This is a genomic window from uncultured Sphingopyxis sp. (assembly GCF_900078365.1).
GTDB lineage: Bacteria > Pseudomonadota > Alphaproteobacteria > Sphingomonadales > Sphingomonadaceae > Sphingopyxis.
The window spans coordinates 169188-226858 of sequence record NZ_LT598653.1 but is presented as its reverse complement, the minus strand read 5'-3'; the positions used below and the strand labels follow the sequence as shown (position 1 = coordinate 226858).

Genomic DNA, 57671 nt, shown 5'->3' with positions numbered 1-57671 from the left:
CCTTTTCCTTCGACGCGCCGCCGCCGACGTCGAGGAAGTTCGCCGGGAAGGCGCCGTTGAGCTTGATGATGTCCATCGTCGCCATCGCGAGCCCGGCACCGTTGACCATGCAGCCGATGTTGCCGTCGAGCTTGATGTAGGCGAGGTCATATTCGGACGCCTCGACCTCGGCCGGGTCTTCCTCGGTCAGGTCGCGCAGCTCGGCGATATCCTTGTGGCGGAACATCGCATTGCCGTCGAAGCCGAGCTTGGCGTCGAGGACGAGCAGTTCGTCGCCGTTCGCGCCTTCGCAGACGGCGAGCGGGTTGATCTCGATCTGCTCGGCGTCGGTCGCGAGGAAGGCGTTGTAGAGGCCGGTCAGAACCTTGGCGGCCTGCTTCGCAAGATCGCCTTCGAGTTCGAGCGCGGCGGCAACGCTGCGGCCGTGGTGCGGCTGCAGGCCCGTCGCGGGGTCGATGGTGATCGTGTGGATCTTGTCGGGCGTGTTGTGCGCGACGGTTTCGATGTCCATCCCGCCTTCGGTCGAGGCGACGACGGCGATGCGGCTCGACGCGCGGTCGACGAGGAGCGCGAGATAATATTCCTTTTTGATGTCGGCGCCGTCGGTAATGTAGAGGCGGTTGACCTGCTTGCCCGCGTCGCCGGTCTGGATCGTCACCAGCGTGTTGCCGAGCATCTCGCGCGCGTGGCTTTCGACTTCCTCGAGCGTCTTGGCGAGACGGACGCCGCCCTTCGCGTCGGGACCGAGTTCCTTGAACTTGCCCTTGCCGCGGCCGCCGGCGTGGATCTGCGACTTCACGACATAGAGCGGCCCGGGAAGCTGCTTCGCCGCCGCGACGGCTTCCTCGACGCTCATCGCGGCGATGCCCTTGGGCACGGCGACGCCAAATTTCGCGAGCAGTTCTTTCGCCTGATATTCGTGGATGTTCATGAGGTCTGCCGGGCCTTTCGACTCTGGAAGGGGAGATGATCGGCGCCGCCTAAGCACAAGTTGCCCGGCAAGGCTACCCCTGCCGCGCCAAGAGATTCTATCGGCCGGAACCCCTCGCCTTTCAGATCGTCATCCCGGCGCAGGCCGGGATCGCGCCGGGGCTTCAGGCGGAGAGGGCGAGATCCCGGCCTGCGCCGGGATGACGATGAAACAAACGGAGGCCAAACCCTTAACGCAAGGCGCAGACCGCCGCCGAGCTCGTCGAAACCGCCAGTATCTCCGGATCCTTGAGCGCGCGCACCTTGCGGAAGAACTGGTCGAGCGTCAGGTCGGCGACCCGCTTGTCCTTGAGGCTGCCGAGCGCGGCAAGGCGCCGGAGCTGGAGCAGCGAGAGTCGGTCGGCCATGCGTTCGGCCATGCACGCCGACATCGCCTTCGACAGGCCGGCATTCTGGAGCCCAGTGCGCAGCCGCGTTTCGGGGGTCGCGCAGCCGGCGAGAGCCAGCGCCGCCGCGAGCACGGGCAAGACGGCGAGCTTCATCGCGCCCCTACCGCCCGTGATAATCGGCAACGGCGCCCGACACCGCCTGCATCAGCGCCATGCGCGCGGGCACCGAGGCGTTGGTGTCGCCGAGCAGCACCACGATGGCATAGCGGGTGCCGTCGGGCGCGGTCGCGATGCCGATGTCGTTATAACCGGCGGTCGAACCCTTGTAATCCTGCCCCGTCCCGGTCTTGTGCAGGAATTTCCAGCCCGCGGGCAGACCGGCCTTCAATCGGCGCGGCCCGCTCCTGGTCCGGCTCATCACGTCGAGCAGATATTCGGTCGAATCGGGCGACAGCAACGTCCCGCGCGCGAGCCGCGTCAGCGCGCTCGCGATCGCCTCGGGGCTCGCGCCGTCGGGCGGATTGGCGAGATAGGCGTTGCGCGCCGCGAGGCGCGTCGCATCGGGGAGCGCGGCGCGCGCCTGATAAAAGGCGCGCCCGACCGAATAGGCCTGCTGCCATTTGAGCCCCGCGGTGCCCGCCTGCAGCAGCCGTTCGCCGGGACCGAAGCGGATCGCGCCCAGATCCTTCTTCGAAATGAAGGCACGCACGGCCTCGGGGCCGCCGACGGTGCGCAGCAAGCTGTCGTTCGCGGTATTGTCGCTGTGGGTGATCGCGGTTTCGATGAGGTCGCGGACGCTCATCGTCACCGATCCCTCTGCCCGGACCCGCGCCGCGAGCGGCTGGTGGAACAGGGTCAGATCCTCGGGGCCGATATGGACGCGCTGGTCGAGCGTCATGCGCCCCTGATCGACCGCGTCGAGCACCGTCAGCGCGACCCACAGTTTCGAAACGCTCTGCTGCGGAAACAGCTCGTCGCCGCGCTGCGAAAGCGACCACTCGCCGTCGATGCGCTGCACCGCGATACCGGTTTTGCCAGGAAAGGCGCGCCACAATTCGAAGATGCGGTCGTCGAGCCCGGCGGGAGCGCGGCGGAAACCGGGGTCGATCGGCCCCGCGGGCCGCGGCATCGCCGAACGGACCGGCTCGCCGATCGGCACCGTGACCGAACCGGCCGGACCGCGCACCGGCTGCTGCTGCGCGGGTGCCTGCGCGCGTGGCTGCGGCACGATCGCGGCGCTGCCGACGCAACCCGCCAGCACCGCCGCGCTCATCGTCACGGCGAGGATCGGCCTGCCGGATAATCTAAGCTTCATTCAAACCCCGCACCTGCGACTTTATATCTTGTCCCGACCCCTCGCGGACATGTCCTCACGTCACGCAGGCGCGCGGGCGGGGCCAGCGTTTTGCGGTGAACGATTCTCCTGCCGCGACCAATGGCGGAACCCGTGGGGATTTTTACCCGGCGTCAGGGCGCCGGCGTCGCGCGCACCCTGTCGGGATAGAGGCGCTTCAACGCCGCGAGCTTGGGCGCGTCCCAGCGCAATATATAGCCGTTGCGCGGATGGCGGCGCATGAAATCCTGATGGCTCGCCTCGGCGCGATAGAAATGCCTGTAGGCTTCGACCGGCACGACGACCGGCTTCGCGAAATATCCGCCGCGGCCGATCTGCGCCAGATAGGCGGTGGCGACCCGTCGCTGGTTCGTATCGAGCGGCACGATCGCGGCGCGATATTGCGAGCCGGTGTCGGGGCCCTGCCGGTTCTTCAGCGTCGGATCGGCGACCACCGAGAAAAGGATGCGGAGCAAGGTGCCATAGCTGACCTGCGACGGATCATAGACGATCCGCACCGCTTCGGCATGGCCCGACTTGCCGTCGTGCGTCAGCTCATATCTGGCGGTCGCGGCGCTGCCGCCATGATAGCCCGATTCGACCGAGATCACACCCTTCACATGCGAAAAGACGCCTTCGACGCCCCAGAAGCAGCCGCCCGCGAGCACTGCAGTCGCGCGCTTGGCTTTGACGGCGGGATCGACGGTCGCGGCGGGAAGCTTGACGGCGCTTTCGGCCTGCGCGGGCGCGCATTGGGCGACGATCGCGCCAGCCGCCAGCGCCGCGACGGCGCGAAGCGGGAGCGCGCGCCGCAGCGGCGTCACGCCGGGATCGGCAGCGCCGGCGCGTTGAGGACGATATAGGTCGCGCCAATCGCGAAGCCGGCGAGCATGGTCAAAAACCAGTCGGAGCGGAGCAGGGAGAGCATAGGGGCCTCTTATCATATTATCTTGTTCGCGGCCGGAGCCGCCCTGGTTACACCGGCAATATGACGCGCCCCTTGCCATCCGTCGGTGATGGCGGTCACTCTAGACCAGATGACTTACCATCGGGTGAACCGGGCGCTTAACCGGCGTTCAGGTCCAAATAGGCTGGCACCCCGACATTACAAGACCGATCGGTATAAAATTCCTATGCAACCTGATGTCGTCACCCCGGCCCTTCGACTGCCTTGCAGGCGCTCAGGATAAACTTCCGCCTTTGGCGGAAGGCCGGGGTCTCGCCACAAGCGGCACGGCGCGCGCGCCAAGGGCGATATCTGGCCTTCGCCGGGATGACTGAAAGGGGGTGTCAGCTCAGCGCCGCGCACGCCTGCTGGATGCGCACGCACGCTTCCTTGAGCACCGCCTCGGAGGTCGCATAGGAGACGCGGAACGCTGGCGACAGGCCGAAGGCGCCGCCATGCACCGCCGCGACGCGCGCCGAATCGAGGAAATAGTCGATCAACGCCTCGTCGCTGTCGATCACATGCCCCGCGGGCGTCTTCTTGCCGATGCAGCCCGACGCGTCGGGATAGACATAGAAGGCGCCGTCGGGGACCGGGCAATTGAGCCCCGGCGCGTCGTTGAGCATCGCGACGACCATGTCGCGGCGCTTGCGGAACGCCGCGTTGCGGTCGTCGAGGAACTGCTGCGGCCCGCCGAGCGCGGCGGCGGCGGCGGCCTGCGCGATCGAGCAGGGGTTCGACGTCGATTGCGACTGGAGCTTGCCCATCGCCTTGATGATCCACGCGGGCCCGCCCGCATAGCCGATGCGCCAGCCGGTCATCGCATAGGCCTTGGAGCAGCCATTGACCGTCAGGATGCGATCGATCAGGTCGGGACAACGCTGCGCAAAGGTCGAAAATTCGAAGTCGGCGTACCAGACATGCTCGTACATATCGTCGGTCATCACCATCACATGCGGATGGCGGCGGATGACCTCACCCAACGCGTCGAGTTCCTCGCCCGAATAGGCGGCGCCCGACGGGTTCGACGGCGAATTGAACATCACCCAGCGCGTCTTCTTGGTGATCGCCGCCTCGAGCTGCGCGGGGGTGATCTTGTAATTCTGCGCCGCGGTGCCCTCGACGATCACCGGCGTGCCGCCCGCAAAGGCGACGATGTCGGGATAGCTGACCCAGTAAGGCGCCGGGATGATCACCTCGTCGCCCGGATCGACGGTCGCGACGAGCGCATTGAACAAGGTGTGCTTGCCGCCGACGTTGACCGAAATCTGGTCGAGCCCGAAGTCGAGGCCGTTGTCGCGGCGGAACTTGCCGCGGATCGCGTCCTTCAGCGCGACCGTGCCGTCGACCAGCGTATATTTGGTCTGCCCGCCCCGGATCGCCTCGATCGCTGCTTCCTTGACGAAATCGGGGGTGTCGAAATCGGGCTCGCCCGCGCTGAGACCGATGACATCGACGCCCGACGCTTTCAGCGCCGACACGCGCGCGGTCATCGCGAGCGTCGCCGAGGGCTGGATGCGGTTGAGGGCGGCGGAGACATGGGGCTTGAAAGTCGACATCGAAAAGCGTCCTTGCGAGAGGGCGAACGGCGTGAACTGGCAGAAAATTGCGCGGGGCCGCGCCTAAAGCCTCCGGCCGACATTCGCAAGCGCGCTGGTTGATAATTTACCTATGCACGGCCCAATAAAGCCCCTCCCCTTCAGGGGAGGGGTTGGGGTGGGGTTCGCGAACTTGCGCACGGTCGATGGCCCCCACCCCGCTGCGACTAAGCCAGCAAGCTGGCAAGTCTCGCTGCCCCCCTGAAGGAGAGGGGGTTGGTTATCGACGCTAGCTTGCCTCCGCGAGCCGCGCCGGCACCAGCCCGCGCAAGCTGTTGCCGATGAAGAAGCCGCTTTCCAGATCGGCCAGGCGCAGGTGCGATTCGACCGCGCGCCCCTTGTCGATCAGCTCGGCGCGCAGCACGCCGGGGAGCAGTCCCAGCGCCAGCGGCGGCGTGAGCAACTGGCCCTCGCGCTCGACGAAGATATTGCTCCAGCTGCCCTCGGTGACGAAGCCCGGTTCGTCGACGAAAACGACCTCGGCCGCGCCGCTTTCGTGCCGCGCCGCGTCATAGGCGGCGCGCAGGCTCGTCTTGTGCGCAAGGCGAAAGTCGCCCGCCGCCATCGGCGCCGAGCGCACCGCGACCGGCACCGGCAGCTCGGCGAGGCGCGGCAGCGGCGACACCTCGATCGCGAGCGCCCCCGACGATGCGAGGCGCATCCGCACCCGCGCCGCGCTGCGCAGGCGGAAGGTCGCCGATTGCAGGCTGTTGCGCGCGCCGTGCCGGTCGAAGGTGAAGCCCAGCGTCTCGGCACTCGCCTTCATCCGCGCGAGATGCCCCTCGAGCCGCTGGATGCCCTCGACGGGATCGAAAAGCATCGTCTCGATCAGGTCGAAGCTTTCGCCCGCTGCAACCACAAATTCCCCCTTGGCTAGACATTCGCGCCATTCTTCAACCGGTTGGCTGTCGGCGACGATTCCAGAACCCAATCCCAGCGTGGCGCAAGCCACGCCTTCCTGCAAGTCGCGCGTGGCGCAAGCCGGCACGCCATGCGACCCGCCTTGCGGGAAGACGAGGGTGCGGATCGCGACATTGAACGCGGCATCGCCCCCCGGTTCGATAAAGCCGATCGATCCCGTGTAAAGCCCGCGCGGTCCGGTTTCGAGTTCGTCGATGATTTCCATCGCGCGCACCTTGGGCGCGCCGGTGATCGACCCGCAGGGAAAGGCCGCGCGCAGCACATCGACCGCGCCGGCGCCCTCGGGCAAGCGCGCGCCGACATCGGAGACGAGCTGGTGGATCGTCGGAAAGCTCTCGACCCGGAACAGGTCGGGCACCGCGACCGACCCCGGCACCGCGACGCGCGACAGGTCGTTGCGGATCAGATCGACGATCATCAGATTCTCGGCGCGCTGCTTGGGATCCTCGGCAAGCGCGCACGCCGCCGCCGCGTCGGCTTCGGGATCGGCAAGGCGCGCCGCCGTCCCCTTCATCGGCCGCGCCATCACCCGCCCATCGCGCAGCGCGAAGAAAAGCTCGGGCGAATGCGACACGATCGCTTGTTCGCCCGTCCAGAGCACCCCGCCATAGCCCGCGCGCGCCGTCCGGCGCAGCCGCGCATGGACGCCGAGCGGATTACCGAACACCGGCACGTCGGCGCGGAAGGTCAAATTCGCCTGATAGATGTCGCCGGCGCGGATCAGCCCCAGCACCGCTTCGACCGCGGCAAGATAATCGGCGCGCGCCACGCGCGGACGGGGCCGGCCCACCCACGCCGCGTCGGGGTCGGGGAGCAGCGCGGGCACCGCGCCGGCAGCGATCCGCCGGACGCGTTCGAACAGGCCGAACCAGCCGACCGGCGCCGCACCGGCCTCGGCGTCCGCCGCGCCGCGCCACGCGGGGGCAAGCCCCTTGCCCGCCTCATAGGCCAGATAGCCCGCGGCATGGAGCCCGCGAGCCTGCGCGGTTTCGAGCGCCGACAGCAGGCCGGCCACATCCGCAGGCGACCGCGCGGTGAGCGTCTCGACGGGCTCGACGAACAGCCGCGCCGCCGCCGCGCCTTCGGCGCGCGCGTCGTCGAGCAGCACGAAGGGCGGACAGCCCGGCCCCGGAACCGGGATCGCGTCGCCTTTCCCCATCGCTATGTCACGGATGCCGGTCGCGCCGCGATCAGCGGTCGCGCTTCATGCGGATCGTGCGGCCGCCTTCGATCGAGGCGAAATAGCTGCCCATCGTCGCGACCTTGATCTTGACCTTCTGCCCCACCTTGGGCTGGCGCGGCAGCCGCGTCGTGTCGATCTGCGTCCACACCGCGTCATCTTCCATCACCAGCGTATATTTGCCCGACCGGTCCATGCTGACCGAGCGGATCGTCGTTTCGATCTCCTTCACCTCATCCTCGTCGCCGCCGAAAATTCCGCCGAGCTTGGGGAAGGAAAAGCCGAACAGGCCGCGCCGCGCCTTTTTGGCGGTCTCGCGGTCGGTGAAGGTGATTTCGCGCGCCTGGTCGGCGCTCGACAATTCGCCGACCTCGCGGTCGAAACAGGCGAGCCGCGCCGCCGCGTCGGCGATGTCGCGGCACGCGTAAAGTTCCTGAATCTGCGCCGGGCGCTCCGAAGGCAGCTTGTCCTTCGCGGCCGCCGGAACGGCGAGCGCGGCGGCAAGAAGGACGAGCGGCGCGGCGACGCGCGATGACAGCTGCGGCATGGCAAAACCCCTGGCGAGAACGATATGCGATGCCTAGCCGCAGCGGCGGCGCGCCGCAAGCGAGCCCGGTTGCGGTCGCGACTTACTGACCCTAGTGTCAGGAAGCCGACGGATTTTCGAGAGGATATCACCCCGCGATGGACAGCCGCTTTTCCTGGTCGACCGACTACCGCCACCCCACGGCCTGGGACCAGGAATTTGCGCCGCTGTCGCTGCCCGACATGCTCGCCGCCAGCGTGGCGCGACGCGGCGATGCGCCGATGCTCGACTTCATGGGCCGCGAGTTCGGCTATGCCGAGGTTGCCCGCGGCGCGGCGCGCGTCGCGCGCGGGCTCCAACTGCTGGGGCTCGGCAAGGGCAGCCGCGTCGGCCTCTTCCTTCCCAACGTGCCCCATTATGTCGCCGCCTATTACGGCTCGCTGATGGCGGGCGCGACCGTCGTGAACTTCTCGCCGCTCTACACCGTCGCCGAGCTCGAGGCGCAGGTCGAGGATTCGGGCACCGACACGCTGTTCACGCTGAGCGCCGCCGCGCTCCTCCCCACCGCATTGCAGGTGCTCGACGGGTCGAGTCTCAAACGCCTCGTCGTCGGATCGGTCGCGGGCGGCCTTCCCGCCGCCAAATCGGTGCTCTATCGCCTGTTCAAGCGCAGCGAGGTCGCGCCGCTGCCCGTCGACCCGCGCGTCATCCGCTTTTCCGCCCTCACCGGCAATGACGGCCGCCCCGATCCCGTCGCGATCGACCCGCAGACCGACATCGCGCTCATCCAATATACCGGCGGCACGACGGGAACGCCGAAGGGCGCCAAGCTGACGCACCAGAATCTCACCGCCAATGCGCGGCAGGTGAACGCGATCGACCCCGACCATGACGCCGAGGACCGCATCCTCGGCGTGCTGCCCTTCTTCCACGTCTTCGCGAACACCTGCGTCCTCAACCGCACGATACTCAACGGCGGCACGATCACGATGCTGCCGCGCTTCGACGCGAAGCAGGCGCTCGAGGCGATCACGCGGACGAAAACGACGGCGCTCCCCGGCGTGCCGACGATGTATCAGGCGCTGCTCGACCATCCGGCGCTTGCCGGCACCGATTTTTCCAGCCTGCGCGTCTGCATCTCGGGCGGCGCGCCGATGCCCGCCGAGCTGCGCGAGAAGTTTATTGCCGCGACCGGCGCTTCGCTCGTCGAGGGATATGGCCTCACCGAAAGCTCGGGGGTCGTGGCGACCAACCCCTATGACGGGCCGGTGCGCCCCGGCACGATCGGCCAGCCGATCCCGGCGACGCACATCCGCCTGCTCGACAAGGAAGACCCGACCAAGGACGCGCCGAACGGCGAGCCCGGCGAGCTTGCCGTCAAGGGACCGCAGGTCATGCAGGGCTATTGGAACCGCCCCGACGCCGACAAGGACAGCTTCACCGACGACGGCTGGTTGCGCACCGGCGACGTCGCGGTGGTCGAGGAGGGCGGCTATATCCGCATCGTCGACCGGCTGAAGGACATGATCGCGGTCGGCGGGTTCAAGGTTTATCCCAGCGTGATCGAAGCGCATCTCCACGCCCATCCCGCGATCAAGGAAGCGATCGTGCTCGGCGTCCCCGACGCCTATCGCGGCGAGGCGCCGAAAGCGTTCGTCACGCTCGAGGAGGGTTTCGACGTCAGCGGCGATGCGCTCGCGGCCTGGCTCAACCCCCAGCTCGGCAAGCATGAGCGGGTGAAGGAAGTCGAGGTGCGGCTGAACCTGCCCAAGACGATGATCGGCAAACTCGACCGGAAGGCGTTGCGGGCGGAGGAAGGCGACGCGTGACCTCTCTCACCCGTCACCCCCGCGAAGACGGGGGTCCAGCTTAAGATGCGCGGCGGCTACGTCTACATAATGGCGAACCGTTATCGCGGGACGATGTATATCGGAGTAACCGCCCATCTCCCCGCCCGCATTTTTCAGCATCGCTCCGGCGATGGCTCCGATTTCTGCAAACGCTATGGGCTGGATCGTCTGGTCTATGCCGAACACCACACCGACATTCGGGACGCCATCGCCCGCGAAAAGGCGGTGAAGAAATGGAATCGCGACTGGAAATTCCGGCTGATCGAAGAGCAGAACCCTGATTGGCTTGACCTGTTCGAGTCGCTTAACGCCTGAAAAAGCTGGACCCCCGCCTTCGCGGGGGTGACGGGTCGCATGGAAAAGTTTGTTACAATGAGACATTGTAACCTTTGTCATGATATGCCATATCAACACCTGCAATTGCACCAACGGAGAATCGGGTGACCCATGTCGCCAGCCCTGCCCCTGTCCTGACGCGTCTCGGCGCGCTTGCTCGGGCTGCGCGCGATTCTCGGCCACTGACCTCGCTGTCGGGCGACCAGCTGGCGATGGGGTTGTCGGGGCTCTGCCTCGTCCACTGCCTCGCGACGACGATCTTCTTCGCCTCGATCGCCTCGGTCGGCGGGGTGTTTCTCGACAATCACCTGTTCCACGAGATCGGGCTGATCATCGCGATCGGCTTCGCGCTGATCACGCTCGTCTCGGGCGTGCTCAGCCATGGCTATATGATGCCGTTCGCGGTGGGCGGCTTCGGGCTCGGCATGATGGCGGGCGCGCTGTCGCGGCCGCACGACGGCAGCGAAGTGATCGCGACGATGATCGGCGTCGCCGTGGTCGCGCTGGGCCACGACCTCAACCGCCGCGCGCGCCACTGAGCGTCCGCCGAAACGGACCGGTCCGCGGCTTGCGGGCGCCCCCTAAAGAGCCTACATTGGATGCCTGTTAGCGCGGAATTATCCGCGCATGAGGAAACGCCAATGGGCAAGCATGATCATCCGCACGTCGAGGCCAGCGGCGCCTCGCTCGCCAAGGCGGCGCAGACCGCGCTCGAGGGCGCGGGCGAAGCCTGGACCGACATGCGCGCCGAGATTTTCGACGCGGTCGCCGAAATCGGCAAGCCCGCGAGCGCCTATGAAATCGCCGACATCGTGTCGCAGAAGCGCGGCAAGCGCGTCGCGCCGAACAGCGTCTATCGCATCCTCGACCTGTTCGTCGCGAACAACCTCGTCCGCCGCGTCGAGAGCGCGAACGCGTTCGTCGCGAACAGCCACCCGGGCTGCCTCCACGACTGTATCTTCCTGATCTGCGACAGTTGCGGCGCCGCGGTGCATGTCGACGACGACAAATTGTCGACGGGAGTGCGCGCCGCCGCGAACGCCACCGGTTTCGCCGCCGAACGCCCGGTCATCGAAGTGCGCGGCAAATGCGCCGAGTGCCAATAAGGTGAGCCGGTGCGCTCCACCGGACGGTTGAATGCCGATCGGGGGGCTCCAGCATTGGATCGAGGCGCAGCACGCGCGCCCATCCGCGGCGACGCGCGCGTGGATCTGGACGCTGGCGTTCGGCCTCGCGACCCTGCTCTTCGGCGTCTATCTGACACAGGTCTTCCCGCAAGCGGGGCATGACATCGCGCCAGGCTATGGCCCGCCGGTGCTCGCGTTCGAATTCGCGGGCAGCCAGGCCGATCTCGAGGCGATCTTCGGTTTCTTCACCGACCCGCAGCAGGTGACGCGGCTCGCCGCGATGCGCACCGGCAACGAGCGCGACTATCTCTATATGCTGCTCTACGCGGGCTTTCTCGCCGGCGGCTGCATCGCCTTGTGGCGCGAGCTCCGACATCGCGCGCTACTCGCCGCCGCGGTGCTGCCGGTCGCCGCGGCGCTCTGCGACGCATGGGAGAATTGGCTGCTGTTCGACATCCAGGCCGCCTTCACGCTCGGCGACTATTCGCCCGCAATGGCGAGCCTGCCCTATCCCGTCGCTGCGAAGTTCCTGCTGCTCGCCGCGACCAACGTCGTGATCGGTGCCGCCGCGACGCAGTTCGGGCGCTGGTGGGCGCTGTTCGGCACCCTCGCGATCCTCGCCGCGATCCCGACCGCGATGGCGATCGTCACCCCCGCCGCCTTCGCCTGGGCGCTGATTCCCTCGGCGGCGGGCGGCTGGCTACTGCTTCTCGCGCTGGCCGCAGCCGGCAGCTGGCAGACCCTCGCCCGCAAGCGCCCTCTCGTCGACTGGAGCGACACAGCGCCCGCTATGCCGGACGCCGTTCCGCCCGTCCGCCGCGTCTTCGGCCGCCGTCGCACCTGAACTTCATCGTCATCCCGGCGAAGGCCGGGATCTCGCCCTCTGGGCCTAACGCACCAGCGAGATCGTGTTTCAGAGTCACGTGCCTCTGAACACCCTTCGCCGGGATGACGACAAGGGTGATACGAACCTCTTTCCGTTGCGGCCGGTGCGGTCTAGGGAAGCCCGCGAATCCCGAAAAAGGGCGAAAGGCTGCACATGAACACCGTGATCATCCGCGAAGACGACCTCATCGAGACGATCGCCGACGCGCTCCAGTACATCAGCTATTTCCATCCGATGGACTATATCCGCGCTTTGGGTGCGGCCTATGAACGCGAGGTGTCGCCCGCCGCCAAGGACGCGATGGCGCAGATTCTCTCGAACAGCCGCATGTGCGCCGAGGGGCACCGCCCGATCTGCCAGGATACCGGCATCGTCACCGTGTTCATCAAATGGGGCATGGACTGCCGCCTCGACAGCCCCCGCAGCCTGCAGCAGGTCGTCGACGAGGGGGTGCGCAAGGCCTATCTCCACCCCGAAAACAAGCTCCGCGCCTCGATCCTCGCCGACCCCGCGTTCAGCCGCGTCAACACCAAGGACAACACGCCGTCGGTGCTCAACGTCGAGATGGTCCCCGGCGCCAAGGTCGTGATCGACGTCGCCGCGAAGGGCGGCGGCAGCGAGAATAAGTCGAAGTTCAAGATGATGAACCCCAGCGACAGCATCGTCGACTGGGTGCTCGAAATGGTGCCGCAGATGGGTGCCGGCTGGTGCCCGCCCGGCATGCTCGGCATCGGCATCGGCGGCACCGCCGAAAAGGCGATGCTGCTCGCGAAACAGTCGCTGATGGACCCGATCGACATGACCGAGCTGCTCGCGCGCGGCCCGAGCAATCCTACCGAGGAACTGCGCATCGAGCTTTATGAAAAGGTCAATGCCCTCGGCATCGGCGCGCAGGGCCTCGGCGGCCTCGCGACCGTGCTCGACGTCAAGATCAATGACTGGCCGACCCACGCGGCGTCGAAGCCCGTTGCGATGATCCCGAACTGCGCCGCGACCCGCCACGCCCATGTCACCCTCGACGGCAGTGGCCCGGCCTTCCTCGAACCGCCGGTGCTCGCCGACTATCCCGAGATCGACTGGGCGCCCGACAAGGCGGCGATCCGCGTCGACCTCGACAATCTGACGCCCGAGGTCGTCGCAAGCTGGAAGCAGGGCGACCGCCTGCTCCTCAATGGCAAGATGCTCACCGGCCGCGACGCCGCGCACAAGCGGCTGGCCGACCTGCTGCGCCAGGGCGCGCCCTTGCCGGTGGCGTTGCGTGGCCGCGCCTTGTATTACGTCGGCCCGGTCGATGCGGTGGGCGATGAGGCGGTCGGCCCGGCGGGCCCCACGACCGCGACGCGCATGGACAAGTTCATGGACATGATGCTGGGTCAGGGCCTGCTCGCCTGCGTCGGCAAGGCCGAACGCGGCCCCGCCGCGACGCAGGCAATCGCGAAGCACAAGAGCGCCTATCTGATGGCGGTCGGCGGCGCTGCTTACTTGGTCGCGCGCGCGATCAAGGGCAGCAAAGTCGTCGGCTTCGCCGACCTCGGCATGGAGGCTATCTACGAGTTCGAGGTCAACGACTTCCCCGTCACCGTCGCGGTCGACAGCGAAGGCGAGAATGTCCACGTCAACGCGCCCAAGCTGTGGCAGAAAAGGATCGCGGACGAGGGGTTGCTGGAGAAGGCGTGACGTGCGCTTCCACCCGTTCGGCTTTGCCTTTGAAGTGCGCACCGCGCTCGATCTTGCGGAAAGCAAGCGAAGGGTCAGGCAGTGCAAATACGGGGTGTTTCATCCCGATGACGGTCCGCGCGGCTTCATTCTCGGCCGCTTCATCTGCTTGTGGAATAGTATGATCGACAGGCAGGGTCCCATGTTGATCGGGTGGATGCTTGAAGACGGATCGGGCTGCCGCATCAAGGGACAATCGGGTTCCGACCTGAATGGCATCCTGTCGTTGGTGATCGTGGGGATAATCATTTCGATCGTTGCCGTAATGACCGTCCGCAACGGACACGGAAACACCTCCTTCTACGTGATGATGACGCTGTCCATGGTTGGGCTTGCCATTCTGCTGATTGCGGCCAGCAACGAGCGTCGCGAGGGACTGCCCCTCGTCCAGTTTCTTCAAATGGCAACGGGCGGCGATGAACGGCACGAGTTTCGCTGACAGTATCTCGCCCGCACTTGCCTTCCACGATCAAAAGTCCAACACTCCCCGCAACATAAACAGCCAGGGGACGCAGCATGGATTTCCGTAACGTCGACAAGCTGAACCGCCGCGACATGATTCGCGGCACCGCCATGCTCGGCGCGGGCGCGGCCTTCATGCAGCCGATCCCGCTCTGGGCGCAGTCGGGAACGATGGCCGACATCCGCAAGGCGGCCGAGGCGGGCAAGGAGGCCTCGATCAAGCGCATCCGCGACTGGATCGCCCTCCCTTCGATCGCCGCCGAGAACCGCAGCATGGCCGAAGGCGCGGCCTATATGGCCGAGCTTGCGAAGGATGCGGGCTTCACCAATGTCGAGATCGTGCCGACCGACGGCCACCCCGGCGTGTTCGGCACGATCGACGTCGGCGCAGCCCGAACGCTCGGCATCTATTTCATGTACGACGTCAAGCAGTTCGACGCGTCCGAATGGTCGTCGCCGCCGCTCGAAGGCAAGATGGTCGAGCGCGAAGGCTTCGGCCAAGCGATCATGGGCCGCGGCGCGGTGAACCAGAAGGGGCCCGAGGCGACCTTCCTCGCCGCGCTCCACGCGATCCGCGCCGCGGGGCGCAAGCTGCCGGTGAACATCGTCCTCGTCTGCGAGGGCGAGGAGGAGATCGGGTCGCCGCATTTCCGCCAGATCGCGACCAAGCCCAACATCCTCGCCGCCTTGAAGAAGTGCGAGGGCATCTTCATCCCCTTCGCCTCGCAGGGCAAGACCGGCAACGTCACCGTCAACCTCGGCTCGAAAGGCATCATCGAACTCGAACTGGTCGCGAGCGGCGAGAAATGGGGCCGCGGGCCGAAGGGCGACGTCCATTCGAGCCTCAAGGCGATGGTCGACTCGCCCGCGTGGCGGCTGGTGCAGGCGCTCCAGACGCTCGTCACCCCCGATGGCAACAAGCCCGCGATCGAAGGCTGGTTCGAAAATGTCCGTCCCTTGACCGAACGCGAAAAGACATTGATCCGCGAGGCTGCGAAGGCGGGCGACGAGGCCGCGCAGAAACAGGCGCTCGGCATCACCCACTGGATCGACAATCTCGCCTATGACGACGCGCTGATCCGCCTCGCGCAGGAACCGACGGTCAATATCGAGGGGCTCGTCGCGGGTTATACCGGCCCCGGCGGCAAGACGATCCTGCCCGGTCGCGCGGTCGCCAAGCTCGACCTGCGCCTCGTTCCCAACCAGACGCGCGCCGAGGCCGAAAAGAAGCTGCGCGCGCATCTCGACAAGCATGGCTTCACCGATGTCGAGGTCAATGTCTCGGGCGGCTATGACCCGACCGAGGTCGCCGAGGACAGCCGCCTCGTCCGCTCCGAACTCGCAACTTACAAGAAGCTCGGCGTCGCGACGAGCCTCAACCCGCGCATGGCGGGGAGCTGGCCGGGCGCGACCTTCACCGCGCCGCCGGTGTCGATCCCCGCCGCGCATTTCGGCATCGGCCACGGCTCGGGCGCGCACGCCCCCGACGAATATTATCTGATCGATTCGACCAATCCCAAGGTCGCGGGGCTGGTCGACGCGACGATGGGCTTCGCCGAGTTTCTCTATGTGCTGGCGAGCATCAAATAGACAGCCGATCCTCCCTGTCGCGCCCCTGGAGCATGATCGTCTTTGACCGCGGCATCTGAAAATTCCTGTGTCCCCGCGAAGGCGGGGACCCATCTCCCGCCGGTTCAAGACGGCACGAACCGGAGATGGGCTCCCGCCTTCGCGGGAGCACACGTCTTATTCAGCCAAAGACGATCAGCCCCTAAAACCCGTAAACCAATGTAAACCGCGTCTGCGTATCGACGCTTTCGATCCCCGGCGGCGGGCTGGTGTCGATCTGCGCCGAATAGGCGATTCGCGCCGACAGCGCGCCGGTCAGCTTGGCGTTGAGCGCGGTCTGCGAGCTGGTCGAGCCATTGGATTCGCCGATGATTGTCGATGCGACCTGCGTCAGCCGCAGCGTCGGCGACAATTGCCAGCCGAAATCGAGGCCGGCGAGCGCAGTCAGTTCGGTGTCGTTGGTGCCGTCGACGAAGTCGGTCTGGCGGAACGCCGGCCCGCCCTTCAGGCTGAGCGTCATCTTCTTGTTGTCGACCACCTTGTAGCCGAGCCCGCCCGACAGGTTCCAGCGCGTGTCGTAACCCAGGATCCGGTCATGTTCCCAGCGCGTAAGGCCATAGGCAAAGGTGCGCTCGTCGATCCGGTATTGCGGCTCGAGCTCGGCCAGATAGCGTTCGACCGACGTCGCGCCGTTCGTGCGCTGGTAATCGGCCTGCGCGCGCAGCTTGTGGGTCCAGTCTATCCCCTTGCGCGCGAGCGAAAGTCCCGCGCTGAGGCCCGCCGAGCTGGTGTTGCCGCTGCTCTGCGACGCGCCGATCTGCCCCTCGCCTTTCCAATTCTCCCAGAATTTCGCCGCCGCCAGCTTCGCGCGCGCGGCCGCCGCCGCTTCGTCCTTCAACCGCTGCCGTTCGGCGCGATAGGCGACGACCTGCTCCTCGATTTCGTCGGCGTCCTCCGGCGTCGTGGCCTTGGCTAGCTTCGCCACCGCCTCGACATCGGCATCCCGGCCGCTCGCCATGGCGGCGGCGAGCATCTCGCGCACCGGATCGAACGGGGCGTCCGGCGGATGGCCGCTGCGATAATAGGCGAGCAGCGCGTCGATTTCGCCGATGTTGGACGGATGGGTCTGCCGCGCGAATTTGGCGACCGCTTCGACATCGTCATTATTGCCGCTCGCGAAGGCGGCATTGATCATGGCGCGCACCGCGTCGGGCAGCGGCGGATCGGGCGGCACGAGCACGACCGGAAGCGGGCCTGCCACCACCGGATCGACGAGCACGGGATTGATCTCCAGCACGTCCGGCTGCGGCGGATCGGCCGGCTCCTGCGCGGCGTGCGCGGGCACGGCGGCGAGCGCGAGGGGCAGGCAAAGCGCGGCCAGGCGGGGGAGAGAGGTCACCGAAGACATCCTTCTTGCGGGGGCGGAAGCCGGGTTCGTTCGATCGGTCGCGCGGGGCCGGCGCGCGGACGATGCGCCCCTATAGCCCGAAAGTTTCTGGCATTTCCACCCCGGCTGCCCCATTTGCAAACCTATGGTTGTTGCGCTTATCGCCATTTTCTGCGCCGGCATCGGCAATTTCGCGATGCACCGCGCCTTCATGGAAAGCGACGATCCGCTGATCCAGCAGATGGTGAAGCCGCTGGCGGAAAAGGTCGGGCCGAACATCACCTACATCTTCGAGTTCCTGCTGCTCGTCGGCGCGATGGCGATCGCGACGCGCAACTGGTTCGCCGCGCTGATGCTCTATGGCCTCTACACCATCTTCAACGCGATGGCGTTCAGCTGGATCATGCAAAGGCCGCGATAAACCGAGCGCGGCGGGTTTCGGCCGGACCCGGCCCGCCCTTCATCGTCACCCCGGACTTGATCCGGGGTCCCGCTTGAACCTAGGTGTTAGAAAAGCGGGATCCCGGGTCAAGCCCGGGATGACGGAGTAGATTGAGCCAACGTCCGCTCTCACCCCAAAGCCGACGTCAGGCAAGCAGCCTCACGCCACCCCGTGATACCACCACACGCCGTCGCGCTCCTCGCGCTTCACGCGCCCCTCGACCTCGAGCCGCTTCAGATGCGCGAGCGCCTCGCCCGTCGCGAGGCCGCGGTTATGCTCGCCGATCGGGCGGTTGAAGAGCAAAGGAAAACTGTCGACCGCGCGCATCGGCGCCTTCGCCGCCGCCTCGGCAAGATTGTAGAGCCGCATGCGATGCTCGTCGCGCAGCGCCATCAGGCGGACGTGCAGCCCCCGGAACGGCTCGCCATGCGCGGGGCAAACCGTGACGTCGGCGGGCACGACGCCGAGCAATTTGTCGATCGACGCGAGCCATTCGCCGAGCGGATCGGCGTCGGGCTCGGTGATGTTGACCGAGACGTTCGAGCTGATCCGCGGCAGCACCTGGTCGCCCGACACCAGCACGCCCTCTTTCTCGTTCCACAGGCACGCATGTTCGGGGCTGTGCCCCGATCCGGTGACGACGCGCCAGCGGTGCGCGCCCATGTCGAGTATCTCGCCGTCGGCGATCCGCACATAGGAGCGCGGCAGCGCGAAGATCATGCGCTCGAACATGTTCCAGCCACGCGCCCGCTGCGCCTCGATCGCGGTCTCGTCCCAGCCCGCCGCGCGCGACTGCGCCAGCACTTCGTCGGGCGCAGCGTCGGCGGAATCGGCGACGATCGCGCGCGCGGTCAGCATCTCGCCGCGCGTCATCCAAAGCTTCACGCCCCGTTTCTTCGCGATCCAGCCGGCGAGGCCGATATGATCGGGGTGCAGGTGCGTGCCGACGACGCGCGTGATGCGCTTGTCCTTGAGCGCGCCCGCGTAGAGCGCCTTCCACGCGTCCGAGCACATGGTCAGGCAGATGCCGGTGTCGACCACCGCGACGCCATCCCCCCGGTCGTCGGCGTCGTCGAGCAGCCAGCTGTTGATATGACCGAGCGACCCCGGCATCGGAATGCGCGCCCAGCTGATCCCGTCGGCGATGCGGATCGTCTCGCCCGCCCCCGGCGCCGCCTCGCCCCACGGATAGGTCAGGCCCGCGTGGCTCGTCGCGGTAAAGCTATCGTCCTGGGTCAGCGAGGCATCCGGCGAACCGCTGGCCGCCGGGATATGGTCCTCGTCGCCATTCGCCATCCTATCTCCCTTTCGTCATTGCGAGGAGCCGAAGGCGACGCGGCAATCCCCAGCCATCGGCCTCGATACTGATAGCTGGAGATTGCTTCGCTTTGCTCGCAATGACGGAAAGCAGCGGCATTCCCGGCGTCAGGCTTCGCCGCCGGTTTCGGCCTCTTCGGCGGCGCGCGCTTCGGCGGCCGCGGTGCGTTCGGCGCGCAGCTCTTCGAGCAGGGCTTCGCGGTCGCCTTCGAAACGGCTGTCCTCGGGCGCCTTGATCCCCGCCTTCTTCGCCGCCTTTGCGACGAGCGCGTCGAGTTCGCGCTGCGAGCAGAGGCCGAGCGTGACCGGGTCCTTGGGAACGATGTTCGCGCTGTTCCAATGGCTGCGGTCGCGGATCGCGCCGATCGTGTTGCGCGTGGTGCCGATCAGCTTGCCGATCGCACCGTCCGACACTTCGGGATGGTTCTTCAGGATCCACGCGATGCCGTCGGGCTTGTCCTGGCGCTTGCTGACCGGCGTGTAGCGCGGGCCGCGGGTGCGGCGAATCACGTCCTGCCCCTGCGCGCTCATCTTGAGCTTGTAATCGGGGTCCTTCTGGCCCTTCTCGATCTCTTCCATCGTCAGTTCGTGCGCGCGGACGGGATCGCGGCCGGTATATTTGGTCGCGGCGGTCTCGTCGGCGATCGCCTGCACTTCGAGGATGTGAATGCCGCAAAACTCGGCGATCTGGCCGAAGGTGAGACCGGTGTTGTCGACCAGCCAGGCGGCGGTCGCATGCGGCATCAGCGGGGTCGGATTGGCATTGGCCATGACTGCTCTCCAAAAGCGCAAATAATAAGGGCCGCCCCTCGCGGGGCGGCCGGACATTGGCGGCGGATATATGCCGGAATGCGGCAGCGGGCAAGCCTTCTATCCTGTCCCTAGCAATCGGGCAGGGCAAACCAGTTCCCGGCCCCCTCGGGGCGTTCCTCGACGAATATGCGCTGCTTGCGGTCGAAATAGGCGAAGCGATAACCGAGCGCCGAAAGGAAGGCTCGGCACTCCGAATCGTTGGCGTTGGCCTCGAGCATGAGAATGGGCCGTGAGGCGGCCAAGGTGGCGCGCATTCCCTGAAGCACCTGGAGCTCGAAGCCTTCGACGTCGATCTTCACGACGTCGGGGGCAATGCCGAGTTCGTCGAACGGCACGATATCGACCGCAAGATCGGCGATCGTTGCCTTGCGCGCCGTCTCCCGCTCCAGCCTGGCACAATGCGCCTCGGCCTCCTCGCGACTGAGGCTGGCGCGCGTGGTGATGGGCAGGTCGCCGACTTGCGGCACATAGAGCGCCATTGATGCCCTTCGGTCTCCGAGACCAAGCTTGCGATAGGAAAAGCGCGGCCCAAGCAATCGCCGCACGAAATCGAGTTCGGGCCAGAGCGCCGGATTCGGTTCGAAGGACATGATCTCGTGCGCGGGGAGAATGAACGCGAGCGCGACGGCGGACTGTCCGCCGTTCGCCCCGATGTCTACCGCCAGGCCCCGTCGATCTCGCCGGCACGCGAAGGCGAGCAGGTCGGGCTCATCCGGACGCCGCAGCATATATTGACCGACCAGCATCGCCTGGCGCGCCAAGCCATAAATACGCGGATTCGAAATAAAGCGGCGCAGGAAAGTCCGGATCGCCGCGATCATCGGACCTCCAGCACGATCTTCCCCACATGCGCGCCCGCCTGCATCCGTGCATGCGCGGCCGCCGCCTCGGCGAGCGGGAAGGCCTGATCCATCGCGGGCTTCCACGCGCCCTCGGACAGGCGCGGCCATAGCGTGCGGTGAATCTCGTCGGCGAGCAGCGCCTTGAACTCGCTACTGCGCGCGCGCAGCGTCGATCCGGTCAGCGTCAGCCGGCGCCGCATCACCTCGGGCACGTCGATCTGGGCCTTCGCGCCGCGCTGAAAGGCGATCGAGACGTGGCGGCCGTCGTCGGCGAGGCAGGCGAGGTTGCGCGGCACATAGTCACCGCCGACCATATCGAGCACGACGTTCACGCCCGCACCGCCGGTGAAGGCCTTCACCGCCTCGACATAATCCTCCGACGCATAGTCCACGGCGAGATCGGCGCCGAGCGCCGTCGCGGCGGCGCATTTATCGGCGCTGCCGCAGGTCACCACGACCTTGATGTCGAACAGCTTGCACAGCCCGATCGCGGTGGTGCCGATGCCGCTGGTGCCGCCATGGACGAGCACCGTCTCGCCCTCGCGCACATAGCCGCGCTCGAACAGATTGTGCCAGACGGTGAAGACGGTCTCGGGCAGCGCCGCGGCCTCCGCCATCGAAAAGCCCTTCGGCACCGGAAGGCAGCTGCCCGACGGCGCGACGCAATATTCGGCATAGCCGCCGCCCGCGACGAGCGCGCACACCGCCTGCCCCAATTGTTCGGGATCGCCGCCCGGCCCGACCGCGACGATGGTCCCCGCAATCTCCAGCCCCGGCAGGTCCGACGCGCCCGGCGGCGGCGGATAATAGCCCATGCGCTGCAGCACGTCGGGGCGGTTCACCCCCGCGGCGGCGACGCGGATCAGCACCTCGCCGGGGCCCGGCTGCGGCACCGGCCGCACCTCCGGTTGCAAGACCTCTGGCCCGCCCGGCTCGCGAAACGCGATGGCGGTCATTTCTGCTGGCACGCTCGTCACTTCAATCCCCCACTGGTCCCGTTTCCATCACCCCTGCCCCGCCTTATTGACAGTGCGGCGACACGGGTCAACAGTCGCGCGCCTTTATCAACGACATATCAGGGACCAGCGAGAGAAAGGACGTGCCATGGACGATGACGACCTTCCCCGCCGCCAGGGCGACGCGCTCGCCGCGCTGACCCGCCAATCGCTCGACCCGCTGTCGGTCGCCGAACTCGACGAACGCATCGCCCGGCTCGAACGCGAGATCGAACGGGTGAAGGCGCACAAGGCCGCCGCCGGCGGCTTCAAGGCGAGCGCCGAGGCGCTGTTCAGGAAGGGGTAGAAGAGCCCCGTCATTGCGAGCGAAGCGAAGCAATCCAGGGCGGCGTTGCACCGCTCTGGATTGCCACGTCGCTTCGCTCCTCGCAATGACGCGCGAAGAGGGCTTCTCCTCACGCCACCTTGGCGTAGCGCAGCAGGTCGATCATCCGGAAATCGTCGCCCTTCTTCGACGGATCGACCGTCGGCAGGAAAGGCTGCCATTCGGGGTCCTGCGCCAGATAGGAGCCCTTGTCGCCCTCGATCAGCCCGAGGAAGACCTCGGTCACGATCCGCGCGCCGACGGGGCCGAGCCGTTCGCCATTCTCCACGATCTGCGCCTCGCGCAATATATAGAACCAGAGCGGCGTGCGGTCGTCGAAGCCGTGCGGCTTGAGGTCGGCAAGGTCGCCCTTCGACAATATGGGCATCTGCATCGCGCGCGCGACCCGCTGCCCCGACGGCAGCGCGAAGGTCAGGTGGCGGAGCAGGTTGCGCTGCGCCAGCGACGCCGGGTTGGTCTTGGGATCGGGGTTGGGCACGACCGAGCCCGGCAGGCGGAACAGCGCGGTCGACAGCGTCGTGTCGATCTTCTTGTTCGGCTTCACATTGCCGTCGCCGAAATCGAAGAAGGTCGGCCAGTCGATGAAGCGCCGCGGCGCGCGGCAGCCGCCCGACAGATCGTCGGGATCGTTCGGGTCCGACGGCGTCGCGGTAAAGATCATCCCGAAAAAAGGATTGCCGCCGTCGCCGGTGAAGTTCGCGCGATAGGAGGGGCGCACCTGGCTGTGCCCGAAGCGATAGGCCGCGACCGAGAATTCGACCGGGATATAGGGCTCGTTGCGCCAGCTATAATATTTGCGCCCGTTTGCCAGCACATCGTCGACCACCGCGTCGCCGCACGTCTTGCGCAGGAATTCATGGACGATCATCCATTGATAGTGCCAGCGCACGATCCGCTGCGCCTCGGCGAAAATCTCGTCCGATCCGGTCAGCTTGATCTTGGTCTTCACATGGTCGACCACCTCGTTGTGAAACTTCAGGAAAGCGACCTGAAGCTGGCCGATGATCAGATTCTCGTCGTCGCGCGGGTCGGCGATCAGCGCGACATTCTGGCTGTTGCGCGGCAGGTCGAACCTGTCCGCGGTGCCCGTGGGTTCGAGCAGGAACTTGCCGCCCTTGCCGCCCTGCGTGTCATAGAGATGCGGGCTGCCGCCCGGCCCCGCGCCATAGACATTGTCGAGCCCGAAGCTCGGGGTGCGGAAATTGGCGATCTGTTCGGGATCGGCCTGCCGCTCGAGGCTCGACGTCGGGTCGAAGGTCATGTCATGGTCGAGGAACTGGCCGAGGAAGGTGAAGCCCGCGGTCAGGTTCGGGTTGTCGCTGTTCTTCGCCGACAGCGCCGGGTCGGTGATCAGCTCGGCGGGGGTCTTGTTCAGCTTGTCCTTGGCATCCATGATGCCCCCGGCCTTGCCGATCTCGATCAGCGCCGCGCGCACGTCGGGCGTGTCGGCGGCAAAGGGCGGCAATTCGCCGAACATGCGGCCGAAGCGGCCGGCGTCGGAATATTGGGAACGCGGCGGAACGATGTCGCGCGGATATACGCCGTGGCGAGGCATGGCAGTCTCTCCTCATAGGGTTATGGTCTGGGGTCGGGACGATCCACCCACCAAGGAGAGCTGGCATCCGCTGTTTTAGGTGCGACACCTGTGGCGAGGAATGCCCCGGACCGCGCGCGGGCCCAAGATTTTAGGTGGATAATTCGGGGTTAACTTGCCGGGTCGCGGTGAAATCGCGACGGAATGAGGCGATGCGCGCCTATTCGGCCTCGGTGCTGAGCCCGAGTTCGGGAATGCCGATCGAGCGCCGCCCGCCAAAATCGGCGCGCACGACGATCACGCCCTGCTTTTCCATATAGTCGACCAGCCGCCGGATGCGCCCCGGCGAGCGGCTGCCATAGGCGCGGCCGAGGATCTCGTCACCGGGGCAGGGCTCGCCCTCCATCGCGGCGCGCGCGATCTGCAGGAAGGGGGCGACCATATCGTCCGGCAGCCGGTCGGCGACGGCGAGCGCCTCGCGCCAACGCGGCTCGGCGGGGTCGAAGACACCTCCTTTCGCGAGCGCAAAGCGGCGGCGGAAGGCGGCGAGGTCGAGCGGCACCTTCTTCAGCTTCTGCATCCGGCAGCGCACCGAAAAATCCTGATAGAGAATGGATTCGCCCTGGAAGGCGCAGTCGGGATCGGCGAGCATCTCCCCGAGCGTCGCCACCACCACCGCGTCGCTCTGTTCGGCTTCTTGGACCGCCTCGAGGATGTCGAGCACCGGCGGCGCATCGGCGTCCTCGTGCAGCGCTTCGCTCGCCGCGATGCGCTCCAGCACCTCGCTCGCCGCGACCGGCTCGGGTTCGGGTGCGAAGACGCGCGGCGCCGCGGGCGCCTCCATCTCGGTGAACAGCATCGAGCGCATATCCTCGCCGCCGGCGTCCGGCAGCGGCATCAGGCCGTGCGTGCCGAGCCGCGTCGAGGTTTGCGTCGACCCGATCCGCACCGCGATCGGCCGCCGCGAGATCGCGGGACCGAGCCCGAGGAAATGCCCGCGCTCGAGGTCGCGGATCGTCTCGGCCTGCCGCCGCTCCATCCCGAGCAGGTCGGCGGCGCGCGCCATGTCGATGTCGAGGAAGGTGCGCCCCATCAGGAAATTGCTCGCCTCGGCGGCGACATTCTTCGCGAGCTTGGCGAGCCGCTGCGTCGCGATCGCGCCGGCCAGACCACGCTTGCGCCCGCGGCACATCAGGTTGGTCATCGCGCCGAGGCTCGCGCGGCGGACATTGTCGGCGACGTCGCCCGCGACGCTCGGCGCGAACATCTGCGCCTCGTCGACCACCACCAGCGCGGGAAACCAATGCTCGCGCGGCGCATCGAACAGCGCATTGAGGAACGCCGCGGCGCACGTCATCTGCGCCTCGATGTCGAGCGATTCGAGACTGAGGACGATCGAGGCGCGATGCTCGCGGATGCGCGCGCCCATCGCCGCGATCTCGCGCTCATTATAGTCGCCGCCGTTGATCACGACATGGCTGTAGGCATCGGCGAGCGTGACGAAATCGCCCTCGGGATCGATCACGATCTGCTGCACCAGCGCGGCGCTTTCCTCGAGGATGCGGCGCAGCAGGTGCGACTTGCCCGACCCCGAATTGCCCTGGACGAGCAGGCGCGTCGCGAGCAGTTCCTGCACGTCGATGCGCACGCCCTGCCCCGCACTGTCGGTCCCGATGTCGATGCTCGTCTTCACGGCCGCCGCCCTATCGGTGGCTCACGCGAATGACAACCGGGCGAGGTTTCGGATCGGCGGATTTTGGTGGAGCATCGTGCGAACCGTACGAGCCGTTTGCCCTGAGCTTGTCGAAGGGCCGTTCTTTCCTTTGGCGACGAAAGAAGAAGGACGGTGCTTCGACAAGCTCAGCACGAACGGGTTTGGGATGCGATCAGCGGAGTGGCTTGCCAATCGAGCCAAACGAGCCAATGACGCCATCATGGATTTCGACGACCAGCTCCGCCGCTATTTCGGCACCGCCGACTTGGGCGCGATCCACCCCGAGGCACACGCCGCGGGCACCGAACGCATGCGCGTCGACTTCGGCCTCGAAACCAACCCCGGCCGCCGCTTCGCGCTGTGGGCGCTGATGTACATGCTGGGCGCCGCGCCCGACCTCGATGTTGCGTTCAAGGACGAGAACGAGCGAAACACCGCCCGCGACTTTATGGATATGGTCGACCGCGCGGGGGAAGAGGCCGGCGGCTGACGACCGGAAGCTGCCATTCTTCTCCCCTCCCGCAAGCGGGAGGGGTCGGGGGTGGGCAGCGAGGGTGCGTTATGCCCACCCCGCTGCGGCTAACGAGCAAGCTCGTAAGCCTCACTGCCCCTCCCGCTTGCGGGAGGGGAACCAAACGTTCGCTCCCCCCACCCCAAAACCGCCGTTCAGCGCGGGCAAAAAAATCGCTGTCCTACATTATCCCGCCAGCATAACCTCCCTGCCATCATGCCCGCGCCCACTCTTCCCGGAACCGCTGCCCTTCCTCCCCGCAATTCCCCACGGGTATCATTATACCGAAGGGGAATGACAAGTTTGACAACTTCGGAATAAAATTGCGCGTTCGCGATCCAATTTATCAACGCGCTGTTAATCACGCCGCAACCCCCGTCATCGTAATTTCGCGGGTGTCGCCGCTTTTCCCTTGCGGTAGGGCGGCGGCGTCGCCACCTTATGTTCCTAAGGGGGCCGTCCTCTCCCCGGCCTGGTCCCCCGCAAGGAGATGAAGACCCATGCCGTCCTTTTCGGAAAGTCTCGAAAAGACCCTCCATAACGCTTTGAAGGCCGCTTCGGAGCGTCACCACGAATATGCGACGCTCGAGCATCTGCTCTCCGCGCTGATCGACGACGAGCACGCCGCCGAAGTGATGCGCGCGTGCGGCGTCGCGACCGACGACCTGCAATCGGCCGTCGTCCACTATCTCGACACCGAACTCGACAGCCTGAAGGTCGAGGGGCACAGCGACCCGTCGCCCACCTCGGGCTTCCAGCGCGTCGTCCAGCGCGCGATCCTGCACGTCCAGTCGTCGGGCAAGGATGAGGTGACGGGCGCGAACGTCCTCGTCGCGCTCTTCTCCGAACGCGAAAGCTACGCCGTCTATTTCCTGCAGCAGCAGGACCTGACGCGCCTCGACGCGGTCTCCTATCTCAGCCACGGCGTCGGCAAGGGCGGCAAGCCCTCGCCGCAGGCCGAGCCCGAGGAAAAGGAAGAGACGAAGGACAAGAGCGAAGGCAAGTCCAAGAAGGAAACCGCGCTCGACCAGTTCACCGTCAACCTCAACGAAAAGGCGCGCGGCGGCAAGGTCGATCCGCTGATCGGCCGCAATGCAGAGGTCGACCGCACGATCCAGATCCTCTGCCGCCGCAGCAAGAACAATCCGCTCTATGTCGGCGATCCCGGCGTCGGCAAGACCGCGATCGCCGAAGGTCTCGCGCGCAAGATCATCGAGGGCGACGTGCCCGAGGTGCTGCTGCCCGCGGTCATCTATTCGCTCGACATGGGCGCTTTGCTCGCGGGCACGCGCTATCGCGGCGACTTCGAGGAGCGGCTGAAACAGGTCGTGACCGAACTCGAAGGCCTGCCGCACGCGATCCTGTTCATCGACGAAATCCACACGGTGATCGGCGCCGGCGCGACCAGCGGCGGCGCGATGGACGCGTCGAACCTCCTGAAACCCGCGCTGTCGGGCGGCGTCATCCGCTGCATCGGCTCGACGACCTACAAGGAGTTCCGCAACCATTTCGAAAAGGACCGCGCTTTGCTCCGCCGGTTCCAGAAGATCGACGTGATCGAGCCGAGCCTCGAGGATACGAAAAAGATCCTCGCGGGTCTGCGCAGCGCGTTCGAAGCGCACCATCAGGTGCGCTACACGCCCGATGCGATCAACGCCGCGGTCGACCTGTCGGCGCGCTATATCAACGACCGCAAATTGCCCGACAAGGCGATCGACGTGATCGACGAGGTCGGCGCGATGCAGATGCTCGTCGCCCCGTCGAAGCGCAAGAAGACGATCACCGCGAAGGAGATCGAAGCGGTGATCGCGACGATGGCGCGCATCCCGCCCAAGTCGGTGTCGACCGACGACAAGGCGACGCTCGCCAGCCTCGAGACCGATTTGAAGCGCGTCGTCTTCGGCCAGAACACCGCGATCGAGGTGCTGTCGTCGGCGATCAAGCTCAGCCGTGCGGGCCTCCGCGATCCCGAAAAGCCGATCGGCAACTATCTGTTCTCGGGGCCCACCGGCGTCGGCAAGACCGAGGTCGCGAAGCAACTCGCGTCGATCATGGGCATTCCGCTCCAGCGTTTCGACATGTCCGAATATATGGAGCGCCATTCGGTGAGCCGCCTGATCGGCGCGCCTCCGGGCTATGTCGGTTACGACCAGGGCGGCCTGCTCACCGATGCGATCGACCAGAACCCGCATTGCGTGCTGCTGCTCGACGAGATCGAGAAGGCGCATCCCGACCTGTTCAACATCCTCTTGCAGGTGATGGACAACGGCCGCCTGACCGACCACCACGGCAAGACGGTCGACTTCCGCAACGTCATCCTGATCATGACGACCAATGCGGGCGCGAGCGACATGGCGCGCGAGTCGATCGGTTTCGGCCAGTCGACGCGCGAGGATGTGCAGGAAGAGGCGGTGAAGCGCATGTTCACCCCCGAATTCCGCAACCGCCTCGATGCGATCGTGCCCTTCGGCTATCTGCCGCCCGAGGTGGTCGCGCGCGTCGTCGACAAGTTCATCCTCGAACTCGAACTGCAGCTCGCCGACCGCAACGTCCATATCCAGCTCGACGATCCGGCGCGCGAATGGCTGACCGGCAAGGGCTATGACAAGCTCTATGGCGCGCGTCCGATGGGCCGCTTGATCCAGGAAAAGATCAAGCAGCCGCTCGCCGAGGAGCTGCTCTTCGGCAAGCTGGTCCACGGCGGCGAGGTCAAGGTGAAGATGAAGACCGGCGAGGACGCCCATGTCGGCAACCCGCTCGCCTTCGAAATCACCCCCGCCGCGCCCAAGGCCGGCAAGGGCAAGCCGAAAGCCGACAAGGCGAAGAAGGCTGCGGAGTAACTAGCTCCCCTCCCGCTTGCGGGAGGGGTAGCGAGACTTGCGGGCTTGCCCGCTAGTCGCAGCGGGGTGGGCCCTGCAACGGTGCTTGCCCACCCCAAACCCCTCCCGCAGGCGGGAGGGGCTTACTGCCCTCGCAATTCGGCGCCACATCGCCTATATCACCCTCATGTATGACTATGTCTCCGTAACCGCCGCCGACGCTGCGGCGCCCGCCCGCGTCCGCGACGGCACGATCAAGCTCCACGACGAAGCGGGCTTTGCGGGCATGCGCAAGGCGGGGCGGCTGTCGGCCGAAATCCTCGACGCGCTCGTCCCCTTCGTCCAGCCCGGCGTCACCACCGCCGCGATCGACGACCTTGTCCGCACGATGATGCTCGACGGTGGCGGCATCCCCGCGACGCTCGGCTATCGCGGCTTCACGCATAGCTGCTGCACCAGCATCAACCATGTCGTCTGCCATGGCATCCCCGACGACAAGCCGCTGCGCGAGGGCGACATCGTCAACATCGACGTGACCAGCATCGTCGACGGCTGGCACGGCGACACGAGCCGCATGTATCTGGTCGGCGAGGTGCCGATCAAGGCGAAGCGACTCGTCGAGGTCACTTACGAATGCCTGATGCTTGGCATCGAGCAGGCGAAGCCCGGGAACCGCATGGGCGACGTCGCGCACGCGATTCAGAGCCACGCCGAGCGGCACCGCTATTCGGTCGTCCGCGATTTCTGCGGTCACGGGCTCGGCCAGATGTTCCACGACGCACCCGAAGTCGTCCACGCCGGACGTCCCGGTACCGGCCCCGAGCTCAAGCCCGGCATGTTCTTCACGATCGAGCCGATGATCAACACCGGCAAATATGCGGTGAAGATGCTCAATGACGGCTGGACCGCGGTCACCCGCGACCGTTCGCTCTCGGCGCAGTTCGAACACAGCATCGGGATCACCGAAACCGGCTGCGAAATCTTCACCGCCAGCCCCAAGGGCCTGAATGCGCCGCCTTGGGCCTGATCGGCGTCGGTTTGATTTCGTCATCCCGGACTTGATCCGGGATCCATGACTTCCCGGCAGTGCTGGCCTTAGTGGACCCCGGATCAAGTCCGGGGTGACGACAGGCGCGCGCCCTTCCCCACATCCATTTTCCCGCTTGCACCCCTCGCGCTTCGGGCGCAGACTTGACGTTAACGTCAAGCATAGACGTCGAACGGGAGAGCAAGGGATGGCGAAACGGGTCTGGACGACCGCGCTGCTGGGCTGCGCGGCTTTAGCATTGGCCTCATGCAATGCGTCGAAGAATGACAGCATCTCGGGGAGCACATCGCTCGACGCGGCGGAGAAGGCCAGCGAGACCCTGCTCAGAACCGGCGGCAACGGCGATGATTGGGGCGCCATCGGCTACAGCTATGACGAACAGCGGTTCAGCCCGCTGACAGACATCAACGACCAGAATGTCGGTGACCTCGGCATCGCCTGGTTCGCCGACCTCGACGATGCGCGCGGGCAGGAAGCGACGCCCGTCGTCGTCGACGGCATCATGTATGTCACCCATGCCTGGTCGAAGGTCAGCGCATGGGACGCCGCGACCGGCAAGCCCCTGTGGAAATTCGACCCCGAGGTTCCCGGCGAGCGCGCAGTCAGCGCCTGCTGCGATGTCGTCAACCGCGGTGTCGCCGTCTGGGGCGACAAGCTCTTCGTCGGCGCCCTCGACGGCCGGCTGATCGCGCTCGACCGCAAGACGGGCAAGGAACTCTGGTCGACGCAGACCTTCGACACCTCGAAACCCTATACGATCACCGGCGCGCCGCGCGTCGTGAAGGATATGGTGCTGATCGGCAACGGCGGCGCCGAGTTCGGGGTGCGCGGCTATGTCACCGCCTATGACGCCGATACGGGCAAGGAACGCTGGCGCTTTTACACCGCGCCCAATCCGAAGAAGCAAAAGGACGGCGCGGCGTCGGACGACATTTTCGCTACCAAGGCCAACGCCACCTGGTCCGACAAGGGCGAGTGGCAGACCTCGGGAGGCGGCGGCACCGTGTGGGACGCGATCGTCTACGACAAGGATCTCGACCAGATCTACTTGGGCGTCGGCAACGGCAATCCGTGGAACCACGGGACGCGCTCGAACGGCGAGGGCGACAACTGGTTCCTCTCGTCGGTCGTCGCATTGGACGCGACCACCGGCGCCTATAAATGGCATTATCAGGAAACGCCTGCGGAAACCTGGGATTATACCGCGACCCAGCCGATCATCCTCGCCGAGCAGACGGTGGACGGCGAGCCCGCCAAAGTGCTGTACCATGCCCCGAAGAACGGCTTCTTCTTCACGATCGACCGGACAAGCGGCAAGCTGATCGACGCAAAACCCTTCGTCGACGGGATCAACTGGGCGACGGGCTATGACCTAAAGACCGGCCGTCCGATCGAGAATCCCGAATCGCGCTTCTACCGGACCGGCAAGCCCTTCATCGCGGTGCCCGGCGCGCTCGGTGCGCATAATTGGCACCCGATGAGCTACAACCCCAAGACCGGGCTCGTCTATATCCCCGCGCAGCAGATCCCGCAGGGCTATCTCCAGGACATGGACGAACTCGACAAAAGGAAGGTGCTGGGCTTCAACGTCGGCACGTCGCTGAACAAGACGATGCTGCCCGACGACAAGGCCGCGTTCCGCGCCGCGGTCGCCGCGACCACCGGCCGCCTCGTCGCCTTCGATCCGCGTACCGGCAAGGTCGCCTGGGGCGTCGACTATCCCGCCGCGTGGAACGGCGGCACGATGACGACCGCGGGCAATCTCGTCTTTCAGGGCACGAGCACCGGCCGCTTCCGCGCCTATGCCGCCGATACCGGCAGGCAGTTGCTCGACCTCGACATGCAGTCGGGGATCGTCAGCGCGCCCTCGACCTTCCGCGTGAACGGCGTGCAATATGTCGCCTTCCAGACGAGCAAGGGTGGCGCCTTCCCGCTCGTCGCCGGGGTCGCGGGCGGGGTGACGCGCAAGGTGCCGAACCTGCCGCGCCTCGTCGTGCTCAAGCTCGGCGGCACCGTGAAGCTCCCGGCACCGCCCGCCTCGACAGCACTCGCGTGGAATCCGCCGCCGCAATTCGGCACGGCGGCCGAGATCGCCGCGGGCAAGGCGCATTTCGGGCGCTATTGCATCGTCTGTCACGGCGACAGCGCGATCGGCAACGGCTTCACCCCCGACCTCCGCGTTTCGGGCACGCTCGCCAATGCCGATGCGTGGAAGGCAGTGATCATCGACGGCGCATTGAAGGACCGCGGCATGGTCAGTTTCGCACGCGTGCTCACGCCCGCCGATGCCGAGGCGCTGCGCGCCTATGTGATCGACCGGTCGAACTGGACCAAGGCGAACCTGCCCGACGCATCGGCACCGATGGGGCGGTAAGGCCTGAACGCGAACCCTCTCCGCGACCGGCTGTGGTCGTGGAGAGGGCGGAATTCTGGATCTCACACAAAGACACAAAGAGGACAGTCACTACCTGCCCGATCGCTTGTCGCCGCAGGCGACCTTCAACAGGGCGCTGCGCGCGGATGACCCGCAACGGCGGTTCGGGGCGCACCCTCTTTGTGTCTTCGTGTGAGAATGAATAAACACGCCCCCGCCACAAATGCCCATATTTTAGGCAACAAACGGACGCCGCTGCCCACTGCTTGGGCAAGCCCGCCCTTCCCCACCGCAAATCTTCGCGAAACCCCGCGATTCGCCAATTGGCACGGCTTTTGATTGGTGCAAGATGGCGGGACACCGCACCGACTCGACGGCGAACCGGACAGGCCGACCTGATCCGGCTCGATGCGCGAAGGGCGGCGGCCAGCCCAAAGGGGGACGAAAAGCGTGAAGAAGATTGAGGCGATCATCAAGCCGTTCAAGCTCGACGAAGTGAAGGAGGCGCTGCACGAGGTTGGTGTCAGCGGAATCACCGTCACCGAAGCCAAGGGTTTCGGCCGGCAAAAGGGTCATACCGAGCTGTATCGCGGCGCCGAATATGTCGTCGACTTTCTGCCCAAGGTGAAGCTCGAAGTCATCGTCGAGGACGGGATGGCGGAGCGCGTCGTGGAGGCGATCGCCGCCGCCGCGCAGACCGGCCGGATCGGCGACGGCAAGATCTTCGTCACCCCGGTGGAGCAGGCCATCCGCATCCGCACCGGCGAACGCAACGAGGACGCGCTTTAATCGCCCACATTTTTCGAAAACCCGACACCCCCCGGCACGCCGGACCATTTCGCAAGAAGGAAGCATGGACGATGGCTACGAAGCCCAAGGATATCATCGCGCGGATCAAGGAAAACGACATCGAGTGGGTCGACCTGCGCTTCACCGACCCCAAGGGCAAATGGCAGCATTTGACGATGGTCGCCTCGATCCTCGGCGAGGACGAACTCGAGGACGGGCTGATGTTCGACGGCTCGTCGATCGAAGGCTGGAAGGCGATCAACGAAAGCGACATGATCCTCAAGCCCGATCTCGACGCCGTCTATGACGATCCCTTCTCGGCCACCCCGATGCTCGTGATCTTCTGCGACATCGTCGAGCCGTCGACCGGTGAAGGCTATGCCCGCGACCCGCGCACGACGGCGAAGCGCGCCGAGGCCTATGTCGCCTCGACCGGCATCGGCGACACCGTCTATGTCGGCCCCGAAGCCGAATTCTTCATGTTCGACGACGTCCGCTTCGAAACCGGCTACAACAAGTCGGGCTTCGAGATCGACGACATCGAGCTGCCCACGAACAGCGGCCGCAGCTACGAAGGCGGCAACCTCGCGCACCGTCCGCGCGCCAAGGGCGGCTATTTCCCCGTCGCGCCGGTCGACAGCGCCGTCGACATCCGCGGCGAGATGGTCTCGACGATGCTCGAAATGGGCCTGCCGTGCGACAAGCATCACCATGAAGTCGCCGCCGCACAGCACGAACTCGGCCTGACCTTCGGCACGCTGACCCAGACCGCCGACCGCATGCAGATCTACAAATATGTCGTGCATCAGGTCGCGCACGCCTATGGCAAGACCGCGACCTTCATGCCGAAGCCGATCAAGGACGACAATGGCAGCGGCATGCACACCCACATCTCGATCTGGGAAAAGGGCAAGCCGCTCTTCGCCGGCAACGGCTATGCCGGCCTGTCGGACATGTGCCTCTATTTCATCGGCGGCGTGATCAAGCACGCCAAGGCATTGAACGCCTTCACCAACCCGACGACGAACAGCTACAAGCGCCTCGTCCCCGGCTTCGAGGCGCCGGTGCTGCTCGCTTATTCGAGCCGCAACCGCTCGGCTTCATGCCGCATCCCTTACGGCGCGGGCGCCAAGGCGAAGCGCGTCGAGTTCCGCTTCCCCGACGCGATGGCGAACCCTTATCTCTGCTATTCGGCGCTGCTGATGGCGGGTCTCGACGGCATCCAGAACAAGATCCACCCCGGCGACGCGATGGACAAGAATCTGTACGATCTGCCGCCCGAGGAGCTGAGCGAAGTTCCGACCGTGTGCGGCAGCTTGCGCGAAGCCCTCGACAGCCTGATGGCCGATCACGACTTCCTCCTGAAAGGCGACGTGTTCAGCAAGGACCAGATCGAAGCCTATGTCGAGCTCAAGTGGGACGAGGTCTATCGTTTCGAACAGACGCCGAGCCCGGTCGAGTTCGATATGTACTACAGCGCCTGACCTTTAGGGGCATTGTAGGGGGCGTCCGGTTCGGGGGAACCGGGCGCCCTTTTCGTTTGGCACGCCGTTCGTGGGTTGGCTCGGGAATGTCGGTTATCCGACCGAAAACTGCTGTTGATCCTCCCTGTCGCGCAGCGATGGGGAGGTGGCAGCGCGAAGCGCTGACGGAGGGGCGATAGCGCCGACGTTGCTGGCCCCTCCACCATTCGCTTCGCGAACGGTCCCCCTCCCCATGCCTTCGCCACAGGGAGGATCGGGAAGGGCAGCTCTCCCCCGAAGCTGCCATCCCTCTCTACACGCGCCAAGGCGCTTATGGCGGCGTCATCATCCCGCGCCGCCCCACGGCGATGAAGGTCGCGAGTAGAAAGATGCCGAACGCCGCCGATACCAGATCGAGCGGGTGCGGGCCCGCGACGAGTCCCGCCGCGGCGCCGCCACCCCAGACGATGCAGAGGACAAGCAGGATATTGCCCGCGATTGCGGACGCGTCGATCGTCAACCGCCGCCACAGCTCGTCGAGGCGCCGCCATATTGGCAGCGTGATCGCGGTGCCGATCGCCAGCAGCGCCAGCACGATCCAGAACGCGGCCGGCGCCGACACCGGCGCATTCGCGCCGTCGACTGTCGTATAGGCGAGAAGCGTCAGCGCCGCGCCGATCAGGATGCAGCTCAATGCGCTACCGCCCATATTCGCTCTTTCCTCGACGATTTCCTCGGCATCGGCGACGTTGAGCATCCGCTGCCCGAACGCACGCGGAGCCAGCACGCCCAGGCCGACGAACAGTCCCATCAGGGCGTAGATCAGGCCGACACCGGCCAGGATGATCTGCGACGGCCGCCAGGCGAGCGTCTCGCCCTCGATCAGCCACATCGCGGCAAGCATTCCGCCGCCGCCGGCGAGCGCGCCGATCAGGGCCTGCAGCGCCATCTTGCGATGCGACAGGGCACGGACTTCTGTCGTCATGTCATTCCTCCGGGATCCAGTGATCGATGAACAGCTCGCGCACTTCGAGCCCGAACAGCCGGGCCATGCGCAGCGCGAGCGGCAGGCTGGGGTCATATTTGTCGGCTTCGACCGCGTTGATCGTCTGGCGCGACACGCCGAGCCGGCGCGCCAATTCGCCCTGGCTCCAGCCCGCGCCTTCGCGATATTCCCGCACCCGATTTTCCAACGCCCAGCCCCTCCTTGTAAAGAACTCTTTACACCCCCCGGAAACGCCTGTCAAATATTCTTTACACCTCGCTCCTTACGCTTTGGTAAGCCGTTCGCCCTAAAAGACGTCGGGACTGAGGGGGTGTCGATGGTACGCGTGATGATGGCGATGGCCGCGATGCTGCTTGCGGCCGGCTGCGGCAAGATGATCGAACTGGCGAACCAGACGCGCACCGTCGCCGCGCCGCGCGAAGAGGTCTTCGCCAGAATGTTCGGTGACGACGGCGCCTTCGCGGGTCTTCCGCTCGTCACCAACGGCGGATCGACGCGGCTCTACGAACTCGTCGCCGAAAAGGGCGAGCCCGGGTTCGACAAGCTGGTCCCCGACGAACGCCCCGAGGCCTATAAGGTCAAGATCGCGGTCGCGATGGAAATCCCGCGCGAGGCGCATCTGGTTTACAGCGTCGACGATGGCGCGCTTCGCACCGGCCTCAAATTCACTTTCGAGGAATTGGCGCCCGATCGCACCCGCGTGGCGTTCACCATCGACGAACTGACCGGCGACGGCGCGAAAGGCCTTGAGGTCAACCGATCCGCGCTGAAGCGGATCGCTCGCGACGCGCTGGGCAAGCTCGACGATTTCGAGGAGGTCGGCGAGACAGCCTGAAGTGCTTCCCCGATCCTCCAGCCGGCGGGCGCAAAGGTCGATCTTCGGCACCCCGCTCTGGATGGGGGCAGGCGTCGAGCATCGCGCGGTTGCTCAAGGAGGCGCCATATCTCGGCTGAGTGCTTGCCGAGACCGGGGGAAGGCGGCACAAGGGAACGTCCAAGGAGTTCCCCCATGAAATCATTGCCCTTTGCCGCGCTCATCGCTCTCCAACTCGCTTTCGCGCCCGCTGCGGAGGCGAAGCTCAGCAAAGCCGAAAGCGGCATGGCGCAGACGGTCGAGGCCGAACAGGGCCGTAGCCTCGCGCTGCTCGAGAAACTGGTCAACCAAAACAGCGGCTCGCTCAACCTCGAAGGGGTCGAAAAGGTCGGCGCGATGATGCGCGCCGAACTCGAGCCGCTCGGCTTCAAGGTCGAATGGAAGCCGATGCGCGAAACCGGCCGCGCCGGCCACCTGATCGCGACGCACGCCGGCAAGCCCGATACCAAGCGCCTGCTCCTCATCGCGCATCTCGACACGGTGTTCGAGCCCGACTCGCCCTTCCAGCGCTTCGAACGCATGGGCGACAAGGCGAAGGGTCCGGGGGTCGGCGACGACAAGGGCGGAATGGTCGTCGTCGTCGCGGCGCTGCGCGCGATGCACGAGGCGGGGACGCTGAAGGGCGCGAACATCGAATTTCACATGACCGGCGACGAGGAAGATACGGGGCATCCGCAAGCGGTCGCGCGCGCCGACCTGATCGCCGCGGGCAAGCGCGTCGATGTCGCGCTGGGATTCGAGGGGCTGGTCCGCGATGGCGGCGCCGACATGAGCTCGATCGCGCGCCGGTCCTCGGAAAGCTGGCAGGTCACCGCGACCGGCAAGACGGGACACAGCTCGGGCATTTTCAGCGCCGATGCCGGCGACGGCGCGATCTATGAGCTCGCGCGCATCATCCACCGTTTCCGCACCGAGCTGCCCGAACCGAACCTGACCTTCAACGTCGGGCTGATCGCGGGCGGCGAGCAGGTGTCGCTCGACGAGGGCAAGATTCGCGCGAGCGCGAACGGCAAGACCAATATCATCGCCGCGACCGCGATCGCGCGCGGCGACCTGCGCACGCTTTCGGCCGAGCAGGCGGCGCGCGTGAAGGACAAGATGGCGGCGATCGTCGCCGATCATGCCCCCGGCACCGGCGCGACGCTCGCCTTCGACCCCGGCGGCTATCCGGCGATGGCGCCCACCGACGGCAACCGCGCGCTGCTGACCCGGCTCAACGCCGTCAACCGCGACCTCGGGCTCGCCGAAATGGCGGCGCTCGATCCCCTGAAGCGCGGCGCCGCCGACATCAGCTTTGTCGCGCCGCACGTCGACAGCCTCGCGGGGCTCGGCGCCTATTCGACCGGGGATCACGGCCCCGAAGAGACGGTCGACATCCCCAGCATCACGCGCCAGGCGACGCGCGCCGCGATATTGATGTCGCGGCTCGCGGCCGAAAAACGCTGACCCGCCAGTTTTGGCAGTTGGCCGCGCTTGATTCATCGGGCACAGTGATTAGGTAGCAATCCGAGACGAAATCGACCGCCGATGGGAGACAGGACATGAGCACCGAAACGCATCTCAAACAACATTATATCGGCGGCCGCTGGGTCGACTCGAAGGGCGGCAAGCTCCACGACGTGATCAACCCCGCGACCGAGGAAGCGGCCTCGACCGTCGTGCTCGGCACCGCCGCCGACGTCGACGACGCGGTCGCTGCCGCGAAGGAAGCGTTCAAGAGCTTCTCGCAGACCACCCGCGAGGAACGCCTCGAGCTGCTGAACCGCATCGTCGAGGAATATAAGAAGCGCGCACCCGATCTCGCGAAATCGATGGCGAGTGAAATGGGCGCCCCGGTCAGCTTCGCGGGCACGGCGCAGGTCGGCGCGGGCATCGGCGGCTTTCTTGGCACGATCGCCGCGCTCAAGGATTTCAGCTTCACCGAAAAATATGCCGCGGGCATGATCGCTTACGAACCGATCGGCGTCGTCGGCATGATCACGCCGTGGAACTGGCCGCTCAATCAGATCGCATTGAAGGTCGCCCCCGCGCTCGCCGCCGGCAATACGATGGTGTTGAAGCCATCGGAGGAATGCCCGGGCAACGCGGTGATCTTCGCCGAGATCCTCGACGCCGCGGGCGTGCCGCCGGGCGTCTTCAACCTAGTGCAGGGCGACGGCCCGACCGTCGGCAACGCGATCAGCGCGCATCCGGGCATCGAGATGGTGAGCTTCACCGGATCGACCCGCGCCGGCATCCTCGTCGCCAAGGCGGCGGCCGACACGGTCAAGCGCGTCCATCAGGAACTCGGCGGCAAGTCGCCGAACATCGTGCTGCCCGACGCCGATTTCGCCGCGGTGCTGCCGCCGACGGTGCAGGGCGTGCTCGTCAACACCGGGCAGAGCTGCATCGCGCCGACGCGCATCCTCGTCCAGAAGGGGCGCGAGGCCGAGGCCGTCGGCGTGATCAAGGCGATGTTCGACGGGACACAAGTGGGCGATCCGCAGGCCGAGGGCGGCCACATCGGCCCCGTCGTCAACAAGGCGCAGTTCGACAAGATCCAGGGTCTGATCCAGTCGGCGATCGACGAGGGCGCGACGCTGGAGACCGGCGGCACCGGCCTGCCCTCGAACGTCAACCGCGGCTATTATATCAAGCCCACCGTCTTCTCGGGCGTCACCCCCAACATGCGCATCGCGAAGGAAGAGGTGTTCGGCCCCGTCGCGACGATCATGGCCTATGATACGCTCGATCAGGCGGTCGAGATCGCCAACGACACCGAATATGGCCTGTCGGCGGTCGTCTCCGGCGACCCTGCCAAGGCCGCCGAAGTCGCGCCGAAGCTGCGCGCCGGCATGGTCGCGGTCAACGCCTGGGGTCCCGGTCCGGGCGCGGCCTTCGGCGGCTACAAGGCGTCGGGCAACGGCCGCGAAGGCGGGGTGTTCGGGCTGAAGGACTTCATGGAAGTGAAGTCGATCAGCGGTATACCGGCGTAATTGCCTAAGCCCTCCCCTTCAGGGGAGGGCAGCGAGACTTGCGGACTTGTTCGCTAGTCGCAGCGGGTGGGGGCCATCGGCCTTGCGCAAGGCCGATGGCCCCCACCCCAACCCCTCCCCTGAAGGGGAGGGGCTTTTTCTTTGCCCGCCACCCAGCTAAGCGCCCTCGCATGACCACCCGCTCCCCCCTCGCCCCCGCCACCTTCCCCGTCCTGCCCGGCATCGCCGGGGTCACCCTCCGCGTCGCGCGCGCGCGTTACAAGCAATGGGACCGCTGCGACCTCACCTTTGTCGAGCTCGCCCCCGGCACCAATGTCGCGGGCGTCTTCACGCGCAACGTCTGCTGCTCGTCCGAAGTCGAACTCGGCCGCGAGCAGGTGAAGGGCGGCAAGGGCCGCGCGCTGATCGTCAATGCGGGCAACAGCAACGCCTTCACCGGCTATCGCGGGCGCGAGGCGGTCGAGCAGATCATGGAGCAGGTCGCGGCTCATCTCGGCTGCGACGCGAAGGAGGTTTTCGTCAGCTCGACCGGCGTGATCGGCGTGCCGCTCCCCAAGGACAAGGCGCGCGCGGGGGTCGAGGCCGCGCTCACCGCGCAGCCTTGCTCGTGGGAAGCCGCCGCCGAAACGATCGGCACCACCGACACCTTCGCCAAGGGATCGGCCGCCAGCGCGATCGTCGGCGGCACGACCGTCCATGTCGCGGGCATCGTCAAGGGATCGGGCATGATCGCGCCCGACATGGCGACGATGCTCGGCTATATCTTCACCGACGCCGCGGTCGCACCGGCGCTGTTGCAGGACATGCTGAGCGAAGCGACCGGCGGCAGCTTCAACAGCATCACCGTCGACAGCGACACCTCGACCAGCGACACGGTGCTGCTGTTTGCGACAGGCAAAGCGGGCAACACCATGCTCACCACGCGCGACGATCCGGGCGCAGACGCGCTCTACGCCGCGATCCGGCAGGTCGCGCTCGACCTCGCGCATCAGGTCGTGCGCGACGGCGAAGGCGCGTCGAAATTCATCGAGGTGCAGGTGACCGGCGCGACCAGCGACGACAGCGCGAAACGCGTCGCGCTCGCCATCGCCAATTCGCCGCTCGTCAAGACCGCGATCGCGGGCGAGGATGCGAACTGGGGCCGCGTCGTGATGGCGGTGGGCAAGGCTGGCGAACCTGCCGACCGCGACCGGCTCGCGATCCGCTTCGGCGATCATTGGGTCGCGAAGGACGGGCTGCCGGTGGATGGTTACGACGAAGCGCCGGTCACGGCGCACCTTAAAGGCCAGGACATCCGCGTCGGCGCCGACCTCGGGCTCGGCGAAGGCCGCGCGACCGTCTGGACCTGCGACCTCACCCACGGCTACATCAGCATCAACGCCGACTACCGGAGCTGACGCCTCGCGATCGTCAGTCCGCGAGCGCGGTCCACTTCGCATCGCCTGACGCATTCGCGACCACCGCTTCGACGAAGGCCATCGTCCGCAACCCGTCGGCGATGCTGGGAAACCAGTCGGCCGCGCCGCGCGGCGGCGGGGTCGCGGCACCGGCGCGCAAGGCGCGGCCGAAGCTGCGATAGAGATTCGCGAACGCCTCGATATAGCCCTCGGGGTGTCCCGCCGGGGTGCGCAGCCGCGCCATCGCCGAGGGATCGAGTCCCGGCCCGCCGGCACGGATCACCTCGGTCGGGCGATCGAGCCAGCGCAAGGTCAGGCTGTTCGGCTCCATCTGCGACCATTCAAGGCCGCCTTTCTCGCCATGGATGCGCAGGCGCAGACCATTCTCGTCGCCCGCGGCGACCTGGCTCGCCTTGAGCACCCCGCGCGCGCCGCCTTCGAAGCGCAGCAGCGCGCTCACATCGTCGTCGAGGCGGCGGCCTGCAACATGCGTGGTCAGGTCGGCGCTGAGTGCTTCGACCGCCAGCCCCGAGACATGCTCGGCAAGCTGGAAGGCGTGCGTCCCGATGTCGCCGAGGCAACCACCGAGCCCGGCGCGCGCGGGATCGGTGCGCCATTCGGCCTGCTTGTTGCCGTCGCGGTCGATAGGCCGGCTTAGCCAGCCTTGCGAATATTCGGCCTGTACGAGCCGGATCCGGCCGAAATCGCCGCGCGCGACGCGCAGACGCGCTTCTTCGATCAGCGGATAGCCGCTATAGGTGAAGGCAAGGCCGTAGAGCTTGCCGCTGCGCCCGACCGCCGCATCGATCGCCCGCGCCTCGGCGAGGTTCAGCGCCATCGGCTTTTCAGACAGAACGTGAAAACCCGCATCGAGTGCCGCGATCGCCATCGGGGCGTGGAGATGGTTCGGGGTGACGATCGCGAGCACTTCCATCCGCTCGTCCGCGGGCAGCGCGGCTTCCGCGGCAAGCAATGTGGCGAAGGTCGCATAGCCGCGGCCGGGATCGAGCCCGAGCGCCTCGGCGCTCCGCCGGTTGCGGTCGGCGTCGGCGCTGAACGCACCGCATACCAATTCATATTCGCTATCGAGCGCGGCGGCCATACGATGCACCGCACCGATGAAGGCGCCCTCGCCGCCGCCGACCATGCCATAGCGAATTTTCGACCGACCGTTCATCGCATTCCCTCTGCCAGAATTCATAAAATTGTTTGCATTATTCGCTTTTAAACGGTTACATCATCGCACCGGCTGTTGCCAGACGGGAGAGGATAATGAAATTTCTGTTCGCCCTGCCGCTGGCGGGCGCCATATTTTCTGCATTGACGCTTGCGCCGTTTCCCGCGGCCCATGCCGGCCCGACAGGCCCCGGCGCGCAGGCGTTCGCCGCGTGCAAGGCCTGTCATACGCTCGAAGCGGGCGGCAAAAGCGTGATGGGGCCCAATTTGAACGGCCTGATGGGCCGGCAGGCGGGCTCGGTCGCCGGGTTCAACTACAGCCCGGCGCTCAAGGCCTCGAAAATTCGCTGGGACGAAAAGTCGCTCGACGAATATCTTGCCGCGCCGACCAGGAAAGTACCCGGCACGCGCATGGTCGTCAAAGTGGCCGATCCCGCGCGCCGTGCGGCGCTGATCGCCTATCTCAAGGCCGAAACCAAGTGACCGGGAAGGCAGGCGCATGAAGGGTCCGGCCGTCTTCCTCGCGCAGTTCATGGGCGACGCGGCTCCATTCGACACCTTGCCCTCGGCGGCGCGCTGGATGGCGGATGCCGGCTATGTCGGCATCCAGATTCCGACCTGGGACAGCCGCTGCATCGATCTCGCGCAGGCGGCCGAGAGTCAGGATTATTGCGACGAGCTCGCCGGCACCTGCCGCGAGGCGGGGGTCGAGATCACCGAATTGTCGACGCATCTGCAGGGCCAGCTCGTCGCGGTCCATCCCGCCTATGACGCCCAGTTCGACGCCTTCGCGCCCGTCGCGGTGAAGGGCAAGCCCGCCGAACGGCAGCAATGGGCGGTCGAACAGCTCCATCTCGCCGCTAGGGCGAGCCGGCGGCTCGGTCTTGATGCCCATGCGACTTTTTCGGGCGCGCTCGCTTGGCCCTATCTCTACCCATGGCCGCAGCGCCCCGCGGGTCTGGTCGAGGAGGCGTTCGCCGAACTCGCGAAACGCTGGCGGCCGATCCTCGACGCCTTCGACGAACAGGGCGTCGACCTCGCTTATGAGATCCATCCGGGCGAAGACCTTCACGACGGCGTGACCTTCGAACGCTTCCTCGCCGGCGTCGGCAATCATCCGCGCGCCAACATCCTCTACGATCCCAGCCATTATGTGCTGCAGGCGCTCGACTATCTCGCCTTCATCGATATTTATCACGAGCGGATCCGCATGTTCCACGTCAAGGACGCCGAACTCAATCCGACCGGGCGCTCGGGGGCCTATGGCGGCTTTCAGGACTGGGTCGATCGCCCCGGGCGCTTCCGCTCGCTGGGCGACGGACAGGTCGATTTCGGCGGGATTTTTTCGAAGCTCACGCAGTACGGCTATTCCGGCTGGGCGGTGCTCGAATGGGAATGCTGCCTGAAACATCCCGAGGACGGCGCGCGCGAAGGCGCGCCCTTCATCGCCGCGCACATGATCCGCAAGGCCGACAAGGCGTTCGACGATTTCGCGGGCGGCAGCGATCCGGCGCTCAACCGTACGATGCTGGGGCTCGACTGAAAAATAACCGGCAAAAATAATCGACAAGCGGGGAGAGGGACGCATGACCACCACATTGCACAAGGGACGCTTGTTCTGGCTCGGCGTGCTCGCGCTGTTCACCGCCGCGGCGAGCCTCGCGATCCGCGGCGCGATCGCCAGCGGGCTCAAGGCCGAATGGATCGACCCGGTCGCGCCGCTGCAGGCGGGCGAGCTGGTCGCCGCCGCGCTCGGCGCCGCCTTCCTGAGCTTCGCGATCACTTTGTTCGTCGCGAGCGCGCTGCTCGACCAGATCGGCATGAAGCGGTGCCTGGCGGGCGCGGGGCTATGCTTCATCCTCGGCCCGTTGATGATCGTCACCGCGGGCCATGTCGCGACCGGCATGACCGTCTATTGGCTCGTGTGGGCGGGCATGCTGCTCAGCGGCATCGGCTGGGGGCTGACCGAAGCGGCGATCAATCCGCTGACCGCGCAGCTCTACCCCGAAGACACGACGCACCGGCTCAACGTGCTGCACGCCTGGTTCCCCGGCGGCATCATCGTCGGCGGGCTCGCCGGCTTCTTCCTTTCGGCCGCCCTGCCGTGGCAGGGCATCATGGCGCTGGTGATGATCCCCGCCGCCGCGACCGTGATCATCGCCGCAACGACACGCTTCCCACCGCCGCTGCGCGAGCAAAGCGGCGTCAGTTTCGGCGAGATGATGGGCGAAGTATTTCGCCGCCCGAGCTTCTTCATCTGGTTCGGCGCGATGTTCCTGACCGCGGCGTCCGAACTCGCGCCCGGTCAGTGGATCGACGTCGCGCTGTCGAACCGCGTCGGCATGCGCGGCATATTGCTGCTCGTCTATGTCAACGCGCTGATGTTCGTTTTCCGCCATTTCGCGGGGCGGCTCGCCAACAAAATCTCGAATCCCGGGCTGCTCTGGGTATCGAGCCTGCTCGCGGCGATCGGCCTGTTCATGCTCAGTCAGGCGCAGTCGCCGGTCGCGGCGATCCTCGCCTCGACCGTCTGGGGCCTCGGCGTCTGCGTGATGTGGCCGACGATGCTCGCCTCGGTCGCCGAACGCTATCCGCGCGGCGGATCGTGGGCGATGGGGCTCGTCGGATCGGCCGGCGCGCTCGCCAGCTTTTTCGTGCTACCGCAATTGGGCGCGATGTTCGACCGCGCCAAGATCGAGTTCGCCGGGGGGCCCGAAGCCTTCGCGCGGCTCACCGGCGCCGCCAAGCTCGCGGTCGAGGACGCCGCCGCGTCGCTCTCCTTCCAGCGGCTCGCGATCCTGCCCCTCGTGCTGCTCGCCGTGTTCGGCTTCATCTGGCTGCGCGAGCGCGGCAAGTCGCGCGCGGCGCTCGCGGGCGAGGCGGCGTGACGCTCTCGCGGCGAACCCTGTTGGCGAGCAGTGTCGCGGCCGCCGCAGCGACCGCGGCGACCGGCGCGACACCGTCAAACGCGGCGCGCTTTTCGCTGAAATACGCCCCTCACGAAGGCAGCTTCAAGAGCCGCGGCGACCGGCTCGAACAGATCGCCTTTGCCGCCGATCAGGGCTTTACCGCATGGGAGGATAATGAGGCCGCCGGCCGTTCGGTCGCCGACCAGAGCGCGATGGCGCGCGCGCTGCAGCAGCGCGGCATGACGATGGGCGTGTTCGTCGCGAGCATGCCGCGCTGGGGCGATTTCCGGCCGCAGCTCGGCGGTAACGACGATGGCGATCGCGAACGCTTCCTCGCCGATATCCGGGCTTCGGTCGACGTCGCCAAGCGGCTGAACTCGAAACATATGACGATCGTCCCCGGTTTCATGGACCGCAAGCTGCCGGTCGAGATCCAGACGGGGCGCGTGATCGACGTGCTGCGCCGCGCCGCCGAAATCTACGAACCGCACGGGCTCGTCATGGTGATGGAGCCGCTCAACACGCTGGTGAACCATCCCGGCGTCTTCATGTCGACCGTGCCGCAGGGCTATGCGGTCGCGCGCGCGGTGAATAGCCCGGCGATCAAGATACTCGCGGACCTCTATCACGAGCAGATTCAGGCGGGGAACCTCATCAATACGCTCGAGAGCTGCTGGGACGAGATCGGCTATATCCAGTTCGGCGACAACCCCGGCCGCAACGAGCCGGGAAGCGGCGAGATCAACTATCGCAACATCGTCCGTTGGCTGCGCGCGAAGAATTTCGCGGGCGTGATCGGGATGGAGCACGGCAATTCGGTCGACGGACGCGCGGGCGAGGAGCGGCTGGTCGCCGCCTATCGCGCGATCGACGCGGCATGAGGGAGAGACAGGTGAAGCGTTTGGCATGGGCTGCGACGATCGCGGCCGCCGTGGTAGCGGGCGCGCCCGCCGCCGCTGAGGAGAAGCCCGGGTTCAAGGACACGCCGATGCTGCCCGGCGGGAAGTGGCATGTACATGATTCGGACCGTCCGCATCCGGTGGTGGTGACTCCCGGCACGGTCCCCGGCGCCCCGCCCTCCGACGCGATCGTCCTGTTCGACGGCCAATCGCTCGACGCGTGGCAGCCGCAGGCGACGCCGTGGACCGTCAAGGACGGCGCGGCGACGTCGGTGCCGCGCGCCGACGGCAAGGGCGAGAATGCGCTGGTCAGCAAACAAAGCTTCGGAGACGTTCAGCTCCACCTCGAATTCGCCTCGCCCAATCCGCCGAGCAAGAGCTCGCAGGATCGCGGCAACAGCGGCATCTGGTTCATGCAGCGGTACGAGGTGCAGATCCTCGACGGCTATCAGAACCCGACCTATGCCGACGGCACCGTCGGCGCGATCTATGCCTGGAAGCCGCCGCTGGTGAACCCGTCGCGGAAGCCCGGCGAGTGGCAGAGCTACGACATCGTCTTCGAGCGCCCGCGCTTCGGACCGGACGGCAAGCTGCTGCGCCCCGCCTATGTCACCGCCTTCCTCAACGGCGTGCTCGTGCAGAACCGCCAGCCGTGGCTTGGCAGCACGGTGTGGCGCAAGGTCGCCACATATGAGACGCATGGCGATGCCGCGCCGATCCAGCTTCAGGATCACAATAGCCCGGTCTCGTTCCGCAACATCTGGGTGCGCCCGCTGCCCGAGGCGGCGGCGAGCCATGATTTCGAAGGCGAAGTGAAATGATCATCGACCGCAGAGACGCGCTCGCGGGCATGGCCGCGATGTTCGGCGCCAGCCTATTCGCACCGATCGCCCGCGCGGCGGCGATGCAGGTGACGCCGATCAGCAGCGGCCCACCCTCCTCGCCCGTGTTCACCGCGCCGCAGCGCGCGCTGATGACCGCGCTCAGCGAGCGCGTGATGCCGACGACCGACACCCCCGGCGCCATCGCGGCGGGCGTTCCCGAATATATCGAGAAGCTGCTCGCCGATTGGGCCAGCACCGACGACCGCAAGCCGATCCTCGCCGGGCTCGACACGATCGAGGCGCGCAGCCGGGCGGACTATAAGGTCGCCGCCGACAAGGCGACGCCCGCCCAGCAGGACGCGCTGCTGACGCTGGCGATGGAGGACAAGCTCCCCGGCGGCGCCGACTTTTTCGACAAGTTCCGCCAGCTCGTGCTCACCGGCTATTTCACCTCGGAAGTCGGCATCACGCAGGAACGCGAATATCTGCCCGTCCCCGGGCGCTACGACGGCGCCTATCCCTATTCCGAGATCAGGAAGGTGTTTTCGTCATGACGATCGGCAGACGGCAATGGATGGCGGGCGGCGCGGCGCTCGCGGCGGCGCTGACGGGGGGACCGCTGATGGCAAAGAGCCTCAAATCAAAGCCCATCGGCATTCAGCTCTACACCGTGCGTGAACTCTTCGCGAAGGACCCGATGGGGACGCTCGAGCAGGTCGCGGCGATCGGCTATCGCGAGGTCGAATATGGCGGCGGCGGCTATGACGCGATGGACCACGCCGCGCTCCGCAAGACGATGGACCGGCTCGGCCTGACGTCGCCCTCGATCCACGTCGGCTACGAGGCGCTCGCCAGCGATTTCGACGGCGCGGTCGCGATGACCAAGGCGCTCGGCGCCGACACGCTGATCGTCCCCTATATGGGCGAAGCGCATCGCAACGCCGAAGGCTGGAAAGCGGCGGTCGCCGATTTCAACCGCTATGCCGAGCGGCTCAAAAAAGCGGGGCTGGGCTTCGCCTATCACAATCATGATTTCGAGTTCACGCTGAAGCCGGGCGGCACCAGCCTGTTCGACACGCTGGTCGCCGACGCCGATCCGGCGCTCGTCGGACTCGAACTCGACCTGTTCTGGGCGGTCGCCGCGGGCGAGGATCCCAAGGCGATCATCCGGCGCCTGCCCGGACGCATCTATGCCTATCATGTCAAGGACCGCACCGCCGACGGCAAGATGACCAGCGTCGGCAAGGGCGTGATCGATTTCGCCGACATCTTCACGCTCAACGCGGTCGCCGACGTCGAGCATTTCTATGTCGAGAACGACCAGTCGCCCGCGCCCTATCTGCCCGACATCACCGCCAGCTTCAGCGCGCTCAGCCGCCTTCGCGCCTAACCGATATTCGAGGATAAGATATGACCGACCAGTTCGATGCGATCGTCATCGGTTCCGGAGTCAGCGGCGGATGGGCCGCGAAGGAACTGACCGAAAAGGGTCTCAAGGTGCTGATGCTCGACCGCGGCGTGATGGTCGAGCATGGCGACTATGATTATGACGGCAGGCCGCCCTATGAAATCCCGGCGCGCAACATGATGCCCGAGCCGCTGGTCAAGAGCGACTATTTCATCGCCACGCACGGCTATGTCTCGCCGTCGAACCAGAAATTCTACAACAACGACCGGCTCAACCCCTATGCCTATGGCGAGGGCGAGAAATTCTACTGGATCCGGCCGGGTGCGGTCGGCGGCAAGTCGCTGATCTGGGGGCGCTGGAGCTTTCGCTGGAGCCCGGAGGATTTCGAGGCGAACAAGCGCGAGAATGTCGGAATCGACTGGCCGATCCGCTATGACGACGTCGCGCCATGGTACGATTATGTCGAAAAATATATCGGCGTGTCGGGATCGCGTGAAAATCTGCCGCAGCTGCCCGACAGCGCGTTCCAGCCGCCGATCCAGATGAACGTCGCCGAGAAATGGGTGAAGGAACGGCTCGAGGCGACGTCGCCGGGGCGCAAGCTGATCAACACGCGCCTGTCGAACATGACCGAGGACAAGGAGGATCAGGGCCGCAGCAAATGCCAGTTCCGCAACCAGTGCGGGCGCGGCTGTTCGTTCGGCGCCTATTTCTCGACGCAGGCGGTCACCCTCCCCGCGGCGCGCGCGACCGGGCGGCTGACCCTGCGTTCGGACGCGGTGGTCTCCAATCTCGAATATGATCCGAAGACGAAGCGGGTCACGGGCGTGCGCGTGGTCGACGCGAAGACGAAGCAGGCCGAAGTGATCCCGGCGCGCCTCGTCTTCCTCTGCGCCTCGGCGATGGCCTCGACCCAGATATTGATGAACTCGCGTATCCCCGGCAGCGGCAAAAGCCATTTCGACGCCAGCGGCACGCTCGGCCGCTATGTGATGGACCATATCTTCCGCGTCGGTATCTCGGGCGATATTCCGGGGATGACCGATTTTATTGAATATGGCCGGCGTCCGGGCGGCGTCTATGTCCCGCGCTTCCGCAATGTCGGCGGCGAGGAGGGGATCGGTTTCAAGCGCGGCTACGGCTATCAGGGCAGCGCGCGGCGCGATCCGCTGCCGCCCGAGGGCTTCGGCGCGTCGATGAAGCATGGCATGCGCGGCTATGGCCCGTGGAAATTCGGCATGGGCGCGTTCGGCGAATGCCTGCCTTATGAGGATAATCGCGTCAGCCTGCACGCGGACAAGGTCGACCGCTTCGGCATCCCGCTGATGCGCTTCGACGTGACGTTCCGCGAGAACGAGATCCGCATGATGGACGATGCGCGCAGCGAAGGCGAGGCGATGCTGCGCCGGGCCGGCCTGACCAACGTCACCAGCGGGCGCAGCGAGCATGTCCCCGGCGACGCCATCCACGAAATGGGCGGCGCGCGCATGGCGGCCGATCCGCGCCAATCGGTGCTCAACAAATGGAGCCAGGCGCACGACGCCGCCAATCTGTTCGTCACCGACGGCGCCCAGATGGCCTCGATCTCGTGCGTCAATCCGTCGCTCACCTTCATGGCGCTGACGGCGCGCGCCGCCGATTACGCCGTGAAGCAGCTCAAGGCGGGGGCGATCTAGAAAATCCCCCTACGACCGTCATCCCGGCGAAGGCCGGGATCTCGACCTTGCCTCTTGACGCACCGGCGGGATCCCGGCCTTCGCCGGGATGACGGGGTGATCTTAAAGCGCGCCTTCGAGCCAGCCCTTGAGCGCGCTCTTCGGCGCCGCGCCGACCTTGGTGTCGGCAATCTCGCCATTTTTGAACAGGATCATCGTCGGGATACCGCGCACGCCATATTTGCTCGGCGCGTCGGGATGGTCGTCGATGTTGAGCTTGGCGATCACGACCTTGCCCGCGAGTTCGTCCGAGATTTCCTCGAGCGCCGGGCCGATCATCTTGCACGGGCCGCACCATTCGGCCCAGAAATCGACGAGCACGGGGGTGTCGCTGTCGATGACGTCGGCTTGAAAGCTCGCATCGGTAATGGCTTTGGTACCCATTTCAAAACTCCTGAAACTCTGTTGACGTCAAGCTAAGGCGTCGGCGCGTCCGGCTCAAGGGCTGAACCCGGCAAATTCGCCTTGGTTGCGCGCAAGCCCGGCTTGTGCGCGTCGAGCAACGCGTCGCCAAGGACGATCAGCCGCGGCGCCGCGGTATAGAGCAAAGCCGCCGCGACCCGCCGTCCCGGAAAGATCACCGCCAGCGCATCGCGATAGGCCGCCATCTGGCGCAGATAGGCGGGCGCGACCTCTGCCTCCCCTGCCGGGACATGCCGCCCGGTCTTGTAATCGATCACGGTCACCGCCTCGTCGGTCACCAGCAGGCGGTCGACGATCCCCGCGACAACGACGCCGTCGACCACCGCCGACAGCGGCACTTCGGCGAGGCTGCCCGGACCGAACAGCGCGGCGTGCGCCGGGTCGTCCAGCACCGCCAGCACCTCGTCCACCATCCCCGCGCGCGCCGCCTCGTCGAGCGCCGCGGCCTGCACCGACAGCCAGTGCAGCGCGGCGGCGCGGCGGCGCTCGGGCCGGACCGGCGGCAATCGCTCGAACAGTGCGTGGAGCAACAGCCCGCGCTCCACAGCCACCGCGCGCTCGCCCCCCTGCGGCGGCGACGCGACATCGTCCTCGCCGAGCGCCGACGGCGCAAGCGGCCGCGGCGGACGCGCTTCCTCGGGGGCCGATTGCCGCGCCCAGGGCGGCACGACGACCGGCGCCGGCACTTGCCGCGCCCTGTCCTTCGGCGGGCGCGCCCATTTCCCGGGCTGCACGGCATGGACGCGCTTGCGCCCCCAGCGCGGCCCGGCGTCCTGCCAGCCGGCGCCCATATCGGCCATGACCGCCTCGACCGCGCTGTGCCAATTATGATCGGGCAGGCTGCGGTCGGCGGTCTTGGTGATTCCGGCGACGACGAGCAATTCCTCGGCGCGCGTCATCGCGACATAGAGCAACCGCCAATGCTCCTCGCGCTCGGCCGCTTCCTTGTCGTCATAGGCCTTGGCGACAGCGCCGTAGCGTTCGTCCTTGCCGAGCGCGAACAGGGGCAATTTCTCCCACTCGCCCATCGACAGGTCGACGCTCAGCCGCCGCGGCCGCGGGTCGTCGGTCGCGTCGGCAAGGATGACGATCGGTGCCTGCAGCCCCTTCGACCCATGCACCGTCATCACCCGCACGACGTCGCTGCGCGCCTCGCTCTGGCGTTTGATCTCGGCCGTGCTGGCCGTGATATGGGCCAGGAAACCGAGCAGCGACGGCGCCTCCTGCCGCTCGAAGGCGAGCGCCTGCCCGAGCAGCTCGTCGATCGGGTCGCGCGCCTCGCGCCCCAATCGGCGATAGAGCTTGCGCCGCCCATCGAGCGGCCCCGACAAAAGCGCGTCGAGGAAGCGAAAGGGTGTCGTGAAGTCGGCCATGCCGAGCCATCCGCGCAGCGCCGCCATCGTTTCGGGCGGAACCTCGCTTTCGCGCGCGCGCAATTGCTCCCATAAAGCGCGGCCCTTCCGATTATGGGCGAAGCGGAACAGATCATCCTGCGTCCAGCCGAGCAGCGGCGAAACGAGCAGGCTCGCCAGGTTGAGGTCGTCGAGCGGCTGGACCGCGAAGCGCATCGCCGCGAGCAGGTCCTGCACCGCGAGCGATTGCGTCAGCGAAAAGCGGTCGACCCCCGCGACCGGCACATGCCGCGATTGCAGCCGCGCGACGATCCGCGCCGCAAGGTCGCGGCGGCGGCGGACCAGAATCAATATGTCGCCCGGCGCGACGCTGCGCCCGTCCTTGCCATGTTCGATCCAGTCCTGAACCTCGTCGGCGATCGCGCGCGACAGGCGCAGGCTCGCGGGATCGCTCGCCGCCACCGACGAGTCGCTTGATCCCGCCGCGTCTTCGCTTTCGTCAGCCTCGCTTTCATCATCAGCGGCGGCATCGAGCGCCTTGCCGACCGGCAGCGGCTCCCACAATTCGACGCGGCCCGCGCGGTCGCGGTTGAAATCGGCGGGAATATGCGGCGGCTCGTCGCTGGCGAGCCCCATCAATTCGGGCGCACCCGCCGCGATCCACTCATTTACGACGTCAAGCACGGCGGGGCTTGAGCGGTAATTGGTATCGAGATCGACATCCTCGAACGATCTGCCGCCCGCCTCAGCCTGTTTGGCAAAACTGCGTCGGGCAGCCTCGAATGCCGTCGGATCAGTTCCTTGGAAGCCGAAAATCGCCTGTTTGCGGTCGCCTACGGTGAACATCGTGCGGACACGATCGTCTTTGGCTCCGGCGCCTGCGAAAAACTCTCCGGCGAGGGACGCGATGATTTCCCACTGCCGCGTGTTCGTGTCCTGCGCCTCATCGACCAGGATATGATCGGTGCGCTGGTCGAGCTTGAAGCGCACCCACTCGCCGAAATCGCCGATGGCAAGCAGGTGGCCGGCGATGCTGATCAGATCGTCGAAATCGGCATAACCCTTCGCCCGCTTGGCGAGCGCATAGGTTTCGGCAAAGCGGCTCCCGAGATCCCAGGCCGCCGCCAGTTCGTCGGCGACCTGCATCGCCGAGGCGGTCGCCAGCAAGTCGCCGGTCGCCGCGACGATGCGTTCGGCGGCGCTCAGGCAGCCGCGCATCCCGCCCTTTTCCTTGACATAATCGGCGCGCATGTCCCCGGTGGCGGTCAGGAAGCAGCCGCGCAACTCCGCCAGCATCGCGGCACGTCCGCGCATATCGGCGCGCGACCAGTCGCCCATGACCGCGGCGCGGCCTTCGCCCGTCTTCGTCCCCCAATCGCGCCCGCTGACGGCGACGGCGGCAATGTCGCCATCGGCGATCGCGCCGCCCGCCAGCGCCGCCGCCTGCCATTCGGCCGGGTCGCCGTGCGGCAGGCCAAGCAGGGTCCGCGAATCATGCGCCTTCGGCGCCAGGCGCGGGCTGTTCGCCGCGGTGAAGCTGCTCGCGCAGCGGGCGAGGAAGGCGATGGCGGCATCCTGCCCCAGCCGCCGCGAGAGCATCGCGGCGACGCCGCGCATCGCATCGCCGTCGGCTCCCGGCTGTGCCAGCAGCGTGCCCAGCACCTCGCGCTGCAACGCGCCCGCCTCCCCATCCTCGAGCGCGCGAAACCCCGGCAGGATCCGAGCTTCGAGCGGAAAGCTGGCGAGCAGGGTCTGGCAGAAACTGTGGATCGTCTGAACCCGCACGGCGCCGCCGGGGCTGTCGATCACCGTCGCGAACAAGGATCGCGCGCGCCGCATCAGCGCCGGAACGCCGCGATCATAGCCGATGAGCTCGAGGTCGAGTCCCAGGGCCTGAAGCTCGGCGCGCAGGTCGCCATCGTCCATCCGCACCCACATCGCCAGCCGCTCGTGGATGCGGTGCGCCATTTCGGCGGCGCCCGCCTTGGTGAAGGTGATGCACAGGATCGCCTCGGGCGACACGCCTTCCAGCATCAGGCGCAGCACGCGCGCCGACAGCACTTGCGTCTTGCCGGTCCCCGCCGACGCGCCGAGCCAGACATGATCGTCCGGCTGCGCGGCCGCGCGCTGCCCCGGATCGAGCCTTTTCAGAAGCTTGTCGGGATCGATCATGCCGCGCCCTCCGCGTCCGCGCGCTCGTCCGCATCGCCGCGCCCGAACCATTCGTCGCGGCGCATCAGCTGGTCGAAATCGGCATAACGCTTACCCGCTTCGCCCGGAACGAAGGGCTCCTCGCTGCGCAGGTAACGCGCCATCAGATCGGCGAGCACCTCCTGCGCGCGTTCGACGACCGCCGCGGCCGTCGCGGCCTTGGGCTTTTGCCCGCGGATCGCCTTGACGGCGCCGTCGATGCCCTTTTTCCGGTCGCGCCGCAATTCCCAATATTCGAACGCATCGACCGTTTCGGGCGCAAGGTCGCCGAGCCCCGCCTCCTGCGCCAGCAAGCCCAACAGACCTAGCTGGCTGTTCAGCCCGTCGCCGGTCGATTTGGCCGACGGCGCCGCGCCCGTCTTGTAATCGACGATCGCCAGCGTGCCGTCGACCGTCTGGTCGACGCGATCGGCGGTTCCGTGCAGCCGGGTGCCGTCGACGACCAGTTCGCCGCGTACCTCGCCCGCGACCGGCCAACGCTCGTCGCGCGACGCCCATATGCGTTCCGCCGCCCAGCGCAGCGACGGCTCGATCCGCGGCAGCCAGAAAGCCCGCGCGAGCGAATCGAGCGCCGGGTCGGCACGCAGCGCCGCCAGTTCGGCACCGAACGCCGCTTCGGTCAACCCCGCCGCCTGCCAGTCCTGCAGGAATTTATGGACGCGGATGCCGAACCATTTGGCATCGGGGCCGCTGCTCAAGGGATCGAGTTCGCTCAGCCGCAATATCTTGGCCGCGTAAAAGGCGAAGGGATCGCGCGCGAGCTGATCGACTCCGGTGACGCTGATCGCGGTCGGCCGGGCGTTGAGCGGCGGCGCGGGGCGCGGCTTTTCGGCGGGCGCGCTGATGCCCGGCGGGACGTCGAGCGCGGCGGCAAGACGGACCACGCTCTCGCCGTCGACGCGCGCCTCGGGCAGGTCGCCCGCGAGCGCCGCGAGCCGCAGCCAGAAGCGCGACGCCACCGCGGGGTCGCCGCCGCTGCGCTGCGCGCGCGTCACCACCACCTCGCGCGCCGCGAAGGCGCCCGCGAAATCGTGCGCCGCCGCGCCCTGCTGACGCTCGGGCGCCGCGAGCCCCAGCATCCGGCGGATGCCCGGCGCGAGCCACGGATCGGGGCCCTGCTGCTGCGGCCAGCGCCCCTCGTCGAGCCCGCCGAGGATCATCAGGTCGGCGCGCTGCAGCCGCGCTTCGAGCAGCCCCCAGATGAACAGCCGCGGATGCCCGCCATAGGGCGGCCGCACACTCTCGCCCGACAAAAGGTCCGTGAGCATCGCGGGGAAATCGGCGGGCGCGACGAGCGCGGGGCCGTCGCCCTTCGCCAACGCCCAGCGATCGAACAGCTCGGACAGCACCCGGCCGGCGTGCCCCGTCCACACGCCATCGCCGGTGAGCCAGCCGAGCGCCGCCTGCAACGCCCCGAGCAGCGTGGCCGGCGGTGCGGGAACGCCGGCGGCAAAGGGCGCGAGCGACGCCTCGAGCGCGAGCGCGGCATCGCGCCACCATTCACCGATCGCCTGCGCCTCTGCATAACCGCGCGCCGTCGGATCGACCGCGCGTTCGGCGATCCGCGCCGTCACCCCGCCCCATCCCGGCACCAGCCCCGGGCCGCGCAGCACGAGATCGAGCCGCCGCACCTGATCGAGCCAGCCGAGCCGCGCCTCGCCCGCGCGCACAAGCGGATGCCCGAGCAGCGCGACGAGCCGTACCGGATCGAACGCGGCGGCGAATTCGGCGAGCGCGAGCAACAGCGCGCCGGGCGGCGTCTGCCCGAGCGGCTGCCCGGCGCTGTCGTCGACCGATATGTCCCAGCGCGCGAGCGCCGCCGCGACGCGCGTCGCGAGCGCGCGGTCGGGGGTCACCAGCGCCGCCGTCCGCTCGCCGGTTTCGAGCGCGCGGCGCATCATCAGCGCGATCCCCTGCGCCTCCTGCCCGTCATCGGCGAACACCGCCGCGCTCACCCCCGCGATGCCGGGCCCCAGATCGCCGGCCTGCTGCCAGCGCGCCGTATAGGCGGCGGGCGCGAAGAGCAGCGACGTGAACGGCGCGCGCGCCTCGGGCCCGTCGAACGGCGACGAGGCGGGCCACTCCATCACCTCATCGCGCGACACGCCCATCCGCCCGAGCAGCAATTTCAGATGATATTGCGGGTGGGTTTCGAGCGGGCGCGCCGGATTTTCGGGTTCGGGTTTCACCGGCCCCAGCGCCTCCCACTCCTCGCCCGCCATGCCGAGGTCGAGCCCCGGCAATACCACCATGCCCTGCGGCAGATCGGCGGCGGTGCGCAGCAATCGCGCGATGGCGGGCGCCGCGGTCGTGACGCCCGCCGCCACGACGAAGCGCGCGGGCGGCGCGGCGCGCCATCCCTTGCTCACGCGATCGAGCAGCCGGTTGCGGCGGTCGGCGCGGTCGATATGCCCCGTCGCGGCGAGCATGGCGGGCCATGTGTCGACGAGCAGCGACAATCGCCGCCACGACGCTTGCCAATGCCCCGCCAGATCGCCGAGCGCGCTTTCGATGCCGGCGAGCCGCGAAGGCGCGACCTCTTCATAGTGAAGCTGGTCGATCACCCGCCCCAGCCCATCGGCAAGCTGAAAGGCGGCCGCGCCGACGATCGGCTCCTCACCCGGCACATTGTGCTTCTCGATGAGCGCGGCGAGCATCAGCCGGCGTCTGAGCGCATCGATCGCGGGCGGCATCGCATCGCTTTCGTCGATCGGATCGAGCGCGAGAGCGACGCTTTCATCGAGGTCGGCGTCGCCGATCACGGCGAGCCGCGGCATCAGCAGCCCCGCGCCGCCCGCGCGCACGAACGCCGCCTGCACCGCGCTTCGCGCGCGATTGCTCGGCAGCAGAATCAGCCCTTCGGCCAGCCCCAATGCGCCGTCGGCGTAACGATCGATCAGCCCCGCGACGAGCGCGTCGGCAAAGGCCCGCTGGACGGGGATGGAGTAGATGGTGGGGGATCTGGGCATTTAACTTCGGTATCCACGGCTCAGCTGCGATGCGCAAGCCGATCCTCCCTGTGGCGGAGCCATGGGGAGGGGGACCGCCCGCGAAGCGGGTGGTGGAGGGGCCGCGTCATAGCCCCTCCGTCAGCGCTTCGCGCTGCCACCTCCCCATCGCTGCGCGACAGGGAGGATCAAACTGTCAGCCATCGCTCAGCGCCGCCTCGGTCGGCGCGATGGCCGCCGGGGTGCCGACGTCGAACCACTGCCCCATGTGCGACAGGCCGTAAAGCCGCCCCGCCGCGATCGCGCGTTCCCAGAGCAACATCGTCGAAAAGGGGCCTTCGGGCGCCCCATCGAGAAAGCGCCGCGAAACGAGCTGAACGCCGGTATAGACGAAGGGCGCGATCCGCCCCGGTTTGCGGCGCGACAACCGCCCTGCCGGATCCATATGGAAATCGCCGCGCCCGCCATGCCCGCTCGCGCTCGCCTGGCGGATCAGCAGCAGCAGCGCGTCCATCCGCGCGCCGTCCCAATGGCGCGCGAGGTGCCGGATGCTGTCCTCGGGCCCGTCGGTCCAGATATTGTCGCTGTTGACGATCAGGATCGGGTCGCCGCGAAGCTGCGGCAGCGCCTTGACCATCCCGCCGCCGGTTTCGAGAAGCTGGCCGCGCTCGTCCGAAATCGCGATCGTGAACTTGCGCTTCTGCGCCGCAAGATGCGCTTCCAATGCGTCGGCGAGATAGTGGACGTTGACGACGACATGGCCGATTCCCGCCGCCTCGATCCGGTCGAGACTATGGTCGATCAGCGCCTTGCCCGCGACGCGCACGAGCGGCTTCGGCCGGGTGGCCGTCAGCGGGCGCATCCGCTTGCCGATGCCCGCCGCCATCACCATCGCGCTTTCGATCTTCGCACTCACAGCCACGCCTCCGCCCGTTTCGAGGGCGGCACATTGGCGTCGAACCATTGCCGAACGGGGACAAGCGCCGGATGCGCGAGGTCGCGTTCGAGCAGTCCCCACATGCGCGGCTGGAAACTCTTGTAATGCGGCTTGTTGTCGCGTTTCCACAGCCGGACGAAGACGCCGAGGATGCGCGTGTTGCGCTGCGCCGCCAGCGCCCAATAGGCGTTCTCGATGTCCCGTCGCGTCGCTTCGCTGTAGCGCGCGAGCATCGCCGTCTCGACGCCCGGCGTCACGTCGCGCCGCGCATCTTCGAGCACCGAGGCGAGATCATAGGCCGGATGACCGACGAGCGCGTCCTGAAAATCGAGCAGGCCGTAATGCGCGATCCCGCCCTGCCCCGCGACCAGCATGATATTTTCGGCGTGGAAGTCGCGCAGCACGGTGACGCGCGGCAGGCCGTCGGTCTCGACGGGCATCAGCGCCGCTTCCC

The 57671-nt window shown here is 66.8% G+C and carries 50 protein-coding genes (2 of these 50 cut by a window edge); 28 read left to right on the top strand and 22 right to left on the bottom strand.

Annotated elements, in window-relative coordinates:
- From sucC to QZL87_RS01010, 7 genes are all read right to left on the bottom strand, one after another.
- A protein-coding gene (gene sucC / locus QZL87_RS01040; protein ID WP_295322716.1) for an ADP-forming succinate--CoA ligase subunit beta crosses the window boundary here: on the bottom strand, nt 1-931 show its 5' portion. The gene continues 278 nt to the left of window position 1, outside the view; 931 of the gene's 1209 nt are visible here — the first part of the coding sequence; the start codon lies at nt 929-931; the stop codon falls past the left edge of the window.
- 229 nt (nt 932-1160) lie between these two features.
- The gene (locus tag QZL87_RS01035) at nt 1161-1472 is read right to left on the bottom strand and encodes a hypothetical protein (RefSeq protein WP_295322712.1); all 312 of its coding nucleotides are present in this window, start codon (nt 1470-1472) and stop codon (nt 1161-1163) included.
- Between the two features lie 7 nt (nt 1473-1479).
- Complete coding sequence (bla, locus tag QZL87_RS01030; RefSeq protein ID WP_295322707.1) at nt 1480-2634, bottom strand: class A beta-lactamase; 1155 nt, start codon at nt 2632-2634, stop codon at nt 1480-1482.
- 152 nt (nt 2635-2786) lie between these two features.
- A complete protein-coding gene (gene msrA / locus QZL87_RS01025) occupies nt 2787-3467 on the bottom strand; it encodes a peptide-methionine (S)-S-oxide reductase MsrA (protein WP_295327087.1) in 681 nt (226 codons plus the stop codon).
- 475 nt (nt 3468-3942) lie between these two features.
- Nucleotides 3943-5157 (bottom strand): pyridoxal phosphate-dependent aminotransferase, encoded by a 1215-nt coding sequence (locus QZL87_RS01020; RefSeq protein ID WP_295322704.1) that lies wholly within the window; start codon nt 5155-5157, stop codon nt 3943-3945.
- 268 nt (nt 5158-5425) lie between these two features.
- Nucleotides 5426-7276, bottom strand: coding sequence for an aminodeoxychorismate synthase component I (pabB, locus tag QZL87_RS01015; protein WP_295322700.1), 1851 nt, complete (start codon nt 7274-7276; stop codon nt 5426-5428).
- Between the two features lie 31 nt (nt 7277-7307).
- A complete protein-coding gene (locus QZL87_RS01010) occupies nt 7308-7844 on the bottom strand; it encodes a hypothetical protein (protein ID WP_295322696.1) in 537 nt (178 codons plus the stop codon).
- 137 nt (nt 7845-7981) lie between these two features.
- On the opposite strand from QZL87_RS01010, the gene QZL87_RS01005 reads away from it, so the two are divergent.
- From QZL87_RS01005 to QZL87_RS00970, 8 genes are all read left to right on the top strand, one after another.
- Entirely contained in the window at nt 7982-9652 is a 1671-nt protein-coding gene (locus QZL87_RS01005; RefSeq protein WP_295322693.1) for an AMP-binding protein, read from the top strand.
- 45 nt (nt 9653-9697) lie between these two features.
- Complete coding sequence (locus QZL87_RS01000; RefSeq protein WP_295322690.1) at nt 9698-9988, top strand: GIY-YIG nuclease family protein; 291 nt, start codon at nt 9698-9700, stop codon at nt 9986-9988.
- 125 nt (nt 9989-10113) lie between these two features.
- Complete coding sequence (locus tag QZL87_RS00995) at nt 10114-10548, top strand: MerC domain-containing protein (RefSeq protein ID WP_295322688.1); 435 nt, start codon at nt 10114-10116, stop codon at nt 10546-10548.
- Nucleotides 10549-10650: 102 nt separating this feature from the next.
- Nucleotides 10651-11115: a transcriptional repressor gene (locus QZL87_RS00990; RefSeq protein ID WP_295322685.1), complete on the top strand. Its 465-nt coding sequence runs from the start codon at nt 10651-10653 to the stop codon at nt 11113-11115.
- Nucleotides 11116-11146: 31 nt separating this feature from the next.
- On the top strand, nt 11147-11980 hold the full coding sequence (locus QZL87_RS00985; RefSeq protein ID WP_295322683.1) for a hypothetical protein: 834 nt from the start codon (nt 11147-11149) through the stop codon (nt 11978-11980).
- A 195-nt stretch (nt 11981-12175) separates the two neighbouring features.
- The gene (locus QZL87_RS00980) at nt 12176-13699 is read left to right on the top strand and encodes a fumarate hydratase (protein WP_295322680.1); all 1524 of its coding nucleotides are present in this window, start codon (nt 12176-12178) and stop codon (nt 13697-13699) included.
- 1 nt (nt 13700) lies between these two features.
- Entirely contained in the window at nt 13701-14177 is a 477-nt protein-coding gene (locus QZL87_RS00975) for a hypothetical protein (RefSeq protein WP_295322678.1), read from the top strand.
- Nucleotides 14178-14254: 77 nt separating this feature from the next.
- Nucleotides 14255-15790: a M20/M25/M40 family metallo-hydrolase gene (locus QZL87_RS00970; protein ID WP_295322677.1), complete on the top strand. Its 1536-nt coding sequence runs from the start codon at nt 14255-14257 to the stop codon at nt 15788-15790.
- Between the two features lie 181 nt (nt 15791-15971).
- Here QZL87_RS00970 and QZL87_RS00965 read toward each other — a convergent pair whose 3' ends face one another.
- A complete protein-coding gene (locus QZL87_RS00965) occupies nt 15972-17168 on the bottom strand; it encodes a DUF481 domain-containing protein (RefSeq protein WP_295322676.1) in 1197 nt (398 codons plus the stop codon).
- Between the two features lie 133 nt (nt 17169-17301).
- Here QZL87_RS00965 and QZL87_RS00960 point away from each other — a divergent pair, with 133 nt between their 5' ends.
- Nucleotides 17302-17577, top strand: a complete 276-nt coding sequence (locus tag QZL87_RS00960; RefSeq protein ID WP_295322673.1) for a hypothetical protein — start codon at nt 17302-17304, stop codon at nt 17575-17577.
- A gap of 180 nt (nt 17578-17757) precedes the next feature.
- On the opposite strand, the gene QZL87_RS00955 is transcribed toward QZL87_RS00960, so the two are convergent.
- From QZL87_RS00955 to QZL87_RS00940, 4 genes are all read right to left on the bottom strand, one after another.
- Nucleotides 17758-18894: an MBL fold metallo-hydrolase gene (locus tag QZL87_RS00955; protein ID WP_295322670.1), complete on the bottom strand. Its 1137-nt coding sequence runs from the start codon at nt 18892-18894 to the stop codon at nt 17758-17760.
- Nucleotides 18895-19023: 129 nt separating this feature from the next.
- A complete protein-coding gene (locus QZL87_RS00950) occupies nt 19024-19659 on the bottom strand; it encodes a DUF1013 domain-containing protein (protein WP_295327083.1) in 636 nt (211 codons plus the stop codon).
- 137 nt (nt 19660-19796) lie between these two features.
- Nucleotides 19797-20549: an FkbM family methyltransferase gene (locus QZL87_RS00945; protein ID WP_295322667.1), complete on the bottom strand. Its 753-nt coding sequence runs from the start codon at nt 20547-20549 to the stop codon at nt 19797-19799.
- The gene (locus QZL87_RS00940; RefSeq protein ID WP_295322665.1) at nt 20546-21526 is read right to left on the bottom strand and encodes an NAD(P)H-quinone oxidoreductase; all 981 of its coding nucleotides are present in this window, start codon (nt 21524-21526) and stop codon (nt 20546-20548) included. The genes QZL87_RS00945 and QZL87_RS00940 overlap by 4 nt, the downstream gene beginning before the upstream one ends.
- Before the next feature lie 148 nt (nt 21527-21674).
- Here QZL87_RS00940 and QZL87_RS00935 point away from each other — a divergent pair, with 148 nt between their 5' ends.
- The gene (locus tag QZL87_RS00935) at nt 21675-21872 is read left to right on the top strand and encodes a DUF1192 domain-containing protein (protein WP_295322662.1); all 198 of its coding nucleotides are present in this window, start codon (nt 21675-21677) and stop codon (nt 21870-21872) included.
- Nucleotides 21873-21981: 109 nt separating this feature from the next.
- Here the strand turns inward: QZL87_RS00935 and QZL87_RS00930 are convergent, their stop codons facing one another.
- Together QZL87_RS00930 and QZL87_RS00925 are read right to left on the bottom strand one after the other, a co-directional pair.
- A complete protein-coding gene (locus QZL87_RS00930) occupies nt 21982-23466 on the bottom strand; it encodes a heme peroxidase family protein (RefSeq protein WP_295322660.1) in 1485 nt (494 codons plus the stop codon).
- A 199-nt stretch (nt 23467-23665) separates the two neighbouring features.
- A complete protein-coding gene (locus tag QZL87_RS00925; RefSeq protein ID WP_295322658.1) occupies nt 23666-25138 on the bottom strand; it encodes an ATP-binding protein in 1473 nt (490 codons plus the stop codon).
- Between the two features lie 241 nt (nt 25139-25379).
- Here QZL87_RS00925 and QZL87_RS00920 point away from each other — a divergent pair, with 241 nt between their 5' ends.
- From QZL87_RS00920 to glnA, 6 genes are all read left to right on the top strand, one after another.
- Nucleotides 25380-25649 (top strand): hypothetical protein, encoded by a 270-nt coding sequence (locus tag QZL87_RS00920; protein ID WP_295327080.1) that lies wholly within the window; start codon nt 25380-25382, stop codon nt 25647-25649.
- A gap of 521 nt (nt 25650-26170) precedes the next feature.
- Complete coding sequence (gene clpA, locus QZL87_RS00915; protein WP_295322656.1) at nt 26171-28510, top strand: ATP-dependent Clp protease ATP-binding subunit ClpA; 2340 nt, start codon at nt 26171-26173, stop codon at nt 28508-28510.
- A gap of 166 nt (nt 28511-28676) precedes the next feature.
- Entirely contained in the window at nt 28677-29516 is an 840-nt protein-coding gene (gene map / locus QZL87_RS00910) for a type I methionyl aminopeptidase (protein ID WP_295322653.1), read from the top strand.
- A 208-nt stretch (nt 29517-29724) separates the two neighbouring features.
- Nucleotides 29725-31911 carry a PQQ-dependent dehydrogenase, methanol/ethanol family gene (locus QZL87_RS00905; protein WP_295322650.1) on the top strand — a complete coding sequence of 729 codons (2187 nt, stop codon included), beginning with the start codon at nt 29725-29727 and terminating at the stop codon, nt 31909-31911.
- A gap of 450 nt (nt 31912-32361) precedes the next feature.
- Nucleotides 32362-32700 (top strand): P-II family nitrogen regulator, encoded by a 339-nt coding sequence (locus QZL87_RS00900; RefSeq protein WP_295322647.1) that lies wholly within the window; start codon nt 32362-32364, stop codon nt 32698-32700.
- A 71-nt stretch (nt 32701-32771) separates the two neighbouring features.
- Nucleotides 32772-34184, top strand: coding sequence for a type I glutamate--ammonia ligase (glnA, locus tag QZL87_RS00895; protein WP_295322644.1), 1413 nt, complete (start codon nt 32772-32774; stop codon nt 34182-34184).
- 310 nt (nt 34185-34494) lie between these two features.
- On the opposite strand, the gene QZL87_RS00890 is transcribed toward glnA, so the two are convergent.
- Both QZL87_RS00890 and QZL87_RS00885 read right to left on the bottom strand, forming a co-directional pair.
- Nucleotides 34495-35148, bottom strand: a complete 654-nt coding sequence (locus tag QZL87_RS00890; protein ID WP_295322641.1) for a hypothetical protein — start codon at nt 35146-35148, stop codon at nt 34495-34497.
- 1 nt (nt 35149) lies between these two features.
- A complete protein-coding gene (locus tag QZL87_RS00885) occupies nt 35150-35356 on the bottom strand; it encodes a helix-turn-helix transcriptional regulator (RefSeq protein WP_295322638.1) in 207 nt (68 codons plus the stop codon).
- Between the two features lie 129 nt (nt 35357-35485).
- Here QZL87_RS00885 and QZL87_RS00880 point away from each other — a divergent pair, with 129 nt between their 5' ends.
- The 4 genes from QZL87_RS00880 to argJ all read left to right on the top strand — a co-directional run bounded on the left by QZL87_RS00880 (nt 35486) and on the right by argJ (nt 40415).
- Nucleotides 35486-36004 (top strand): hypothetical protein, encoded by a 519-nt coding sequence (locus tag QZL87_RS00880; protein ID WP_295322635.1) that lies wholly within the window; start codon nt 35486-35488, stop codon nt 36002-36004.
- Between the two features lie 174 nt (nt 36005-36178).
- Nucleotides 36179-37489 carry a M20/M25/M40 family metallo-hydrolase gene (locus tag QZL87_RS00875; protein WP_295322633.1) on the top strand — a complete coding sequence of 437 codons (1311 nt, stop codon included), beginning with the start codon at nt 36179-36181 and terminating at the stop codon, nt 37487-37489.
- A gap of 95 nt (nt 37490-37584) precedes the next feature.
- Nucleotides 37585-39018, top strand: a complete 1434-nt coding sequence (locus QZL87_RS00870) for an aldehyde dehydrogenase family protein (RefSeq protein ID WP_295322632.1) — start codon at nt 37585-37587, stop codon at nt 39016-39018.
- A gap of 170 nt (nt 39019-39188) precedes the next feature.
- The gene (argJ, locus tag QZL87_RS00865; protein ID WP_295322630.1) at nt 39189-40415 is read left to right on the top strand and encodes a bifunctional glutamate N-acetyltransferase/amino-acid acetyltransferase ArgJ; all 1227 of its coding nucleotides are present in this window, start codon (nt 39189-39191) and stop codon (nt 40413-40415) included.
- A gap of 13 nt (nt 40416-40428) precedes the next feature.
- On the opposite strand, the gene QZL87_RS00860 is transcribed toward argJ, so the two are convergent.
- Entirely contained in the window at nt 40429-41592 is a 1164-nt protein-coding gene (locus tag QZL87_RS00860) for a Gfo/Idh/MocA family oxidoreductase (RefSeq protein ID WP_295322629.1), read from the bottom strand.
- 95 nt (nt 41593-41687) lie between these two features.
- Here QZL87_RS00860 and QZL87_RS00855 point away from each other — a divergent pair, with 95 nt between their 5' ends.
- The 8 genes from QZL87_RS00855 to QZL87_RS00820 are packed head-to-tail and all read left to right on the top strand — an operon-like array spanning nt 41688 to nt 49307.
- Nucleotides 41688-42074 (top strand): c-type cytochrome, encoded by a 387-nt coding sequence (locus tag QZL87_RS00855; protein ID WP_295322628.1) that lies wholly within the window; start codon nt 41688-41690, stop codon nt 42072-42074.
- A 16-nt stretch (nt 42075-42090) separates the two neighbouring features.
- Entirely contained in the window at nt 42091-43134 is a 1044-nt protein-coding gene (locus QZL87_RS00850) for a sugar phosphate isomerase/epimerase (protein WP_295322627.1), read from the top strand.
- Between the two features lie 43 nt (nt 43135-43177).
- A complete protein-coding gene (locus tag QZL87_RS00845) occupies nt 43178-44479 on the top strand; it encodes an MFS transporter (protein WP_295322626.1) in 1302 nt (433 codons plus the stop codon).
- A gap of 20 nt (nt 44480-44499) precedes the next feature.
- On the top strand, nt 44500-45381 hold the full coding sequence (locus QZL87_RS00840) for a TIM barrel protein (RefSeq protein ID WP_295322625.1): 882 nt from the start codon (nt 44500-44502) through the stop codon (nt 45379-45381).
- A gap of 11 nt (nt 45382-45392) precedes the next feature.
- The gene (locus tag QZL87_RS00835; protein ID WP_295322624.1) at nt 45393-46220 is read left to right on the top strand and encodes a DUF1080 domain-containing protein; all 828 of its coding nucleotides are present in this window, start codon (nt 45393-45395) and stop codon (nt 46218-46220) included.
- Nucleotides 46217-46777, top strand: coding sequence for a gluconate 2-dehydrogenase subunit 3 family protein (locus QZL87_RS00830; protein WP_295322623.1), 561 nt, complete (start codon nt 46217-46219; stop codon nt 46775-46777). Before QZL87_RS00835 ends, QZL87_RS00830 begins: the two co-directional genes overlap by 4 nt.
- Nucleotides 46774-47613, top strand: coding sequence for a sugar phosphate isomerase/epimerase (locus tag QZL87_RS00825; protein WP_295322622.1), 840 nt, complete (start codon nt 46774-46776; stop codon nt 47611-47613). The genes QZL87_RS00830 and QZL87_RS00825 overlap by 4 nt, the downstream gene beginning before the upstream one ends.
- A 20-nt stretch (nt 47614-47633) precedes the next feature.
- On the top strand, nt 47634-49307 hold the full coding sequence (locus QZL87_RS00820) for a GMC family oxidoreductase (RefSeq protein ID WP_295322621.1): 1674 nt from the start codon (nt 47634-47636) through the stop codon (nt 49305-49307).
- A gap of 102 nt (nt 49308-49409) precedes the next feature.
- On the opposite strand, the gene trxA is transcribed toward QZL87_RS00820, so the two are convergent.
- The 5 genes from trxA to QZL87_RS00795 all read right to left on the bottom strand — a co-directional run.
- Nucleotides 49410-49730, bottom strand: coding sequence for a thioredoxin TrxA (gene trxA / locus QZL87_RS00815; protein ID WP_179493952.1), 321 nt, complete (start codon nt 49728-49730; stop codon nt 49410-49412).
- Between the two features lie 32 nt (nt 49731-49762).
- Nucleotides 49763-53293, bottom strand: a complete 3531-nt coding sequence (addA, locus tag QZL87_RS00810) for a double-strand break repair helicase AddA (RefSeq protein ID WP_295322618.1) — start codon at nt 53291-53293, stop codon at nt 49763-49765.
- Nucleotides 53290-56301: a double-strand break repair protein AddB gene (gene addB, locus QZL87_RS00805; protein WP_295322616.1), complete on the bottom strand. Its 3012-nt coding sequence runs from the start codon at nt 56299-56301 to the stop codon at nt 53290-53292. The genes addA and addB overlap by 4 nt, the downstream gene beginning before the upstream one ends.
- Nucleotides 56302-56476: 175 nt before the next feature.
- Complete coding sequence (locus QZL87_RS00800; RefSeq protein ID WP_295322615.1) at nt 56477-57196, bottom strand: nucleotidyltransferase family protein; 720 nt, start codon at nt 57194-57196, stop codon at nt 56477-56479.
- Nucleotides 57193-57671: the 3' portion of a phosphotransferase gene (locus tag QZL87_RS00795; RefSeq protein ID WP_295327077.1), read on the bottom strand. It continues 493 nt past the right edge of the window; 479 of the gene's 972 nt are visible here — the last part of the coding sequence; its start codon lies off the right edge, out of view; its stop codon occupies nt 57193-57195. The genes QZL87_RS00800 and QZL87_RS00795 overlap by 4 nt, the downstream gene beginning before the upstream one ends.

Excerpts from the sequence above, each read along its gene's own strand:
- QZL87_RS01035 (WP_295322712.1), bottom strand. The coding sequence starts at position 1,472 with ATGAAGCTCGCCGTCTTGCCCGTGCTCGCGGCGGCGCTGGCTCTCGCC.
- bla (WP_295322707.1), bottom strand. The coding sequence starts at position 2,634 with ATGAAGCTTAGATTATCCGGCAGGCCGATCCTCGCCGTGACGATGAGC.
- QZL87_RS01020 (WP_295322704.1), bottom strand. The coding sequence starts at position 5,157 with ATGTCGACTTTCAAGCCCCATGTCTCCGCCGCCCTCAACCGCATCCAG.
- pabB (WP_295322700.1), bottom strand. The coding sequence starts at position 7,276 with ATGGGGAAAGGCGACGCGATCCCGGTTCCGGGGCCGGGCTGTCCGCCC.
- QZL87_RS01010 (WP_295322696.1), bottom strand. The coding sequence starts at position 7,844 with ATGCCGCAGCTGTCATCGCGCGTCGCCGCGCCGCTCGTCCTTCTTGCC.
- QZL87_RS01005 (WP_295322693.1), top strand. The coding sequence starts at position 7,982 with ATGGACAGCCGCTTTTCCTGGTCGACCGACTACCGCCACCCCACGGCC.
- QZL87_RS01000 (WP_295322690.1), top strand. The coding sequence starts at position 9,698 with ATGCGCGGCGGCTACGTCTACATAATGGCGAACCGTTATCGCGGGACG.
- QZL87_RS00990 (WP_295322685.1), top strand. The coding sequence starts at position 10,651 with ATGGGCAAGCATGATCATCCGCACGTCGAGGCCAGCGGCGCCTCGCTC.
- QZL87_RS00985 (WP_295322683.1), top strand. The coding sequence starts at position 11,147 with ATGCCGATCGGGGGGCTCCAGCATTGGATCGAGGCGCAGCACGCGCGC.
- QZL87_RS00980 (WP_295322680.1), top strand. The coding sequence starts at position 12,176 with ATGAACACCGTGATCATCCGCGAAGACGACCTCATCGAGACGATCGCC.
- QZL87_RS00970 (WP_295322677.1), top strand. The coding sequence starts at position 14,255 with ATGGATTTCCGTAACGTCGACAAGCTGAACCGCCGCGACATGATTCGC.
- QZL87_RS00960 (WP_295322673.1), top strand. The coding sequence starts at position 17,302 with ATGGTTGTTGCGCTTATCGCCATTTTCTGCGCCGGCATCGGCAATTTC.
- QZL87_RS00955 (WP_295322670.1), bottom strand. The coding sequence starts at position 18,894 with ATGGCGAATGGCGACGAGGACCATATCCCGGCGGCCAGCGGTTCGCCG.
- QZL87_RS00950 (WP_295327083.1), bottom strand. The coding sequence starts at position 19,659 with ATGCCGCATGCGACCGCCGCCTGGCTGGTCGACAACACCGGTCTCACC.
- QZL87_RS00945 (WP_295322667.1), bottom strand. The coding sequence starts at position 20,549 with ATGATCGCGGCGATCCGGACTTTCCTGCGCCGCTTTATTTCGAATCCG.
- QZL87_RS00940 (WP_295322665.1), bottom strand. The coding sequence starts at position 21,526 with ATGACCGCCATCGCGTTTCGCGAGCCGGGCGGGCCAGAGGTCTTGCAA.
- QZL87_RS00935 (WP_295322662.1), top strand. The coding sequence starts at position 21,675 with ATGGACGATGACGACCTTCCCCGCCGCCAGGGCGACGCGCTCGCCGCG.
- QZL87_RS00930 (WP_295322660.1), bottom strand. The coding sequence starts at position 23,466 with ATGCCTCGCCACGGCGTATATCCGCGCGACATCGTTCCGCCGCGTTCC.
- QZL87_RS00920 (WP_295327080.1), top strand. The coding sequence starts at position 25,380 with ATGGATTTCGACGACCAGCTCCGCCGCTATTTCGGCACCGCCGACTTG.
- clpA (WP_295322656.1), top strand. The coding sequence starts at position 26,171 with ATGCCGTCCTTTTCGGAAAGTCTCGAAAAGACCCTCCATAACGCTTTG.
- map (WP_295322653.1), top strand. The coding sequence starts at position 28,677 with ATGTATGACTATGTCTCCGTAACCGCCGCCGACGCTGCGGCGCCCGCC.
- QZL87_RS00905 (WP_295322650.1), top strand. The coding sequence starts at position 29,725 with ATGGCGAAACGGGTCTGGACGACCGCGCTGCTGGGCTGCGCGGCTTTA.
- glnA (WP_295322644.1), top strand. The coding sequence starts at position 32,772 with ATGGCTACGAAGCCCAAGGATATCATCGCGCGGATCAAGGAAAACGAC.
- QZL87_RS00890 (WP_295322641.1), bottom strand. The coding sequence starts at position 35,148 with ATGACGACAGAAGTCCGTGCCCTGTCGCATCGCAAGATGGCGCTGCAG.
- QZL87_RS00880 (WP_295322635.1), top strand. The coding sequence starts at position 35,486 with ATGGTACGCGTGATGATGGCGATGGCCGCGATGCTGCTTGCGGCCGGC.
- QZL87_RS00875 (WP_295322633.1), top strand. The coding sequence starts at position 36,179 with ATGAAATCATTGCCCTTTGCCGCGCTCATCGCTCTCCAACTCGCTTTC.
- QZL87_RS00870 (WP_295322632.1), top strand. The coding sequence starts at position 37,585 with ATGAGCACCGAAACGCATCTCAAACAACATTATATCGGCGGCCGCTGG.
- argJ (WP_295322630.1), top strand. The coding sequence starts at position 39,189 with ATGACCACCCGCTCCCCCCTCGCCCCCGCCACCTTCCCCGTCCTGCCC.
- QZL87_RS00860 (WP_295322629.1), bottom strand. The coding sequence starts at position 41,592 with ATGAACGGTCGGTCGAAAATTCGCTATGGCATGGTCGGCGGCGGCGAG.
- QZL87_RS00855 (WP_295322628.1), top strand. The coding sequence starts at position 41,688 with ATGAAATTTCTGTTCGCCCTGCCGCTGGCGGGCGCCATATTTTCTGCA.
- QZL87_RS00850 (WP_295322627.1), top strand. The coding sequence starts at position 42,091 with ATGAAGGGTCCGGCCGTCTTCCTCGCGCAGTTCATGGGCGACGCGGCT.
- QZL87_RS00845 (WP_295322626.1), top strand. The coding sequence starts at position 43,178 with ATGACCACCACATTGCACAAGGGACGCTTGTTCTGGCTCGGCGTGCTC.
- QZL87_RS00830 (WP_295322623.1), top strand. The coding sequence starts at position 46,217 with ATGATCATCGACCGCAGAGACGCGCTCGCGGGCATGGCCGCGATGTTC.
- QZL87_RS00825 (WP_295322622.1), top strand. The coding sequence starts at position 46,774 with ATGACGATCGGCAGACGGCAATGGATGGCGGGCGGCGCGGCGCTCGCG.
- QZL87_RS00820 (WP_295322621.1), top strand. The coding sequence starts at position 47,634 with ATGACCGACCAGTTCGATGCGATCGTCATCGGTTCCGGAGTCAGCGGC.
- trxA (WP_179493952.1), bottom strand. The coding sequence starts at position 49,730 with ATGGGTACCAAAGCCATTACCGATGCGAGCTTTCAAGCCGACGTCATC.
- addA (WP_295322618.1), bottom strand. The coding sequence starts at position 53,293 with ATGATCGATCCCGACAAGCTTCTGAAAAGGCTCGATCCGGGGCAGCGC.
- addB (WP_295322616.1), bottom strand. The coding sequence starts at position 56,301 with ATGCCCAGATCCCCCACCATCTACTCCATCCCCGTCCAGCGGGCCTTT.